45 protein-coding genes and 1 tRNA gene (2 of these 46 cut by a window edge) are annotated in these 57,671 nt (G+C 55.7%); 29 read left to right on the top strand and 17 right to left on the bottom strand.

Features of this window, described 5'->3' with window-relative positions:
* The 4 genes in view from CIK94_RS11720 to dut are tightly spaced (at most 10 nt apart) and all read right to left on the bottom strand, a layout consistent with a single transcriptional unit that may run on beyond the window.
* Window positions 1–327: the beginning of a peptidoglycan DD-metalloendopeptidase family protein gene (locus tag CIK94_RS11720; protein ID WP_094423127.1), read on the bottom strand. The gene continues 1,287 nt to the left of window position 1, outside the view; the window shows 327 of its 1,614 coding nt (coding positions 1–327); it begins with the start codon at window positions 325–327; its stop codon lies beyond the left edge, outside the window.
* Window positions 324–1,220 carry a DUF4292 domain-containing protein gene (locus CIK94_RS11715; protein WP_094423126.1) on the bottom strand — a complete coding sequence of 299 codons (897 nt, stop codon included), beginning with the start codon at window positions 1,218–1,220 and terminating at the stop codon, window positions 324–326. The genes CIK94_RS11720 and CIK94_RS11715 overlap by 4 nt, the downstream gene beginning before the upstream one ends.
* Window positions 1,195–3,063 carry a tetratricopeptide repeat protein gene (locus tag CIK94_RS11710; RefSeq protein WP_094423125.1) on the bottom strand — a complete coding sequence of 623 codons (1,869 nt, stop codon included), beginning with the start codon at window positions 3,061–3,063 and terminating at the stop codon, window positions 1,195–1,197. The genes CIK94_RS11715 and CIK94_RS11710 overlap by 26 nt, the downstream gene beginning before the upstream one ends.
* Window positions 3,064–3,073: 10 nt before the next feature.
* Window positions 3,074–3,511 carry a dUTP diphosphatase gene (gene dut, locus CIK94_RS11705; RefSeq protein WP_094387952.1) on the bottom strand — a complete coding sequence of 146 codons (438 nt, stop codon included), beginning with the start codon at window positions 3,509–3,511 and terminating at the stop codon, window positions 3,074–3,076.
* 109 nt (window positions 3,512–3,620) lie between these two features.
* On the opposite strand from dut, the gene dgt reads away from it, so the two are divergent.
* Window positions 3,621–4,955, top strand: coding sequence for a dGTP triphosphohydrolase (dgt, locus tag CIK94_RS11700; protein ID WP_022310679.1), 1,335 nt, complete (start codon window positions 3,621–3,623; stop codon window positions 4,953–4,955).
* Window positions 4,956–5,285: 330 nt separating this feature from the next.
* On the opposite strand, the gene CIK94_RS11695 is transcribed toward dgt, so the two are convergent.
* The 4 genes from CIK94_RS11695 to CIK94_RS11680 all read right to left on the bottom strand — a co-directional run bounded on the left by CIK94_RS11695 (window position 5,286) and on the right by CIK94_RS11680 (window position 8,819).
* Window positions 5,286–6,470, bottom strand: a complete 1,185-nt coding sequence (locus CIK94_RS11695; RefSeq protein ID WP_158216575.1) for a serpin family protein — start codon at window positions 6,468–6,470, stop codon at window positions 5,286–5,288.
* Between the two features lie 175 nt (window positions 6,471–6,645).
* Entirely contained in the window at window positions 6,646–6,912 is a 267-nt protein-coding gene (locus CIK94_RS11690; protein ID WP_144008204.1) for a hypothetical protein, read from the bottom strand.
* Window positions 6,913–6,990: 78 nt separating this feature from the next.
* Window positions 6,991–7,986 (bottom strand): GNAT family N-acetyltransferase, encoded by a 996-nt coding sequence (locus CIK94_RS11685; RefSeq protein WP_094387272.1) that lies wholly within the window; start codon window positions 7,984–7,986, stop codon window positions 6,991–6,993.
* A 14-nt stretch (window positions 7,987–8,000) separates the two neighbouring features.
* Window positions 8,001–8,819 carry a glycerol acyltransferase gene (locus tag CIK94_RS11680; RefSeq protein WP_094387273.1) on the bottom strand — a complete coding sequence of 273 codons (819 nt, stop codon included), beginning with the start codon at window positions 8,817–8,819 and terminating at the stop codon, window positions 8,001–8,003.
* Between the two features lie 319 nt (window positions 8,820–9,138).
* Between CIK94_RS11680 and mraZ the strand changes: the two genes are divergently transcribed.
* From mraZ to CIK94_RS11610, 14 genes are all read left to right on the top strand, one after another.
* Window positions 9,139–9,606 carry a division/cell wall cluster transcriptional repressor MraZ gene (mraZ, locus tag CIK94_RS11675; RefSeq protein WP_094387274.1) on the top strand — a complete coding sequence of 156 codons (468 nt, stop codon included), beginning with the start codon at window positions 9,139–9,141 and terminating at the stop codon, window positions 9,604–9,606.
* Between the two features lie 12 nt (window positions 9,607–9,618).
* Entirely contained in the window at window positions 9,619–10,530 is a 912-nt protein-coding gene (gene rsmH / locus CIK94_RS11670; protein WP_094423122.1) for a 16S rRNA (cytosine(1402)-N(4))-methyltransferase RsmH, read from the top strand.
* Entirely contained in the window at window positions 10,527–10,985 is a 459-nt protein-coding gene (locus tag CIK94_RS11665) for an FtsL-like putative cell division protein (RefSeq protein WP_022310672.1), read from the top strand. Before rsmH ends, CIK94_RS11665 begins: the two co-directional genes overlap by 4 nt.
* On the top strand, window positions 10,982–13,135 hold the full coding sequence (locus tag CIK94_RS11660) for a penicillin-binding protein (protein ID WP_094423121.1): 2,154 nt from the start codon (window positions 10,982–10,984) through the stop codon (window positions 13,133–13,135). Before CIK94_RS11665 ends, CIK94_RS11660 begins: the two co-directional genes overlap by 4 nt.
* Window positions 13,136–13,157: 22 nt before the next feature.
* On the top strand, window positions 13,158–14,612 hold the full coding sequence (locus CIK94_RS11655; protein WP_094423120.1) for a UDP-N-acetylmuramoyl-L-alanyl-D-glutamate--2,6-diaminopimelate ligase: 1,455 nt from the start codon (window positions 13,158–13,160) through the stop codon (window positions 14,610–14,612).
* A gap of 13 nt (window positions 14,613–14,625) precedes the next feature.
* Entirely contained in the window at window positions 14,626–15,894 is a 1,269-nt protein-coding gene (mraY, locus tag CIK94_RS11650; RefSeq protein ID WP_094387277.1) for a phospho-N-acetylmuramoyl-pentapeptide-transferase, read from the top strand.
* A 10-nt stretch (window positions 15,895–15,904) separates the two neighbouring features.
* On the top strand, window positions 15,905–17,236 hold the full coding sequence (murD, locus tag CIK94_RS11645) for a UDP-N-acetylmuramoyl-L-alanine--D-glutamate ligase (RefSeq protein WP_094423119.1): 1,332 nt from the start codon (window positions 15,905–15,907) through the stop codon (window positions 17,234–17,236).
* 11 nt (window positions 17,237–17,247) lie between these two features.
* The gene (locus tag CIK94_RS11640) at window positions 17,248–18,516 is read left to right on the top strand and encodes an FtsW/RodA/SpoVE family cell cycle protein (protein WP_094423118.1); all 1,269 of its coding nucleotides are present in this window, start codon (window positions 17,248–17,250) and stop codon (window positions 18,514–18,516) included.
* A 152-nt stretch (window positions 18,517–18,668) separates the two neighbouring features.
* Window positions 18,669–19,781 carry an undecaprenyldiphospho-muramoylpentapeptide beta-N-acetylglucosaminyltransferase gene (gene murG, locus CIK94_RS11635; protein ID WP_094387280.1) on the top strand — a complete coding sequence of 371 codons (1,113 nt, stop codon included), beginning with the start codon at window positions 18,669–18,671 and terminating at the stop codon, window positions 19,779–19,781.
* Between the two features lie 2 nt (window positions 19,782–19,783).
* A complete protein-coding gene (murC, locus tag CIK94_RS11630) occupies window positions 19,784–21,157 on the top strand; it encodes a UDP-N-acetylmuramate--L-alanine ligase (protein WP_094423117.1) in 1,374 nt (457 codons plus the stop codon).
* Between the two features lie 3 nt (window positions 21,158–21,160).
* Window positions 21,161–21,964, top strand: coding sequence for a cell division protein FtsQ (locus CIK94_RS11625; RefSeq protein ID WP_371591747.1), 804 nt, complete (start codon window positions 21,161–21,163; stop codon window positions 21,962–21,964).
* Between the two features lie 13 nt (window positions 21,965–21,977).
* Window positions 21,978–23,399, top strand: a complete 1,422-nt coding sequence (ftsA, locus tag CIK94_RS11620) for a cell division protein FtsA (RefSeq protein ID WP_094387914.1) — start codon at window positions 21,978–21,980, stop codon at window positions 23,397–23,399.
* Between the two features lie 37 nt (window positions 23,400–23,436).
* Window positions 23,437–24,780, top strand: coding sequence for a cell division protein FtsZ (gene ftsZ, locus CIK94_RS11615; RefSeq protein WP_254046213.1), 1,344 nt, complete (start codon window positions 23,437–23,439; stop codon window positions 24,778–24,780).
* An 18-nt stretch (window positions 24,781–24,798) separates the two neighbouring features.
* A complete protein-coding gene (locus tag CIK94_RS11610; RefSeq protein WP_094387916.1) occupies window positions 24,799–25,248 on the top strand; it encodes a GatB/YqeY domain-containing protein in 450 nt (149 codons plus the stop codon).
* A 76-nt stretch (window positions 25,249–25,324) separates the two neighbouring features.
* Here the strand turns inward: CIK94_RS11610 and CIK94_RS11605 are convergent, their stop codons facing one another.
* On the bottom strand, window positions 25,325–26,047 hold the full coding sequence (locus CIK94_RS11605) for a DNA repair protein RecO (RefSeq protein WP_094387285.1): 723 nt from the start codon (window positions 26,045–26,047) through the stop codon (window positions 25,325–25,327).
* 104 nt (window positions 26,048–26,151) lie between these two features.
* Here CIK94_RS11605 and CIK94_RS14480 point away from each other — a divergent pair.
* From CIK94_RS14480 to CIK94_RS11580, 6 genes are all read left to right on the top strand, one after another.
* A tRNA-Glu gene (locus CIK94_RS14480) sits at window positions 26,152–26,223 on the top strand.
* 28 nt (window positions 26,224–26,251) lie between these two features.
* The gene (rpsT, locus tag CIK94_RS11600; protein ID WP_022310659.1) at window positions 26,252–26,506 is read left to right on the top strand and encodes a 30S ribosomal protein S20; all 255 of its coding nucleotides are present in this window, start codon (window positions 26,252–26,254) and stop codon (window positions 26,504–26,506) included.
* Between the two features lie 212 nt (window positions 26,507–26,718).
* Entirely contained in the window at window positions 26,719–27,168 is a 450-nt protein-coding gene (locus tag CIK94_RS11595; protein ID WP_094423114.1) for a hypothetical protein, read from the top strand.
* 39 nt (window positions 27,169–27,207) lie between these two features.
* Window positions 27,208–29,178: a DNA topoisomerase (ATP-hydrolyzing) subunit B gene (gene gyrB, locus CIK94_RS11590; RefSeq protein WP_094387287.1), complete on the top strand. Its 1,971-nt coding sequence runs from the start codon at window positions 27,208–27,210 to the stop codon at window positions 29,176–29,178.
* A gap of 166 nt (window positions 29,179–29,344) precedes the next feature.
* Window positions 29,345–30,448 (top strand): hypothetical protein, encoded by a 1,104-nt coding sequence (locus CIK94_RS11585; protein WP_144008387.1) that lies wholly within the window; start codon window positions 29,345–29,347, stop codon window positions 30,446–30,448.
* A 4-nt stretch (window positions 30,449–30,452) separates the two neighbouring features.
* Entirely contained in the window at window positions 30,453–31,340 is an 888-nt protein-coding gene (locus CIK94_RS11580; protein ID WP_022310655.1) for a helix-turn-helix domain-containing protein, read from the top strand.
* A gap of 84 nt (window positions 31,341–31,424) precedes the next feature.
* On the opposite strand, the gene CIK94_RS11575 is transcribed toward CIK94_RS11580, so the two are convergent.
* Together CIK94_RS11575 and ung are read right to left on the bottom strand one after the other, a co-directional pair.
* Window positions 31,425–32,021, bottom strand: coding sequence for a DUF3109 family protein (locus tag CIK94_RS11575; RefSeq protein WP_094423112.1), 597 nt, complete (start codon window positions 32,019–32,021; stop codon window positions 31,425–31,427).
* Window positions 32,022–32,025: 4 nt separating this feature from the next.
* Window positions 32,026–32,691 (bottom strand): uracil-DNA glycosylase, encoded by a 666-nt coding sequence (ung, locus tag CIK94_RS11570; RefSeq protein WP_094423111.1) that lies wholly within the window; start codon window positions 32,689–32,691, stop codon window positions 32,026–32,028.
* A 24-nt stretch (window positions 32,692–32,715) separates the two neighbouring features.
* Between ung and CIK94_RS14130 the strand changes: the two genes are divergently transcribed.
* The 8 genes from CIK94_RS14130 to gpmI all read left to right on the top strand — a co-directional run bounded on the left by CIK94_RS14130 (window position 32,716) and on the right by gpmI (window position 45,818).
* Complete coding sequence (locus tag CIK94_RS14130) at window positions 32,716–32,961, top strand: hypothetical protein (RefSeq protein WP_144008386.1); 246 nt, start codon at window positions 32,716–32,718, stop codon at window positions 32,959–32,961.
* A 22-nt stretch (window positions 32,962–32,983) separates the two neighbouring features.
* Window positions 32,984–34,330, top strand: a complete 1,347-nt coding sequence (locus CIK94_RS11560) for an SH3 domain-containing protein (RefSeq protein WP_094387291.1) — start codon at window positions 32,984–32,986, stop codon at window positions 34,328–34,330.
* A gap of 91 nt (window positions 34,331–34,421) precedes the next feature.
* Complete coding sequence (gene ndk / locus CIK94_RS11555) at window positions 34,422–34,889, top strand: nucleoside-diphosphate kinase (protein WP_022310651.1); 468 nt, start codon at window positions 34,422–34,424, stop codon at window positions 34,887–34,889.
* A 298-nt stretch (window positions 34,890–35,187) separates the two neighbouring features.
* On the top strand, window positions 35,188–37,737 hold the full coding sequence (locus tag CIK94_RS11545) for a zinc-dependent metalloprotease (RefSeq protein ID WP_254046212.1): 2,550 nt from the start codon (window positions 35,188–35,190) through the stop codon (window positions 37,735–37,737).
* A 10-nt stretch (window positions 37,738–37,747) separates the two neighbouring features.
* A complete protein-coding gene (locus CIK94_RS11540) occupies window positions 37,748–38,977 on the top strand; it encodes a nucleoside recognition domain-containing protein (protein ID WP_094423108.1) in 1,230 nt (409 codons plus the stop codon).
* A 12-nt stretch (window positions 38,978–38,989) separates the two neighbouring features.
* Window positions 38,990–40,483: a lipopolysaccharide biosynthesis protein gene (locus tag CIK94_RS11535; RefSeq protein ID WP_094423107.1), complete on the top strand. Its 1,494-nt coding sequence runs from the start codon at window positions 38,990–38,992 to the stop codon at window positions 40,481–40,483.
* Window position 40,484: 1 nt separating this feature from the next.
* Window positions 40,485–42,602, top strand: coding sequence for a S46 family peptidase (locus tag CIK94_RS11530; RefSeq protein ID WP_094423106.1), 2,118 nt, complete (start codon window positions 40,485–40,487; stop codon window positions 42,600–42,602).
* Between the two features lie 1,692 nt (window positions 42,603–44,294).
* Window positions 44,295–45,818: a 2,3-bisphosphoglycerate-independent phosphoglycerate mutase gene (gpmI, locus tag CIK94_RS11525; RefSeq protein WP_094423105.1), complete on the top strand. Its 1,524-nt coding sequence runs from the start codon at window positions 44,295–44,297 to the stop codon at window positions 45,816–45,818.
* 258 nt (window positions 45,819–46,076) lie between these two features.
* Here the strand turns inward: gpmI and CIK94_RS14890 are convergent, their stop codons facing one another.
* The 6 genes from CIK94_RS14890 to CIK94_RS11495 form a co-directional block, all read right to left on the bottom strand.
* A complete protein-coding gene (locus CIK94_RS14890) occupies window positions 46,077–46,211 on the bottom strand; it encodes a hypothetical protein (protein ID WP_256387324.1) in 135 nt (44 codons plus the stop codon).
* Window positions 46,212–46,278: 67 nt separating this feature from the next.
* Complete coding sequence (locus CIK94_RS11520) at window positions 46,279–47,922, bottom strand: fimbrillin family protein (protein WP_144007727.1); 1,644 nt, start codon at window positions 47,920–47,922, stop codon at window positions 46,279–46,281.
* A 99-nt stretch (window positions 47,923–48,021) separates the two neighbouring features.
* Window positions 48,022–49,698 carry a RagB/SusD family nutrient uptake outer membrane protein gene (locus tag CIK94_RS11515; RefSeq protein WP_094423104.1) on the bottom strand — a complete coding sequence of 559 codons (1,677 nt, stop codon included), beginning with the start codon at window positions 49,696–49,698 and terminating at the stop codon, window positions 48,022–48,024.
* A gap of 28 nt (window positions 49,699–49,726) precedes the next feature.
* Entirely contained in the window at window positions 49,727–53,404 is a 3,678-nt protein-coding gene (locus tag CIK94_RS11510; protein ID WP_094423103.1) for a TonB-dependent receptor, read from the bottom strand.
* Window positions 53,405–54,244: 840 nt separating this feature from the next.
* The gene (locus CIK94_RS11500) at window positions 54,245–56,290 is read right to left on the bottom strand and encodes a RagB/SusD family nutrient uptake outer membrane protein (protein ID WP_094423102.1); all 2,046 of its coding nucleotides are present in this window, start codon (window positions 56,288–56,290) and stop codon (window positions 54,245–54,247) included.
* A 21-nt stretch (window positions 56,291–56,311) separates the two neighbouring features.
* Window positions 56,312–57,671: the end of a TonB-dependent receptor gene (locus CIK94_RS11495; RefSeq protein ID WP_094423159.1), read on the bottom strand. Its footprint extends 1,904 nt past the window's final position; 1,360 of the gene's 3,264 nt are visible here — the last part of the coding sequence; its start codon lies beyond the right edge, outside the window; its stop codon occupies window positions 56,312–56,314.

Genomic DNA, 57,671 nt, shown 5'->3' with positions numbered 1-57,671 from the left:
TATCTCGCTGTTGATGATCATGAGGTCCTTGAGGCGCTTGGACACGTTGGCCTTGTTGGCTCTGAGCGCCTGCTCCTGCTGCCTGATGCGGCGCTGCACGGCGGCGCGCTCATTGCGCAAGCCCTTGATGGTGGTGGGTTTGGCGTTCTTGGATGCAGAGGCTTTGGTCTTGGTCTTGCGCCTGGTCGTCGTCGCCTGGGACTTGCGCTTGGTTGTGGTCTTGGCGGTGGTGCGCTGCTTGCTCTGCCTCGTGGCCGTCGTCTTCTTCTGCGCGGTCAGAGGGAGGGTCAGCACCATTGCCATCAATACTATCAGAATACGTCTCATCGCATATTGAGTAATTTGTCAAACACATCATGGGCCTCCACCTTCTTATACTTGGCAGACGGCGTGGTGAGCGCCTGCCAGTCGGAGTCGGTGCGCACGCTGTTCATGCGCAGACTGACAGTTGCCTGCTGGGTCTTGCCGCCAGCATTGGTGGTGAAAGTAAACGACTGGGAGGCTGGGAACATCTTGGCGCCTACGGCCTTGAAGTCACCGTAGTTCCAGGCGAGGCTCGAGGTGCCGTGGGCAGAGCCGAGATAGGTCACCAGCGCCGAGAGGATATGATGGTCGGCGCGGCGGGCGTTCCACTTGAAGTTGAGCTTGCCCGACTTGAGCGTCACGGGAACCTCGTCGCCCAAGGCGTCAATCTCGGCAGTAAACTTGTCAAGGTCTCCCTCGCCAACCTTCTGCGTTCCGGGCAGCAGGAGTTCGTTCCAGAAGAGCGACTGCAGACTGTAGAAGTCGAGGCCGTTGTCCTTGAGGAAGCCCAACTGGCTGTACTCGGCCTTGATATACTCTTTGTGCAGACGGTCGATGACGAGCACGTAGTCGGGGGTAAACTCCACGCGGCCCACCTCGGTCTGGATGAGCGGTATCATCACCTGCAGACGGATTACCTCATCCTTGCGCATGCGCAACTGGCCCGGCAGCGTCTGGTTGATGCTTCCCGCCTTGATGCTGAAGCTCATGTCGCCCACAATGTTCTTCTGGTAGAGCCGCTGATCGCTCACCTGCTGCACGAAATGCAACGAGGGGCTCACGGCGTCGCTCTTCTTCATGGCAGCCTGAGTCTGCGCCGAGCCGCCGGTCATCACTGTCTTCTTGGCACCACACGATGCCAGCACGAGAGCCACGGCAAAGAGCGTGGCGTTATGGATTGTTCTTCTTGTTTCCATCTTGTTTCTTTTTGTCATTATCCTGATTCTTCCGGTCACCGTTCTGCTTCTGCTTGACGCCATCTTGCTTCTTCCGGTCACCATCTTCAATTATCTTTCTGTACTTTATCTTCTTGGGGAGCAGCTCACTGCCACCGCCAGCCTTAACCGCACGCTGCCAGTAGCCCACAGCCTCATCGGTGAGACCATTGCGGAAGTAGATATCACCAGCGTGTTCGAGCACCACACCACTCTGGACCGAGTCGCTGTCGTTGGCAAGCGCCTGGTCGATATAGATACGCGCCTCGGCATAACGGTCCTGACGGTAGAGTATCCAGGCGTAGGTATCGAGGAAAGTGGGGTTCTTGGGTTCGGCCTTGATGGTCTTCTGGCTCATCTGCGCAGCCTTGTTGAGAGCCGTGTCCTTCTCGCTGAGATAGTAGGCATAGTTGTTGAGACACTCTATGTTGTCGTCCTTCCACTTCAGACAGTTGTCGAAGGCCTCAAAGGCTTCCTGCTCCTTGTTCTGGTCGTGCAGGATATTACCCATCATCGAGTAGAAGTCACTGACGATTTCCTTGTTGCTCTTGTCGTCGGCAAGCGCCACACCCCGGCGCAGCGCGCTGAGTGCTTCGTCGTTGCGCTCATTCTGGTAACAAGAGAGGCCGAGGAAGTAGTAGAACGCGAGTTCATCGGGGTTGTACTCGGTGCCCTCTTTGCTGAGTTTTATGACCTCCTCCCAGTTCTGTTCTTTCCAATACGACTGTATGAGTTCAAACCTCACGGAGCCGTTGTCGGGCTCGAGGCTGAGCAGGCGGGTACGCGCCTTACGCACCTCGGATTCGGGAAATTTCTTGAGGTTGAGGTATGCCAGCCGGAGTTCTGCCAGGGTAGCGTCGTAGACACCCAGCTTCTCCTGCTGGTCAAAGAGAGCTATCACGCGGGTACTGTCGTCGCCACGCGCTTCATTGTCCTGGATGAAGGCTTTCATCATGGTGAGGCGGGTCTTGTCTTCGGTCTTGGGGTTGTCCAGGATGCTCTTCAGGCAGTTGTCGGCAAGGTCGTGCTGACCCACCGACTTGTAATAGTCATACATCGAGCTGAGCACATTGGCGTTGCCGGGCTCCTTGGCGAGGGCTTCGGTGAATATCTTGAGCGCCTCGCTCTCTCCGCCGTTCTGCATGAGCCAGTTGCCCATCATCACCTGATAGTTGATGTCATAGGGATGCTCAGCCACGAGCTGCTTGAGCGACGCCAGAGCTTTCTTGCGCTCGCCTTTGAGTCCGTAGATGCTCACCTTGCTCAGCGTGATGTCTTCGCCGCTGCCCTCTATCTGCTCCAGGCGGTCCAGGCAGTCTATCATGCGGTCATAGGCTTTCTGCTTGTCATAGATACCGAGCAGAATCTGCAGCAGGTCGGTGCGGCCGCGGTTCTTGCGCGCCAGACTCTCATACACCGCCGCAGCCTTGTCCAGCTCGTTGTTGCGGTAGTAACTCAGGGCGAGTGTCTCGAGATAAGTCTGGTTGTCGGGGCGCAGACTGACGGTCTTCTCGAGATAAGCCTGAACCAGCGAGTCATTGCCGTCGTCGGCATAGTATTTGGCGAGGAAGAAATAGGGCTCTGCGGCGTAGGGGTTGAGGTCACGGCACTCTTCGAGCAGACAGCGTGCGATGGAATCGTTGCCCTTGAGGCGCTCGCAGACCGACTCGAGGAAGAGGCTGTCCATGCGGCGCTGGTCCTGGGCAGAGAGGATGGGAGCAGCCGCCACGACCACCTTCTTGCGCTTGGCCTGGGAGGGCAGCGACAGCAGCGCCACCAGCAACACCGCAGCTATCAGGATATAGCGATAGTTGATTTTCATCATCGTCAGCAGGTTATTTCCCCCCCGTATGACCATAACCGCCGGCACCGCGCTCGGTATCGTCGAGCTCGTCGACGAGCTGGAACTCTATCTGCTCATGGCGCGCCACCACCATCTGGGCGATGCGCTCGCCGTCGTTGATGACAAAGTCGGTATCAGAGAAGTTGATGAGCAGCACCATCAGTTCGCCACGATAGTCGGCATCGATGGTACCGGGGGTATTGAGTACGGTGATGCCGTGCTTCAGTGCCAGTCCGCTGCGAGGGCGTATCTGGGCTTCGAAGCCTTGCGGCAGGGCTATATGGAGCCCGGTGGGAACCAGGCGGCGCTCCATGGGATGAAGTACTATCGACTCGTCGATGTTGGCGCGCAGGTCCATGCCAGCGCTCTGGCTGGTGGCATACGCGGGCAGGGGCTGGTGCCCCTTGTTGATTACTTTGACGTTAAGCATAGTCATGCTGATTTGATTTTTCATGCAAAAATAACTAATTCTGACCACATTATTCACTTTTTTATGATAAAAGAATATAATTAGGGTTTTTTCCACTACTTTTGTGGCTATGAATTGGCAACAACTTATCTCCAACAAGCGTCTCGGACAGGAGACGCGGCACGAGCGGCATGACGACCGCTCGGAGTTCAAACGCGACAGCGACCGTCTCATTTACTCGGCGCCCTTCAGGCGTCTGCAGAACAAGACGCAGGTGTTCCCCCTGCCCGGCAGCATCTTCGTCCACAACCGTCTGACCCACTCGCTCGAAGTCTCGTCGCTCGGCAAGTCGCTCGGCGACGACGTGGCACGCATCCTCACCGAGCGCCATCCCGAACTGAGGGGCACGCTCTTCGAGGAGATTGGCACCATCGTCCAGACTGCCGGACTGGCGCACGACCTGGGCAACCCGCCCTTCGGCCACAGTGGCGAGAAAGCCATACAAGCCTTCTTCACCGAGGGCGAAGGCCAGGAGCTGCGCACCCGGGTGAGCGACCGCTTCTGGGACGACATCACCCACTTTGAGGGCAACGCCAATGCCTTCCGCATCCTTACCCACCGCTTCCACGGCAGGCGCGAGGGCGGGTTTGTCATGACCTACTCCACCCTGGCGAGCATCGTCAAATATCCCTTTGCCTCGTCTGAAGCCGGAGGGCATGGCAAGTTCGGTTTTTTCGCCCCCGAGGAAGACTCCTACCGCAAGATTGCCGACGAGCTGGGTATCGCGCGCCTCTCTGCCGACGGCGAGCCGCTGCGCTATGCCCGCCACCCGCTGGTTTACCTCATGGAGGCTGCCGACGACATCTGCTATGAGATTATGGACATCGAAGACGCCCACAAGCTCAAGCTGCTCACCTATCAGGAGACCGAAGACCTGCTCTTGGGCTTCTTCGACAGCGACACCCGCGCCAGCATCCTGCAGCGGGTGGAGGAAGACGGGGTGACCGATGTCAACGAGAAGGTGGTGTATATGAGGGCGTGTGTCGTGGGACTGCTCGAAAACGAGTGCGTGCATGCCTTTGTAGACCACGAGAGCCAGATACTGGCTGGCACATTTGAGGGCAGCCTCATCAAAGCCATCTCCGAGCGGCCCCGCAACGCCTACAAGCGATGCACGCAGGTATCTAAAGAGAGAATATATCAAAGCAAGATAGTGCTCGACGTGGAGTTGTCGGGTTACAAGATTATGGAGACGCTGATGCGCGACCTCGTGAGCGCTGCCGTGAGCCCCGAGAAGTTTCATTCCAAGCAACTTATCAAGCGCTTCAGCAGCCAGTACGACATACAGAGCGATGACCTGGAGACACGGCTCATGGCTGTCATCGACTATATCAGCGGCATGACCGACATCTATGCCTTGGACATCTACCAGAAGATTAACGGCATCTCGCTGCCCATCATCTGACGCGCCACACAGCACAGCAAGGGGGAACCGGCAATGACCGGTTCCCCCTTGCTGTTTATCTATAGCGGCGCCGCGACCATCGACAGCACCGCCGCAGCCCCCTTGGCGAGTCTGGAGCATATCCTGGCGGGTTCGTAACTTATGATACGTGGGCTCGTGCCTTCCGTCACGCGGCCACGTACCATAAGGCACGAACCCTCGTATCAATAGGCACGAGCCGCCAATCATGGTCAGCAAGCGAGTGAAGACACTGGCTGTCAGCCCAATCATCATCGCTGCAGCAGCCGCGACAGCGACATCCGTACGAGATGCGGCTGCGCCCGCGATGTCTTACAGCTGCCCCACCTTGCCGATAAAGAGGATGGTTCCCGTGGTATTCTCACGGATGGCATAGACAAAGGGGTGGTCGAACTTGATGGGCTCGGTGGGCTTATCCGACGTGTACAAACCTTCAGCGTAGCTTACTGCCGCAGCCTTGGTACCGTTTTCATCGACATCTATCATCGCGCTCTGCCCCATGTTGACATAGCACACTCCATTGCTTTGCACATCAAACAGCTTGTTGATGCCCAGTTGTTGGCAGACCTTCACGATATCCTGGAACTCATTCTGCACCTTGAACTTGGGCAGATGTATGCCTATCGTGGCGCTTACCAACTTGTTGTGCAAGCCCCACCAGTCGGTCTTGTCGGTTATCTGCTGTCCAATGTCCTTGGGCATCACTATCATCATGCTGTAATAGCCGCGGCCATAGGTGAGCTCAGCCACCGAGACCTCGTCGTCTACATATACCTTGGCATCTACCGACGCCTGCATCATATCCACCTTTGATGTGGTGCCGTTCTCGTTGTGGAAGACGCCCTGATAAGTGTTTCTGCCATTAAAAGGCTGCGACCATTTGCCATTGAAATAGGTGGCATTGGCCAGGACAATGGCTGTCGATGAGCTTGGCTTCAAGCTGAGGCTATTGATTAGGCCGTGGGTCTTCTCGCTTGCCCACCTGTCGATAAGCCGCTTGGCCTCGTCGGCCTTGTTGCCAAAGTCGTGGACTACGAAATCTGCATTGTAGTTGTCCTCGATGTTTGCCACGACTTCGGGCAAGATGTCCAGGCCATCGTCGGCCCATATACTGTTGGCGAGCGCCAACTTGACATACTTGTCGTCCTGCTGCAGGCGCGTCAGCAGTTCCTTGCTGTGCTGGTTGGTCTCAGCCAGGGTGTAGTCGTCGAGTCCGAGGGCGTCGAACACCTCTGCCTGGACCTCGACGCTTGCCGTGTTGGCCATCATGCTCAGCAGATACTGCATGCTGATGGGCGACACCACCACGTTGCCTTTGGCTGCAGACGGTTGGGCGGCAAGCACAGCCAGCAAGTCGTTGGCAAACCCATTGCTGCACGCCGCGAAATCGGTCTGCGTCACCTGATTAAGTTCTACTCGGATAGGCTCTATTTCGCCTCTCTCTTCATCATCACTACAAGCCACAAACGTGGATGTTGCCTCTCCTACGAGCAACATAAGCGCTAATCTTGTCGGTTTTATAATGGTCATGATTAAAGTTATCTGTATTATTACGGTGATGTATCAGTCGGTCGTCTGCTGTCGTGCCATCTGCGGGCCGCTTGTGGCGGGGCGGGCGCAAGCCGTAGCCAACAGCCTATGGCACACTGCGTCTGGCAGGCAGACCCACACGCTATTTTTGGCAAAGATAAGGACTATTGCAGAATGGGTCACAATTATTTTGGTTAAAAATGTTTAGCCACGTAATAATTATGATTTTCAAGGGATTGGCGGTGAATATGAGGATGAAGTCGGCAACCTTTGGCTGCGCAGCGGTGGACAGTGTCGAGGAGAGTCTGGCGGCGGGCAGGAAGATGGTGGCGGGAGGCGGCGTAGCCATCCCCATACGCACCAAAACGACAATTGCCGTAATGGGCTTAGCGTCCATTACGGCAATCATTATGGGGTTGCTCTCTGCCTCGCCCACTGGTAGCAGCATCGGCATGGCGGCGGGTGGCGGCAGGATGCGGGGCGGCACCTACTTGCAGCCGTCCTTGTATATCACCTTGTTGGCTCCGCTGGTGAGCTGCAGCGCCTCGGGGTGCTCGGCGATAAAACTGTCGATGTGGCGTATGCGCTTCTCCTCGAGTATCTCGTCGATGGCAATCAGGATGCCCGTCTCCTCGACATCGCCGAAGCCATAGTTGATGGCGGTTCCGAAGAGTTTCATCGTGGGACTGAGGTTCATATAGGCATTGACGAGCGGCGGGATGTTGTACCCCAGGTTGCGTATCTCACGGTTGAGTACGCGGTAGTCTTCCTTGAAGTCGTCATGGCAGAATATCTTGGCCAGTTCGTCATCGGGAGTCTCAATAACCAGCGGTTTCATCGGTACAATGAGGTGCTCCTTGTCATCAAAATGCTTGCGCAAGAAGTAGAGAATCATATCTCTGCCGCGACGGATATAGCTGGGATACATCGTAACCTTACCGAAGAAATACTTGAGGTTGGGATAGAGCACGGTGAGGGCGCCAAGGCCGTCCCAGAGGTTGTCGAGGGCGAAGATGCTCTTGGTGTTTTTGCGCACATTCTGGTAGCCGAGCGACACAAACGAACGCCCCAGCTCTACGGTGTAGGGTGCGTACTGGGTCATAAACTTCTCGGAGAAGTGGAACATGTGACTCGTGGCAAGCACAGGCTGTCCCTTGTCGTCTATCTTCCAATCGGTACCTATCAGATAGCGATAGCCACCGATGATTTCTTCCTCTTCAGGATTCCATACTATCAACTGCCTGCAGCCATTCTCCATGGTATCAAACTCGTCGATATCTGCCGACTTGCCCGTACCCCCTCCGGCAGTTCGGAAAGCCTCTTCGCGCAGACGCCCTATCTCGAGCATCACGTTGGGCGCTTCCTGTGCCGTAACGACATAAATCTCGTTATGGCTCTTGTTGGTCATACGCATACGGCGTTCGGGCGTAAGCTCTCTCTTGAGCAGTTCCCTACTGACGGGTTGGATAATTTCCTGTTCCATAATTACTTCTTTATCTATAGCTCGTAAACCTTTTCTTCTACAAAATTCGCCCATTCCATCGGAGTTTTGCTCTTGTCGAACGTCTGCCATGGTATGGGTTTGCCGATGACCACCCTGAACTTCTTACCCACGTTGCGATACATCTCGTCGACGAGGAAAAGCATGGCAAGATTGAAGGGCAGATACTTGTCGCTGAACTTGGCGATGCGGTAGAACCGCTCGGAATTGCGGCCGCCGAAGAAGATGGGCACCACATCGCGGTGGCACTCCACGCTCTTGGTGATAAATGTCTTCTTCCACGGCAAATCGTGGATGGAGCCATCGGCGCGCTTGCGGCTGTTGAGTCCGGCGGGGAACATGAGCATGTGCTTGTCGCTCTTGAAGCCTGCCTCGACCATAGCGGGAAAGTTACGGCTCTGTCGGCCGGTCTTGTTGATACCTATACACAGTGGCTTGAGTCCTGGCAGATTGAGCAAGAGGTCGTTGACGAGATAGCGGAAGTTGCCATCGTAGTGACGACCGATGATGGCGCCCAACGCCACGCCGTCCTGACCACCGAGGGGATGGTTGGACACAAAGGTGTAGAGCCGGCCGTCGTTCTTGTCGGGCAGGTTCTCCATTCCCTCTATCTCAAGGGTCATATCGAGGTACTTGACACAAGCCTCGAGCCACTCCACTCCCTCGAGATGACTGTGGTCATCAAGGAACTGGTTGACCTGGTCTTCGTGTACCAGCCGCTTGAGCCATGCCACGAGAAAGCGGGGCACCAGACGGGCTCTCTTTCCCATCTTGCCTGCCAGAATCTTGTCTATATCTATGGTCTTTGCCACCATGAGGTTTTATTTCATAACTTCTAAGGTAGTGCAAAAATAATACTTCTTTTCCAATTACGCTAAAAAAAGACATAAAATGTGTGATAAATCTAAAAATGATTGACAAATAGTCGCAAAAGGGCAGGAAAATACGGACAAAGTGGCCCAAAAACCGGCGCCCGACAACCCCGCCCACGCCATCGGTAAGGACGGCGCCTGCAAACCGCCATGTCAAGTTTTTGAAGAAAAATGAAAAAAAAGTGGAGAAAAGTGGTGCAGTGTGGGGAAATAGTTGTATCTTTGACCACGTAATTCGAATTTATATATAAAAGAGGTACGCATGCGATTTGTAGGAAACATAGAAGCCAAGACCGACGCCAAGGGACGCGTGTTCCTGCCCTCGGCTTTCAGGAAGCTGCTGCAGACAGCAGCCGAAGAGGGTCTGGTGCTGCGCAAAGACATCTTCCAGCCTTGTCTGGTGCTCTATCCCCAGTCGGTCTGGGACGAGCAGCTCAACCTGCTGCGCTCGCGCCTCAACCGATGGAACGCCCAACACCAGCAGCTCTTCCGCCAGTTTGTCTCTGATGTAGAGCAGCTCACGCTCGACGGCAACGGCCGCTTCCTGATACCACGCCGGTATATGAAGATGGCCAATATAGAGAGCGCAGTGAGGTTTATAGGCATGGACGACACCATCGAGATATGGAACGCCGACACTGCCAACGGCGCCTTCATGGACGCCGACGCCTTTGCGCAACAGTTGGAGGACCTCATGACCACTCCCGGCGATACCGACACTAACGGCTAACACCCAGCGACAATGACAACAATCGACACATACCACGTACCCGTATTGCTCGACGAAAGCATAAACGGTCTCAACCTGCACCCCGACGGCGTGTACATCGACGTGACCTTCGGCGGTGGCGGCCATTCGCGCGAGATACTGCGCCGGCTCCCCCAGGGCTCGCGCCTCTTCAGCTTCGACCAGGACGCCGATGCCGAACGCAACATCGTAGACGACGACCGCTTCACCTTCGTACGCAGCAACTTCAGATACCTGAAGAACTGGATGCGCTACTACGAGATAGACCACATCGACGGTCTGCTGGCCGACCTCGGCGTGTCGTCGCACCACTTCGACGACGAGAGCCGCGGCTTCTCCTTCCGCTTCGACGCCCCCTTGGACATGCGCATGAACAAGCGCGCCGACAAGACCGCCGCCGACATCGTGGCAGAGTATGACGAAGAGGCGCTGGCTGACATCTTCTACCTCTACGGCGAACTCAAGAACTCGCGCCGCATTGCCTCGGCGCTGGTCAAGGCACGCCAGCAGCACGCCATAGCCACCACGCAGGACTTCCTGCATGTGGTGGAGCCTTTCTTCAAACGCGAGCGCGAGAAGAAGGACATGGCGCGACTCTTCCAGGCTCTGCGCATCGAGGTGAACCATGAGATGGAAGCCCTCAAGGAAATGCTCGCCGCTGCCACCCAACTGCTGGCTCCCGGCGGCAGACTCTCGGTCATCACCTACCACTCGCTGGAAGACCGCATCGTAAAGAACGTGATGAAGACGGGCAATGCCGAGGGCAAGATGATACAGGACTTCTACGGACGCATCGAGACACCCTACAGACTGGTAAACAACAAGGTCGTCGTGCCCACCGACGAAGAACAGCAACGCAACCCACGCAGCCGAAGCGCCAAACTAAGAATAGCAGAAAAGAAATGACAGACGAAGACAAAGACATAAATCAGCCCACGGCAGACAAGCCCGCCAGCACAGAGGAACTGGCCGAGCGCCAGCCTACGCTGACCGAAGCCATCAAGAAACAGGTGGCCGACGAAGACACCCCGCTATCGGGTGCACTCACCTTCAGCAAGATTGTGGGTGGCGACATCCTCAACACCTCGACCATACGCCGCCAGATATGGCTGCTGCTGCTCATCGTGCTGTTTATCGTCATCTATATCTCCAACAGATACAGCTGTCAGCGCAATCTGATAGAAATCGACAAGTTGCAGACCGAACTGAAGGATGCCCGCTACAAGGCGCAGACTACCAACAACAGATTTATCGAGATGAGCCGCGAAAGCCGCGTGCTCGAACAGCTCAAGGCATGTAAAGACAGCACGCTGCACATGTCCAACCAGCCACCCTACTTAATCAATGTTCCAGAGAAATGAGCAAGTTTGACAACAAAAAGGTAATGCCGAGATACTACTTCCTGGCCACCATGATGACCCTGCTGGCGGTGATTGTCGTCGCCAAGGCCGGCTACATCATGAGCGCCAAGCGCGCATACTGGATGGAAGTGGCAAGCCGCGTGAAGAAAGACAGCGTGGCGGTAAAGGCCATCCGCGGCAACATACTGAGCTGCAATGGCGAGATTATGGCAAGTTCGCTGCCCGAATACCGACTGTTCATCGACTTCAAGGCCATCCACGAAGCCGGCAACGACTCGCTCTGGGATACTAAGGTCGACTCCATCAGCGAGGGGCTGAGCCGTATGTTCCCCAACCGCAGCAAAGCCGAATACCGCCGCTATCTGCAGAAGGGCAAGGAAAAGCAGAGTCGCCGCTGGTCTATCTATGACGGGCGCGTGGACTACAATACCTACTGCGAGGCCAAGCAGCTGCCTATGTTCCGCCTGCGCGGCTACACCGGCGGTTTCTACTGCGAGAATTTTGACTCGCGCCAGCACCCCTACGGGTCGCTCGCCGAGCGCACCCTGGGCACCCTCTACGCCGGCAAGGACGAAGCCAAGAACGGACTGGAACAGTTCTACGACAGTCTGCTGCGTGGCAAGAACGGCATCATACACCGCCGCAAGGTGCTCAACAAGTATCTGGACATCACCGACACGCCGCCCACCGATGGTGCCGACATCGTGACCACCATCGATGTGAACATGCAGGACCTGGCTGAGCGTGCCGTCATAGGGCAGCTCAACGACAAGGATGTAAACGGACTGGTGGGTGTGGCTATCGTCATGGAAGTCAAGACGGGCGACATCAAAGCCATCGTCAACATGGAGCGCGGTGCCGATGGCAAGCTCTACGAGATGAAGAACCACGCCATCAGCGACCTTATGGAGCCGGGCTCGGTGTTCAAGACCGTGTCGCTGATGACCGTACTCGAGGACGGCATGTGCGACACCAGCCGCATAGTGGAGACCGGCAACGGTATCTACGACATGCACGGACGACCCATGCGCGACCACAACTGGCGCCACAACGGATATGGCACCATCACCATGGCACGCTCGCTGGAGGTGAGCTCGAATATCGGCGTCAGCCGTATCGTGGAAGACTACTACGGCAAAAACCCTGAGAAGTTTGTCGAAGGCGTCTACCGCACAGGTATCACCACCGACTTCAAACTGCCCCTCAACGGTTACGCTCCTGCCCGAGTACGCATGCCAAAGAAGAACGCGCGCGGCCAGTGGCTCAATTGGAGCAAGACATCGCTGGCGTGGATGAGCATAGGATATGAGACCCAGATACCGCCGATATCCACCCTGGCGTTCTACAACGCCATAGCCAACGGCGGCCGCATGATGTATCCGCGCTTTGTCACCGGCATCAGCAAGAACGGCGAGATGCTCATGACATTCCCTGCAATGGCGGTGCCCGGCCATGAGAAGATATGCAGCCAGCGCACCTTGGGCAAGGTGCAGGCCATGCTGGAACACGTGGTGTCAAAAGGTACGGCAAAGAAAGCAGGCTCCAAAGCCTTCAAGATAGCCGGAAAGACCGGTACGGCACAGGTGGCACAGGGCGGAAGCTACCGCAACGGCACGATGAAATACCTGCTGAGTTTTGTGGGATACTTCCCCGCCGACGCGCCACGGTACAGTTGTATCGTATGTATACAGAAAAAGGGTCTGCCGGCATCCAGCGGTTTCAGCGCAATAGCATTCCGCGAGATTGCGGAAGGCATTATGGCGCAGAACCTGAAGATGGATGTGCGCGACGCCAAAGACGAGCACAGCATCATGGTGCCCGACGTGAAGGCTGGCAACATCAACTCGGCGGGCAACGTGCTGCACTCGTTGGGAGTGAGGACTCAAGGCCAGCCGTGGAATGACAGCCAGAAGCCCGTGGGGGGCACGGGCCCGCGCAACCGCCACTCGGTGACGCTGAACCGCATGGCGATGACTCCCGCCAACAAGGTGCCCGATGTCAAGGGCATGGGCGCCCGCGACGCCGTCTATCTCATGGAGAGCCGAGGCATCAAGGTGACCCTCAAAGGCCGCGGCAAGGTGTGCAGACAGAGTCTGCAGCCAGGGCAGAGAGCCGTGAAGGGACAGCGATGTCATCTGATATTGGAATAAACGTAATACACATATATATATTATGAAGCTACACGAACTTCTCAAGAACATCAAGCCTCTGCAAGTCGCAGGCGACAGCGAGGTTGAGATTACCGGAGTGAACATCGACTCACGCCGCATAGCCAAAGGCCACCTCTTTGTGGCCATGCGTGGCACTCAGGTAGACGGCCACAAGTTTATCGGCAAAGCCATAGACCAAGGCGCCGTGGCCGTACTCTGCGAAGAAATGCCAGACCAACTCTGCGAGGGTGTGACCTATATACAGGTAGACTCGACCGAAGACGCCGTGGGGCGCGTGGCCACCGTCTTCTACGGAGAGCCGTCCAAGAAACTCAAACTGGTGGGCGTGACCGGCACCAATGGCAAAACGACCATCGCCACCTTATTATATAATATGTTCCGTAAGATGGGGCACCGCTGCGGTCTGCTCTCTACAGTCTGCAACTATATCGAGGACGAGGCAATAGCCGCCGACCACACCACACCCGACCCCATAGAGCTCAACGCACTGCTGGCGCGCATGGTAGAGGCTGGCTGCGAATATGCGTTCATGGAATGCTCGTCGCACGCCATCGCCCAGAAGCGCATTGGCGGACTCAAGTTTGCCGGAGGCATATTCACCAACCTCACCCGCGACCATCTGGACTACCACAAGACCTTTGAAAACTACCGCGACGCCAAGAAGGCCTTCTTTGATGGCCTGCCCAAGTCGGCATTTGCCATCACCAACGCCGACGACAAGAACGGCATGGTAATGGTGCAGAACTGCAAGGCCCAGGTGAAGACCTACTCGATACGACAGATGGCAGACTTCAGAGCCCGCATACTGGAGTGCCACTTCGAGGGCATGTATCTGGAGATAGACGGACAGGAAGTGGGCGTGCAGTTTATCGGCAAGTTCAACGTGAGCAACCTGCTCGCCGTCTATGGCGCCGCCCGCATGCTGGGCAAGGACGCCAAAGACATACTGGTGACGATGAGCACGCTGCACAGCGTGAGCGGTCGTCTGGACCCGGTGCGCTCGCCCGAGGGATATACCGCCATCGTGGACTATGCCCACACCCCCGACGCCCTCGCCAATGTGCTCAACGCCATCCACGAAGTACTCAACAAGAAGGGCCACGTCATCACCGTATGTGGTGCCGGCGGCAACCGCGACAAGGGCAAGCGCCCGCTCATGGCACAGGAAGCCGTGCGCCAGAGCGACAAGGTCATCATCACGAGCGACAACCCCAGATTTGAAGACCCACAGGACATCATCAACGACATGCTGGCGGGCCTCAACGCACAGCAGCGCAAGAACGTGCTGGCCATCACCGACCGCAAGGAAGCCATACGCACCGCCTGCATGATGGCCGAGAAGGGCGACGTGATACTCGTTGCCGGCAAGGGTCATGAGAACTATCAGGAAATCAAGGGCGTAAAGCACCACTTCGATGACAAGGAGGTGCTGCGCGACATCTTCAACAACCAATAAAAGGAGAATAGCCATGTTGTACTATTTATTCAGATTCTTGGAACAGTTTGGCATCAGCGGGTCGCACATATGGGGCTACATCTCATTCAGGTCGCTGCTGGCGCTCATCCTGTCGCTGGTAATCTCGGCCTGGTTTGGCGAGAAGTTCATCAAATATCTCAAGAGCAAGCAGATAACCGAGACACAGCGCGACGCCTCGATAGACCCGTTTGGCGTAAAGAAGATAGGCGTGCCCTCGATGGGCGGCATCATCATCATCGTCTCTATCCTCATACCGGTATTGCTGCTGGGGCGTCTGCGCAACATCTACCTCATCCTGATGATTATCACAACCGTATGGCTGGGTTTCCTGGGAGGTATGGACGACTTTATCAAGATATTCCACCACAACAAGGAGGGCCTCAAGGGCAAATACAAGATAGTGGGCCAGATAGGCATAGGCCTCATTGTGGGTCTGGTGCTATGGTCTTCGCCCGACGTGAAGATGTATGAGAATCTCTCGATACAGCGCCAGGGTCAGGAGATGGTGGTGAAACACCGCACCGAAGCCAAGAAGTCGCTCAAGACGACCATCCCGTTTGTCAAGGGCCACAACCTGGACTACTCGTACCTCATGTCGTTCTGCGGCAAGTACAAGACGGCGGCAGGATGGATACTCTTTGTCATCATGACCATCCTCGTGGTGACGGCAGTGAGCAACGGTGCCAACCTCAACGACGGCATGGACGGCATGTGTGCCGGCAACTCGGCCATCATTGGCGTGGCGTTGGGCATACTCGCCTATGTGAGTTCACATATAGAGTTTGCCTCTTACCTGAACATCATGTATATTCCCGACTCGCAGGAACTGGTGGTGTTCATGTGCGCCTTTGTGGGAGCCCTCATCGGTTTCCTCTGGTACAACGCCTATCCCGCCCAGGTCTTCATGGGTGATACCGGCTCGCTCACCATCGGCGGCATCATCGCCGTGTGTGCCATCATCATCCACAAGGAACTGCTGCTGCCCATCCTTTGCGGCATCTTCTTTGTGGAAAGTCTCAGCGTCATCCTGCAGGTGTGGTACTACAAGATGGGCAAACGCCGTGGCGTGAAGCAGCGCATCTTCCGCCGCACACCTATCCACGACAACTTCCGCACACAGGACAGCCAGCTCGACGCCGACTGCCGCTATGTCATCAAGGGCCCGCACACCGTGGTGCATGAATCCAAGATTACCCTGCGCTTCTGGATTGTCACCATCATACTGGCCGCGCTTACCATTATCACATTAAAAATAAGATAGGAACAAGAGAATGAAAAGAATTGTTGTCTTAGGCGCCGCCGAGAGTGGTGTGGGCGCCGCTATCCTGGCTCAGAAAGAGGGCTTCGATGTCTTTGTGTCTGACATGTCGGCCATCAAGGACCACTACAAGGCCATGCTCGACAGCCACGGGATAGAATGGGAAGAAGGACACCATAGCGAAGACAAGATACTCAATGCCGACGAGGTGATAAAGAGCCCCGGCATACCCAAGGAAGCACCGATGATACAGAAGGTGATGGCTCGCAACATTCCCGTGATAAGCGAGATAGAGTTTGCAGGCAGGTATACCGACGCCCGCATGATCTGCATCACCGGAAGCAACGGCAAGACCACCACCACATCGCTCATCTACCACATCATGGAAAAGGCGGGCTACGACGTGGGGCTGGCTGGCAACATAGGCCACTCCCTGGCTCTGCAGGTGGCAGAGACTCCGCACGCCTGGTACGTGATAGAACTGAGCAGCTTCCAACTCGACAACATGTATGACTTCCACGCCGACATCGCCGTACTGCTCAACATCACCCCCGACCATCTGGACCGCTACGAGTTCAAGTTTGAGAACTACGCCGACGCCAAGATGCGCATCACGCAGAACCAGGTCAAGGCCGACGCCTTCATCTACTGGAACGACGACCCCGTAATCCAGCACGAACTGACCAAGACTGCCGTGGGAGCCACGCTCTACCCCTTTGGACTGGAAAAGAGCGACGCCCTCAAGGGCTATATCGCCGACGGCGAGTATGTGCTCACGGCGCCAACACGGCTGGAGATGAAGCAGGAGGAGCTGAGTCTGACTGGCAAACACAATATGTACAACTCTCTGGCAGCCGGACTTGCCACCCATCTGGCTGGCGTCGCTCCCGAGGTGATACGCCAGGGCCTCAGCGACTTCCCCGGCGTGGAGCATCGTCTGGAGAAAGTCTGCCGTCTGCATGGCGTGCAGTATATCAACGACTCCAAGGCCACCAACGTCGATGCCTGCTGGTATGCGCTGGAAAGCATGACCACCCCCACCATACTCATCGTGGGCGGAAAGGACAAGGGCAACGACTACTCTACCCTCACCGACCTGGTGAAGGAGAAGTGTAAGGCTCTGGTCTATCTCGGCGCCGACAACACCAAGCTGCACCAGGCGTTCGACTCACTGGGGCTGCCCGTACGCGACACCCACAGCATGAAAGACTGTGTGGCTGCCTGCAACGAGCTTGCCGCCGAGGGGGACACCGTATTGCTGAGTCCCTGCTGCGCCAGTTTCGACCTGTTCAAGAACATGGAAGACCGCGGCGAGCAGTTCAAGCAGTTAGTAAGACAGTCATAACAACAAGATAGATGATAAACAACACCTTAAGCAAACTGTTCAAAGGCGACAAGGTGATATGGATGGTGTTCTTCTTCCTCTGTATCATCAGTATCGTCGAGGTATTTTCTGCCTCGTCGCAGTTGGCGTACAAGGGCGGCAGCTATCTGAGCCCTATGTTCAAGCACATATTCCTGCTGATACTGGGCATATTCTGCATGATTATCACCCTCAACATCCAGTGCCGCTATTTCAAGGTGGCGTTGCCGTTTCTGCTCATAGTGTCGATTATCACGCTCGGCGCCGTGCTGGCTGCTGGTCAGAACATCAATGGCGGCAGCCGCTGGCTCAATATCTTCGGACTGAGTTTCCAGCCATCTGAGATTGCCAAGGGCACCATGGTGCTTGCCACGGCACAGATATACAGTGTATTGCAGACCGACAACGGCGCTGACAAGAACGCCTTCAAGTGGGTGATGGGCCTCTCGATAGCAATATTGGCCCTCATCTGTGGCGAGAACCTCTCGACGGCAGCACTGCTGTTCCTGGTCATCGTCATGATGATGTTCATAGGCCGCACGCCCTACTCCCAGCTGGGCAAGCTGCTGGGCGTGGTCACCCTGCTGGGCGTGGCGGTCATATTCTTCATCATGGCGTTCGGCAAGGACGTCAATGAGGAGAAGAAGCTGCTGGCGGCACACAACGTGACGGTGGTGAGCGACGACAAGGACGGCCTGTTTGAGAAGCGCCCGTGGTTCCTGAAGCGCGCCGACACCTGGAAGACGCGTATAGACAAGTTTATGAACTCCAAGGATATCCCCCCAGACTCGGTAGACCTGGACAAGGACGCGCAGGTGTCGTATGCCAACATCGCCATAGCCTCGTCGAACGTGATAGGCAAAGGTCCGGGCAACTCCGAGCAGCGCGACTTCCTGTCGCAGGCGTTCTCTGACTTCATCTACGCCATCATCATCGAGGAGATGGGCATCATAGGAGCCGGAGGTGTGGCATTCCTCTACATCATCCTGCTCTTCAGAACCGCCAAGATAGCCAACCAGTGCGAGAACAACTTCCCCGCATTCCTCGCGATGGGCCTGGCGCTGATGCTGGTGACCCAGGCACTGTTCAACATGTGTGTGGCTGTGGGTCTGGCGCCCGTCACGGGTCAGCCGCTACCCCTCATCAGCAAGGGCGGAACCTCGACGGTCATCAACTGCGTCTACATCGGAGTGATACTGAGCATCAGCCGTTCGGCGAAGAAGCGCACGCCGGCTGCCAACGCCCAGCCTGCCGCCGTCTGAGCCCCACGCTACCCCCGAGATGACCGCCCTCACACTGGGAGTCATCACGGGAGACAAAGAAATCATGGATGAAACCAAAAATATTTGGATAAATCACACATAAATCAAAATATTTTAGCTATTTTTGCCTGAATAAAGTAACGGAAACGAAAATGGAAGACGAACTGAGAATCATCATCAGTGGAGGAGGTACCGGCGGACACATATTTCCCGCCATCTCAATAGCCAACAGCATCAAGGCCAAGCGCCCCGATGCCAAGATACTCTTTGTGGGTGCACTGGGACGCATGGAGATGCAGCGCGTGCCTGCCGCAGGCTATAAGATAAAGGGTCTGCCTATCTGCGGATTCGACCGCAAGCACCCTCTGCGCAACATTGCCGTACTCTTCAAGATATGGAAGAGCCAGCGCATGGCAAAGAAGATTATCCGCGATTTCCGCCCCATGGCAGCCGTGGGCGTAGGAGGTTATGCCAGCGGTCCCACGCTCAACATGTGTGCCGCCAAGCATATACCCTGCCTCATCCAGGAGCAGAACTCGTATGCCGGAGTGACCAACCGTCTGCTGGCCAAGAAGGCCGAGAAGATATGTGTGGCCTATGAACACATGGACCGCTTCTTCCCCGCCGACAAAATCATACTCACGGGCAACCCCGTGCGCCAGAACCTCATCGAGACCACGCTCAGCCGCGAAGAGGCTATCGAGCGTTTCGGCCTCGACCCCGCCAAGAAGACCATACTGCTCGTGGGCGGCAGCCTCGGTGCCCGCACCATCAACGAGAGCGTGCTCCAGCATCTGGACATGGTCAGAGAGTCGGGCGTGCAGTTCATCTGGCAGACCGGAAAGTACTACAGCGACGCCATCGCCCAGCGCCTGAAAGGTGAAGAGCCGATGCCGATGCTCCACGTGACCGACTTCATCAGCGACATGGGTGCCGCCTACAAGGCAGCCGACCTCGTGATAAGCCGAGCCGGCGCCAGCTCCATCAGCGAGTTCTGCCTGATTGGCAAGCCTGTCATCCTGGTGCCCAGCCCCAACGTGGCCGAAGACCACCAGACCCACAACGCCATGGCGCTGGTAAACCACAACGCCGCCATATTCGTCAAGGACGCCGAGGCTCCCGAGATACTGCTCCAGCGGGCCATAGAGACCGTCAAGGACCAGGACAAGCTCACCTCGCTCCACGACAACATCCTCACATTGGGCGTAGAAAACTCTGCCGACACCATTGCCGACGAGGTAATCAAATTAGCAACAAGACAATAACTATGGAACTGAAAGATATCAAGTCTGTATATTTCGTAGGAGCCGGCGGCATAGGCATGAGTGCCATCGCCCGCTACTTCCTGCACAAGGGCGTGACCGTTGCAGGTTACGACCGCACCCCCTCAGAGTTGACCCGTCAGCTGGAACGTGAAGGTATGGACATCCACTATGAAGAGAACGTGGACCTAATACCCCAACCCTGTCGCGACAAAGCCACCTGTCTGGTCATCTATACTCCCGCCATCCCTGCCGAGCACAAGGAGATGGTATTTTTCCGTGAGGGCGGCTTCACAATCGAGAAGCGCGCCCAGGTGCTCGGTACCCTCACCCGCACCCACAAGGGCCTGTGCTTTGCCGGAACCCACGGCAAGACCACCACATCCACCATGTGTGCCCACATCATGCACGAGAGCCACGTAGACTGCAACGCCTTCCTCGGAGGAATCTCCAAGAACTATGGCACCAACTACATCCTCAGCGAGAGCGACTACATCGTGATTGAGGCTGACGAGTTTGACCGCAGTTTCCACTGGCTGCGGCCCTGGATGAGCGTCATCACAGCCACCGACCCCGACCATCTGGACATCTACGGCACCAAGGAAGCCTATCTCGAGAGCTTCCGCCACTACACCACGCTCATCCAGCCCGGAGGAGCGCTCGTCATCCACACCGGTCTGGAGATGAAGGCCGACGTGCAGGAGGGCGTGAAGGTCTATACCTACAGCCTCAACGAAGGCGACTTCCATGCCGAGAACATCAAGATAGACAATGGCGAAATCAGCTTCGACTTCGTTTCGCCCATAGAGCGCGTCGACGGCATCGTGCTGGGCCAACCCATCCCCATCAATATCGAGAACGGCGTGGCTGCCATGGCTATGGCCCAGCTCAACGGATGTACCCCCGATGAACTGCGTCACGGCATGGCTACCTACGGAGGTGTGGACCGCCGCTTTGACTTCAGGCTGAAGAACAGCCGCCACGTGGTGCTCTCCGACTATGCCCACCACCCCAAAGAGATATTCCAGAGCGCCAAGAGTATGCGCGAGCTGTACAAAGACCGCAAGATTACGGCCATCTTCCAGCCCCATCTCTATACCCGAACCCGCGACTTCTACCGCGACTTCGCCGACGCGCTGAGCCAGCTCGACGAGGTGATACTCACCGAGATTTACCCCGCCCGCGAGCAGCCCATCCCCGGCGTCACCAGCCAGCTCATCTACGACAACCTCAAGCCTGGCGTGGAGAAGGCCATCATCCGCAAGGACGACGTGATAGACTATGTCAAGAGCCGCGACTTCGACGTGCTCATCATCCTGGGCGCCGGCGACCTGGACAACTATACCGACGAGATAGCTCACATCATAGACAACAAGTAAAGAGTGGCAAGACTACGATTCAACTGGAAGAGAGGACTCCTCATCATGGTAGATATCGCCTTGGGCGTGTATCTGTGCATGGCCTTCACCGCGTTCAACAAGTTTGACGACAAGGGACGCAGGTGTACCAAGGTCAACATACAGATTACCGACTCCAAGACCGACGGCTTCATAGGCAGCGACGAAATCAAGGCCCGACTGAAGAAGCAGGGCCTATTTCCGCTGGGAAAGCCCATCGCCCAGATTAGGACACGACAGATAGAGGAAAGCCTCATGGCGAGCCCGTTTGTCAAGACCGCCGAGTGCTACATCACTCAGGACGGACAGGTCAACATAGCCTACAGCCAGTTGATGCCTATCGTGAGAGTCAAGGCCAACAACGGCACCGACTACTACATCGACGACAAGTGCAGCATCATGCCCAACTCCCACTACACCAGCGACCTCATCATCGCCACGGGCAACATCAACCAGTGGTATGCCCGAAACTACATCGCCTATCTTGTCCAGACGCTCATGGCGAGCGACTTCTGGAAGAACCAGATAGTACAAATCAACGTCCTCAGCGACCTCGGCATCGAGCTCGTGCCCAGAGTGGGCAACCATATTATATATATAGGTCAGCTGCCCGAGGCCAAGACACCACGAGAACGACAGAAGCAGATAGCTGACTTCACCCGTCACAAGATGGACCGTCTCAAGAAATTCTACCAGTACGGACTCTCCCAGGCAGGATGGAACCGCTACTCGTACATCAATCTCGAATTTGACAACCAGATTATCTGCAAGAAAAGTAAACAAGAATAAAACAATATAACGTATGGCAAAGGAATTTATAATCGCTATCGAACTGGGCTCGTCCAAGATTACAGGCGTGGCCGGAAAGAAGAACCTTGATGGCAGCATCAGCATCCTCGCCGTAGCGCAAGAAGACTCTTCGGCATGCATCCGCAAGGGAGTAGTCTATAACCACGACCGCACGGTACAGTGTCTGACCAACATCGTCAACAAACTTGAACACTCGCTCAAGTCCAAGATAGCAGGCGTGTATGTATGCGGAGGAGGACAGTCGATACGCAGCGTAAAGAATGTGATTGTCAAAGACCTGGAAGAGGGAGCCATCGTGCGCCAGGACATGATAGACGAACTCATGGACGCCAACCGCAGCATGGATTATCCCGAACAGGAGATTATCGATGCCATCACTCAGGAATACAAGGTTGACAACCAGCTCCAGCTTGACCCCGCAGGCATACAGTGCAAGCATCTGGAAGGCAATTTCCTTAACATATTGTGGCGCAAGAAGTTCTACTACGCCTGCAACGAGTGCTTCAAGAGCGCCGGCATTAACATCGTCGAGATGTATCTCGCACCGCTGGTGCTCGCCGACAGCGTGCTCACCGAGTCGGAGAAGCGCAGCGGATGTATGCTCGTAGACCTGGGCGCCGAGACCACCACCGTGTCGGTATACTACAAGAACATCCTGCGCCATATCGCCGTCATACCACTGGGCAGCAACAATATCACCAAGGACATCGCCTCGCTCCAGATAGACGAGGAAAGGGCTGAAGAGATGAAGCTCGAGTATGGTTGCGCATATACCAACAACGCTGACATCGACAACACGCTCGAACTCGCCGTGGGCGACGGACGCAAGATCGAGAGCCGCCGCTTCATAGAGATTGTAGAGTCGCGCATGGAGGAAATCATCCGCAACGTGTGGTACCAGATGCCCAACGAGTTTTCCGACAAGATGCTGGGCGGCATCATCCTCACCGGCGGCGGTTCCAACATGCGCAACATCGTCGAGGCTTTCCATACCTTCACCCCCATCGAGAAAATTAGAGTTGCCAAGTTTGTCAACGGTGTCATCAATGCCAACCAGCCCGAAATCACCGCTCACGACGGCCGCATGAACACTGTACTGGGACTGCTCGAGCGCGGCAACGAAAACTGCGCCGGCAAAGACTTCAATGACTCGCTCTTCGCCCCTGAAGACGAGGGTTACACCACTACAGAGAAGCCCAAGGAACCCCACCAGCCAGGCAAGGGCATCATACAGACGCCCGAAGAGAAGGCCGCTGCCGAAGAGGCTAAGCGCAAGAAGGAAGAGGAGGAAGAACTGAAGCGGCAGAGAGAGGCTGAAGAGGAACGCAAGAAGGAGCGCGAGAACAGTTTCTGGCACCGCAACAAGACCAAGCTCAAGAACTTCTTCTCACAGATTATCACAGAGGAAGAATAAGCAATCGTAATTCACACCACAATCAAGCATGACTATCATGGATAAAGACAACAATACAACCAACGGCACCCTGCCTATCTTTGAAGTTCCCGAGAAGGTCAACATCATCAAGGTCATCGGCGTGGGCGGTGGTGGCGGCAATGCCGTAAACCACATGTACAGAGAGGGCATACACGACGTGAGCTTCGTGCTGTGCAACACCGACGCACAGGCGCTCAACGCTTCGCCCGTACCCGTACACATCCAGCTGGGCAAGGAAGGACTCGGCGCGGGCAACGTGCCCGAGAAGGCGCGTGAAGCCGCAGAAGAAACCCTGGACGACATCAAGGCCATGCTCGACGACGGCACCAAGATGACATTCATCACCGCCGGAATGGGCGGAGGTACCGGCACCGGAGCAGCGCCCGTCATAGCAAAGGCGAGCAAGGACATGGGCATCCTCACCGTGGGCATCGTCACCATACCCTTTTTATGGGAAGGCGAAAAGAAAATCAACAAAGCCCTCGACGGTGTAGAGGAACTGGCAAAGAACGTAGACGCACTGCTGGTCATCAACAATGAGCGTCTGCGCGAGGTATATGCAGACCTATCGGTGCTCAACGCCTTCGGAAAGGCCGACGACACGCTGAGCGTGGCAGCCAAGAGCATCGCCGAAATCATTACCAGCCGAGGCATCGTCAACCTCGACTTCAACGACGTGCGCACCGTGCTCGAAGACGGCGGCGTGGCCATCATGAGTACCGGTTACGGTGAGGGCGAGGGCCGACTGCGCAAAGCCATCGAGAGCGCGCTTCACTCGCCGCTGCTCAACAACAACGACATCTACAATTCCAAGAAGATTCTGCTCAGTATCACCTTCGCCGCAGACAAGTCCAATAACGAGGGACTGCGTATGGAGGAGATGAACGAGGTCAATGAGTTCATGTCGCACTTCAACTGTGACTATCAGTCCAAGTGGGGCATATTCCTCGACCCCAATCTGGGTGAGAAGGTCAAGGTTACCATCCTCGCCACCGGTTTCGGCATCAAGAATATCGACGGCATGCAGGAACACCAGACCAAGAAATACACCCAGGAAGAGGCAGACAATATGGCCAAGAAAGCCGAAGCCGACGCCCAGAAGAAGGCACGCATGGGCGTGTACTACGGCAGCGGCGAGAAGACCATGGAGTACAAGCGCCGTCCACACATCTTCCTCTTTTCGCCCGAATACCTTGACAACGAGGACGTGATACTCGCCATCGAGAACACGCCCACCTACAAGCGCTCCAAGAACATGATAGACGAGATAACCCGTCAGGCATCGGGACACACCGAGAGCAAGCCTGCCGATGACAGCGGCAACGACGGCACTGCCAACTCCATCATTTCATTTGTATAACCATTGAAACTAAACATTATGGATTTGTTTGAACAAGTAAGCAACGATATCAAGGAAGCCATGAAGGCCCGCGACAAGGTGCGCCTCATGACCCTCCGCAACATCAAGAAAGTATTTCTCGAGGCCAAGACCGCCCCGGGAGCCAACGACACGCTCGACGATGCCGCCGCGCTCAAGATACTGCAGAAGCTGGCCAAGCAGGGCCGCGAGACAGCAGCCACCTACACAGCCAACGGTCGCGCCGACCTGGCTGAAGAAGAGTTGGCCCAGGCCGCCGTCATCGAGAGCTATCTGCCCAAGCAGCTCAGCGCCACAGAGATAGAAGAGATCGTCAAGGGCATCATAGCCGAGACCGGAGCCTCATCGATGAAGGATATGGGGCGCGTCATGGGCATCGCCACCAAGCAGTTGGCAGGCAAGGCCGACGGCGGAGCAGTCTCGCAGATTGTAAAGCGACTGCTGGCATAGGCAGCCGTTACACCTTATTATATATATAGCATCCCGACACGTTATGGACAACTGGCCATAGCGTGTCGGGATGTTTCTATTGGAACAGTTGGCGCAGAATGGCCACCGACTTGAGCTCGGGAAAAGAGGGCAGATGCAGACGGTAATAGTCCATCAGAGCGTCGAGACAGCAGTTGCGCTCGTCGCGGTTCATCGGCATCGCAACACCTTCAAAACCACCGCGAAGGAAGAGAGCTATACGCCGCGCCACCTCGGGCTGAGCCACATCCTGATGGGCAGGGCGAAGCAGAGTGAAGCATCCCTCGCGCAGGTCGAGCCAGCTGCCGGCGGCATAGGTTTCCTCGTCGGGCGCAATGCCCACCAGGCGCGTGAGCATGGTCATAAACACGAGGTGGAAGTTGGCAGTATGCTCGCCATCGAGCTCCAACACATCTATCGAAGCGTCAACAAACTCAAAGAGTTGCCGGTTTTCGTGCTCGTGGCGGGCTACGGTGGTGAGCAGTTCGACCACAAACAGCGCCACGGGCAGCTTGACCGCATCTTCGTACATGTAGGTGGCCATCGTGCTGAACCTTACATCCGTCAGGAGTTGCAACCGGCGGTTGGGTCGCATGTCATAGGCTATCTCCAACCTCGAAAGCGGGATAAAATACTGCCGCTTCAACTTGCCGCGCTTGGTCGCCGGAACCGTCACCGCAAACGACTGGTAGCCGTAGTCTGCCGTGAACATCTCCACCACCATCTTGCGGTCAGCATAGGGATTGGTTTTGAGTACTATTGCGTTTGTTTTGACCATCATAGACTACAAAAGTAATAAAAAACAGCCTTTTATAGAAAATTCTTTGAAGAAAATTTGCACATTTCGTTAAAAGTATCTACCTTTGCATCCGCTAATAGACAGATGGTCCCTTCGTCTATCGGTTAGGACGAGAGATTTTCATTCTCTAAAGAGGAGTTCGACTCTCCTAGGGACTACAAATAATAAAAAAGAAAGTATAATAAGATGGCAAATCACAAATCATCACTGAAGAGAATTCGTCAGACAAAGACAAAGACTTTGCACAACAAATATTATGCAAAGACTATGCGCAACGCCGTACGTAAGTTGCGCGCAATGACAGACAAGGAAGAGGCTGTTAAGCTGTACCCCGTAGTACAGGCCATGTTGGACAAGCTCACAAAGACCAACATCATCCACAAGAACAAGGCTGCGAACCTGAAGTCAAGCCTCGCTCTCCACATCAGCAAGTTGGGATAATTCACAAAACAATATATCCTACCCCAAAGAGACCACTACCACAAGTAGTGGTCTCTTTGGTTATATGCCTCGAGGACAAAGAGCGGCACGCTGTCGTCGGCGACAGAGCGAAACCAGATCGCCTACAACGCACTGATTTGCAATCGCGCAGACCGTCATCATCAGTTCTGGACACAGATAGTAAACCAGCAGTCGCATCCCCCACAGCGGCAATGATGACGGAGCAGACCAATAAGTTGAGAGCAAAGCCGGAAATGACTATTGCAAAGTTGGAAATACTCACGGCAAACCCTGAAATAACCGATGCAAACCTTGAGAAGAACTTTACCGCCACAGAGATGACTATGACGGCAAGGGTGATGGTTTCGGTCATACGCACAATGGTTTCGGTCATACGCACAATGGCCGGGACGGAGCACGGGGGCGTCGCCACGCTGGCGCACCACACCAGCACTGTTACAGCCGGCGGACGCGAGCCTATGCGACTGCCCCTCAACAAGGCGAAAGTGGGTGCCACAAAGCCCCACACACCGCATACGACAGCCTCTGCGGAGGCAGACTGGGCGCGCAAACAGTTAAACTTTTATAACGCCGGGCCAAAGGGAGTTTCTGATGGAAACAGAGGTCAAAATAACGGGACAAATGTTTCGCTATGTCAATGAATTTTACTATCTTTGCAATCAAACTTGTACCATACTGAAATGGAAGATAATCATAACATAGAAAGCAACTATTCGGCGAGTAACATTCAGGTACTCGAAGGCTTGGAGGCAGTGCGCAAGCGTCCTGCCATGTACATCGGCGATATTAGCGAAAAGGGTCTGCATCACCTGATTAACGAGACGGTAGACAACTCTATCGACGAGGCGATGGCAGGCTACTGCACAGATATAGAAGTGACCATCAACGAGGACAACTCGGTAACGGTGGAAGACAACGGCCGCGGTATCCCCGTGGATATGCATGAGAAACTGCACAAATCGGCTCTGGAGGTGGTTATGACCGTGCTCCACGCCGGTGGTAAGTTTGACAAGGGTTCGTATAAGGTCAGCGGTGGTCTCCACGGTGTGGGCGTAAGCTGTGTCAACGCCCTGTCAAGCCACATGATGTCGCAGGTGTTCCGCAACGGCAAAATCTACCAGCAGGAATATGAGAAGGGCAAGCCTCTCTACCCCGTCAAGGTAGTGGGCGAGACCGACAAGCGCGGTACACGCCAGCAGTTCTGGCCCGATGGCAGCATCTTCACCACCACCACATTCCAGTGGGACATCGTGGCTCGTCGTATGCGCGAGCTGGCATTCCTCAACGCCGGCATCCGCATCACCCTCACCGATGCGCGCCCCGACGCCGAGGGCAAGACCCGTCAGGAGGTCTTCCATGCCAAGGACGGTCTGAAGGAGTTTGTGCGCTACGTAGACCGTCACCGCGCCCACCTCTTCGACGATGTTATCTATCTCAAGACCGAGAAGCAGGGCATCCCTATCGAGGTGGCTATCATGTACAACACCGACTATTCGGAGAACATCCACTCTTACGTCAACAATATCAACACCATAGAGGGCGGTACCCACCTCACCGGTTTCCGTACGGCTCTCACCCGTGTGCTCAAGGCTTATGCCGACAACGAGCCCACCATCTCCAAGCAGATTGAAAAGGCCAAGATAGAGATTGCCGGCGAAGACTTCCGCGAGGGACTTACCGCCGTGATTTCCATCAAGGTAGCCGAGCCACAGTTTGAGGGTCAGACCAAGACCAAGCTGGGCAACTCTGAGGTGGCTGGTGCCGTGCAGCAGGCTGTGGGAGAAGCGCTCAACGACTATCTCGAAGAGCATCCCGTCGAGGCCAAGCGCATCTGCGAGAAGGTGGTACTGGCTGCCACCGCACGTATCGCCGCCCGCAAGGCCCGCGAAAGCGTGCAGCGCAAGAACGTGATGAGCGGCGGCGGTCTGCCCGGCAAGTTGGCCGACTGCTCCAATAAGGACCCCAAGGAGTGTGAGATATTCCTCGTCGAGGGTGACTCCGCCGGTGGTTCTGCCAAGCAGGGCCGCGACCGTTTCCGCCAGGCCATCCTGCCGCTGAGAGGTAAAATCCTCAACGTAGAGAAAGTGCAGTGGCACCGTGTCTTTGAGGCCGAGTCGGTAATGAACATCATCCAGAGTATCGGCGTGCGTTTCGGCGTCGAAGGCGAGGATGACCGCGAGGCCAACATCGACAAGCTGCGCTACGACAAGATTATCATCATGACCGATGCCGATGTCGATGGTTCTCACATCGACACCCTCATCATGACGCTCTTCTACCGCTTCATGCCCAAGGTCATCGAAGACGGCCACCTGTATATCGCCACGCCTCCCCTGTACCGTTGCTCGTACAAGGACAAGAGCGAATACTGTTATACCGAACAACAACGCCTACAGTTTATCGAGAAATATGCTGGCGGAAACGATTCCGACAAAGCCCTTCACACCCAGCGTTACAAGGGTCTTGGTGAGATGAACCCCGAGCAGCTGTGGGAAACCACTATGAATCCTGAAAGTCGATTGCTCAAACAAGTGACTATAGAGAATGCCGCCGACGCCGACGAAATCTTCTCTATGCTTATGGGCGATGACGTAGAACCACGCCGTATCTTCATCGAAGAGAACGCTACCTACGCCAATATCGACGCTTAAACAAAATGTCAATTACCTAAAAAAGGCACGCCTCTTATGACAAGAGGTGTGCCTTCTTTTTTGCTGGTCACGACGATGGCTATATCCGCCACGAAGATAGTGGTATCGTTGATTTTTCCTCATTTTCACTTGGTAACGCCAATAAAAAGTACTAATTTTGCAACTGATGGCCAAAACTGCAATACAAGAGATGATTATGGTGCTGATGGGCTTGCTCGTCATCGGCATGACGACCGCCAGCGCCCAGACCGCCAGCCTTGGCCCTGGAGAGATAAGCTGCACCACAGCCGACTCGCTCTCCGACATCTGGTTCCGCCACACCTATATCACGCAGCGCCGCCCCATCAGCGCCACGCTCAGCGTCACCGCCCGTGGCAGATACAGATTGTATGTCAATGAGTCTAATGTCACCCCGCCCCTCCCGACCGACAACTGTCATCACCCCGTCACCATCGATATCGACGTCAGCGGCTACCTGCGTTCCGACTCCAACACGGTGGCCATCCTCTATCACCCGGTTGATCCCCACGACCACCAGATAGCCGTCTGTTATTATGGAGTGGGGCGCGACGGTCGCCCCTTTGGTCACAACGCCGACGGAGGATGGCTCTGCCGGCCTGTAGATGAAGGTTCGGGCGACGGAATTGACCGCGGCTACACGCAGACGGTATCTACAGCATGCTGGACACCAGTCTCGGCGCCAGGAAGGTTAGAGATAGAAGGAACGAAGGCTGCTTCGGAACCACGGAGGTTAGAGATGGAAGGAACGAAGGCTGCTTCGGAACTGCGGAGGGTAGAGATAGAAGGACGGACGGCTGCTTCGGAACCACGGAGGTTAGAGATAGACGGAACGAAAGCTGCTTCAGAACTGCGGACGGCTGACTCGGCACTTCGGAGGGTATCGACGGAGATGGGGATGTGGCCCTTGGCTACGCTGCTGCCTGTCCAGGTAAATCGCGTGACGAGAGTCACTGCGCCGCGATATTCGGAGCGGACGCCGGAGGGCATCGCCTACGAGTTTGTCACAGGCTTCTACGGCTTTGTGAGGCTCACGCTGCGCGGGGCGAAGAAGGGTGAGACCATTACCATCGGCGGGCGCAAGTATACCTGCAACGGCGAGACCGACGAGCAGATTACCACAGCCTTCGAGCCTACCTACCACCGACGGGTGATTGTCAGCGGAGACAGTGCGTTTGACGCCAGCCAAGTGCAGCGCGTCGACGGCGTAAGCCTCATGACGACAACAAGTTACAATGCATATCCATACTAAAGCAATGATAAAATACAAGAACAAGGAAATCTACGAGGTAACCATAGCCTCAACGCTTAGCCAATATAAAGGAAGCCACATAGACAACGACATCGTCTTGTTTGACGATCTGGCCAAAATCCCCTTCCCCGACCGCACGCGCCGCATGCAATGCATGATGGCTGCGCTCTGTCTGAACGGCAGAGCCACCTACCGGCTTGACACCATAGAACACACCGTGGAGCGCAACGACGTCATCATCATCACCAACGGCATGGTGGTCGACAACTGTTCGTTCAGCGAAGATTTCAGCGGCATAGGATTTATCATCTCGCCCAATTTCTTCAGCGACATCGCCAAAGATGTACACGAGATATCATCGCTCTTCCTCTTTGCGCGCAGCAACCCGGTCTCGACGCTGAGCATGAAGGAGGCCGACACTTTCTGCGATTACTACAAGATGCTCAAGAGCAAGATAGACTGCGTGGGGCATCATTTCCGCCGCGACGTGGCCCGCATGACCATCGCCACGATGATATATGACCTGGGCAATACCATCTACCAGATCATGAACAGGGACAACAGGAAAAAGAACCGTGCAGAGACGATTTTTACCGATTTCATCGCACTTATCGAGAAGAATTTCCGCACCGAACGCCGTGTGAGTTGGTACGGCCGACAGCTGTGTATCACCCCAAAATATCTGTCGGAGTGCATCAAGCAGGTAAGCCAGCGCACCCCCAACGAGTGGATAGACAACTATGTGGTTATGGAGCTGCGCGTGCAAATCAAGAACTCGCGCAAGAGCATCAAGCAGATAGCGATGGACATGAACTTCCCCAGCCAGAGCTTTATGGGGAAATACTTCAAGGAGCACGTGGGCATGTCGCCGACCGAATACAGAAGGTCGTAGTCTGTCGGCAGCAAGCCCCGAGGCGACGGGACGACTATCGCCTGCAGAGCCGTCACGCCCTCGTTTCCTACCATTGCCGAGGCATCAAATCATGCCTAAAGCCCGAAGCTCGTCGGCCACCTGGCACAGCTCCTGATACCACTCCTTGCCGAAGCGGCGCACAAGCGGACCCTCGAGAAAGCGGTAGAGAGGCAAGTCGAGTTCGCGGCCTTTCTCTACTGCACACTGGCAGATGCGCCAACGATGATAGTTGAGCCCCACCGAACCATCGGGAAATGTCTTTTCGCGAATGGGATAGAGCGCACAGGAGATGGGCTTGACAAAGGGGCAGCGGCCCTGACGATGCGCGCGCTCAAGGGCACAGAGACAGGTGTCGCCCTCATAGCATGTAAACACACAGTCCTTACCTCCGACAATGCTTGTGACCAGGTCGCCGTCGCGGTCGGCATAAGCCACACCCTGGCGGTCCAAGACAGCCTGCGCCGAAGCCGAGAGGTCATTCCATACTACATCGAGCGAAGTCTCCAAATCGCCGATTTCATCGAGGGTTACCGGTGCGCCGGCGTCGCCTTCGATGCAGCATGCGCCCTTGCACACGTCAAGATCGCAGCAGAACTTTACCGTGAAAATATCGGGCGAAACAAATACGTTTCCTATCTGTAAAATATGCAGTTCATTCATGTTCTTACCAGTTGATGGGGCCCATGCCGTACCCGGCGAGATATTCATTGCAGCGCGAGAAGTGATGGTTGCCAAACCATCCACCCCGGTTGGCGGAGAGGGGTGAGGGATGCACCGACTCGAGCACCAGATGACGGCGGCGGTCGATGAGCGACGCCTTGGAGCGCGCATAGCCTCCCCAGAGGATGAAGACCAGATGGTCGCGACCCTCGCTGAGCCTGCTGATGGCAGCGTCGGTAAACCTCTCCCACCCATGGCGCTGGTGGCTGCCAGCCTGGTGGGCCCTCACGGTGAGCGTGGCGTTGAGCAGCAGCACTCCCTGCTCAGCCCAACGCGTCAGGTTACCGCTCTGGGGCACTCCGATGCCGAGGTCGCCCTGTATCTCCTTGAAGATGTTCTGCAGCGACGGCGGCATGGCCACTCCGTCGGGCACCGAGAAGCTGAGCCCCATAGCCTGACCCGCCTCGTGATAGGGGTCCTGCCCGATGATGACCACCTTGACGCTGTCGAAAGGACAGAGATTGAAGGCGTTGAAGATAAGTCTGCCGGGAGGATAGCAGGTCGTGGTGGCATACTCGTGCCTTACGAAGTCGGTGAGCTGGGAGAAATAAGGCTGGGCAAACTCATTGCCGAGCCGCTCAGCCCAACTGTCGTTGATTTTTACGTTCATGGAAGCGCGCTATATTATATAATAATGTGCAAAATTACTGCAAAAGGATGTAACTATAGCCATTTGCTCCCACTTTTTTTCACTATTTTCCACCCTTCCCGCCACCATCTCCCCGATGGCGGCAATGACGGGGATGGCGCTTTCTATCGTCTTTGTTATCCCAAAAGTCAGAAAAAGCCGCTGCGCGATGCAAAAAAACGCGGTTATGCACAAGGCGTTTGGCAAAATAATCGTATTTTTGCATGTCTATACTTACTTGACAAGAGATAATCACCTAATAGCTACATCGTTTATGATGCACAAGAAGACGTTATGGCTCACCCTCTGCCTGCTATGGCTCTCCGCCCTGGCGGCGATGGGCTCTCCGCGCGCAATCTATGTCACCACCAGCGACCTGAACATGCGTATGCAGCCATCACCCAACGCCTACAAGCGCGGGGTGGCACCGCGTGGCACCGAGCTGCTCGTGGTCGAATGGGGAGACGACTGGTCCAAGGTCATCTTCGAGGGCGACACCGCCTATGCCGCCAGCCGCTATCTGTCGTATGTCAAAGACGAGCCCGTGGCTACCTCCAAGCCCAAGAAGCGGCGCAGCTCGTTCTCGCTGTTCACCCTGATAGGATGGGCCTTCAAGTTGGCGCTCATCCTCATCGTCCTCTACATCATATCCAAGGTCCTCTTCTACGGGTTTGCCTTCTACTACTTCATCATGCAGTGGATATACCGCATTACGAGCATCCCCTTCCTCATCACCAACTGGCTCCAGCGCTGGCTCTCCAAGCCCTGGCGCGCGCTCTATAAGGAGAACTCGGGCAACGACCGTCGCAACGATGAGTTGGAAGGCTATCTGTTGCTGGCCAAGATACCGCTGTACATACTGCTCACGCCGATAAGACTGGTCAACGCCATCTACTTCAACCTCTTCGCCCACTGCACCTTCGAGATGTTCAACTATGTGCTCGAGGTCTTTGTGCCGAGCAGCGACAAGGAGGGCACCGACGATGCTATAGACTGGGCGCTGTGGCTGCCGTGGCGCATCATCAAGTACCCGATATGGCACATGTCGCTCACCGTCATCGAGAGTCTGTTCTGGACCGTCTTCGATACCTTCGTCCCCGCGCTTACCCTCTACCACGGCACCGACGAGACCGCCGCGCTCAACATTGTGATGGCGCCCGGCCGCTGCTGGCACGGCAACCGCATGTCGGGCATCTGGAACGTGGGCGCCGGCAACTTTGCCGGCAACGGCATCTACTTCGCCCCCGTGCGCAGCACCGCCACCCACTATTCGGGCGGCTGCATCATCATGTGCCGCGTGAGCCTGGGCAGCGTGCTCGACCTGGGCCTCGCCCCCTATCGCATATACCGCCAGTGTGGCTATGCCAATGCTTTCGACGTGACCCGCTACGGACTGAAGAACGACTACACCACGGGCGAATGGTGGCGCGGCGACCGCGAATGGTGGGAATACTGCATGTACGACTGGCAGAACCGCTACAACGAGAGCTGGCGCATACGCCCTCTCTATGTGCTCGACCTGGCCGACAACACCATCATGCGCATCCCCGGCGGCATGAGCCATTGGCTCTTCCGCAAGATGGTCATCAAGGATTTGTATACGTGGGCATCCAATTTGTAGCCACATCCTTGGGATATCTCAGAAATTATTCCTAAATTTGCAGACAATCAGAACAAAACATATATTACTAACCCTACAACCATTAACGATTATGGCAATAGAAAAGACATTGGTCCTGCTCAAGCCCTGCACCATGCAGCGCGGTCTGGCAGGCGAGATTATCAGTATTTTTGAGAAGAAAGGCCTGCAGATATGCGGCATGAAGATGATGATGCTCACCGACGAGCTGCTCTCCGAGCACTACAGCCATCTCAGCGAGAAGCCCTTCTTCCAGCGCGTCAAGGACGCCATGATGACAGCCCCCGTGGTGGCCATGTGCCTCAAGGGTGTCGACGCCATCGCCGCCGTGCGCGCACTGGCAGGCCCCACCAACGGCCGCAACGCCGCCCCCGGCACCATCCGCGGTTCCTACTGCATGAGTTTCCAGGAGAATATCGTCCACGCATCCGACTCTGCCGAGACCGCAGCCATCGAGCTCAAGCGTTTCTTCCGCGACGAGGAAATCATAGAGTGGGAGCAGTGCTACCACCCCTTCCTCTACGCCAACGACGAGTTCTAACACCCGCCAACTCATCATCCCCACCACGGGAGCAACCATAGCCCCGAAGGTGGCATCAGGATATAGCCCCACGGCCATGCCCGCTGCTATACCTGAAGCCGTCTTCGGGGCTTTTGCGTGTCTGCGCAGTCGGCCCGAGGGCCGCATCGCCGCTCCAATGACGGCTGAACTACGGGCGGAAACAGCGATTTTGACTTTTTTCTTCATGATTGTCATGCTTTTTTCGGTCTGCCCAAGCCGGGTATGGATTATTATTACTAAATTTGCAGTGACAACGAACCAATAAATAAGTATCTATATGGGTAACAAGCTGTTTATCTGCGCTATCGTGATGATGATAGCCGGCGGCATCTATGCCTCGCGCATCACGGGGCTCAACGCTGCGAAGTACCAACAAGTATCTGCCGTGGACGACGACACCCTCAAGGGCAAACCCGTAATCAAGGCCGACACCACCAAGCATGACAACGACACCGTAGCCAAAAAGAAGAAGGACGAGTATGCCGACATCATCAAGAAGGGTGGCACCGTGAAGGAAGGTCTATTCACCGTGCGCCATATCCAGGACAAGTGGTACTTCGAGATACCCGACACGCTCCTGGGCCGCTACTTCATGTGCGTGACGCGCTATACGGCTGTGCCCCAGAACTTCGGCAAGTATGCCGGCGAAGAGGTCAACGAGGCCACCGTCTATTTTGAGAAGCACGACTACAAGACGATGTACATGCGTGCCTACGTGCTCACCCAGCTGGCCGACTCGACCGACCGTATATCCAAGACTCTCCAGGCATCGACCATCGACCCCATCGTGGCGTCGTTCAAGATAATCGGCAAGAGCCCCAAGGGCCGAAGCATGATAGAGATTACCAATTTCTTCAAGAACGACAACAAGCTCACCACCAGCGTAAGATCATCGCTGGGCATGGTCAAGCTCGGCGGAATGATAAGCAGCCGCTCGTATATCGACACCATGAAGGTGTTTCCCATCAACATCGAGGTGGCCACCGTGCGCACCTATGGCGCCACAGCCAACCGCAATGCGCCAGCCAGTCTGACGGGCTCGGTGACTCTGGGCATGAACACGTCGATGGTACTACTGCCCAGCCAGCCTATGCGCAAGCGTCTCTGGGACAAGCGCGTGGGGTACTTTGTCAACAATTTCACCCGTTTCTCTGACACCCAGCACAAGACCCAGCGTGAGTCGTTCATCGCCCGTTACCGTCTGGTGCCGCGCGATGTAAAAGCCTATCGTCAGGGACGGCTGGTAGAACCCGTGAAGCCCATCATATACTACATAGACCCGGCTACGCCCAAGAAGTGGGTGCCCTATCTCATCAAGGGAGTTGAAGACTGGAACGTGGCGTTCGAAGCCGCCGGTTTCAAGAACGCCATCCAGGCCAAGCCGTGGCCCAACGACTCCAACATGAGCGTCGACGACGCCCGCTACTGCGTGATACGCTATCTCCCGGCTGAGATAGAAAATGCCTACGGCCCCCACGTGAGCGACCCGCGCAGCGGAGAAATCATCGAGAGCCACATCTGCTGGTATCACAACGTGATGAGCCTGCTCACCAAGTGGTATATGGTGCAGTGCGGACCGCTCGACAAGCGCGCACAGACCATGACCTTCGACGACAAGCTCATGGGCGAGCTCATACGCTTCGTCTCCTCCCACGAGGTGGGCCACACCCTGGGTCTGCGCCACAACATGGGCGCCAGCCACGCCACTCCCGTAGAGAAACTGCGCGACAAGGCGTGGGTAGAGGCCCACGGCCACACCGCATCCATCATGGACTATGCCCGCTTCAACTACGTGGCTCAGCCCGAAGACAAGATTGGACCCAAGGGACTCTTCCCCCGCATCAACGACTATGACAAGTGGGCCATCAAGTGGGGCTACTCCTACCGCCCTGAGTTCAAGGACGAATATGAAGAGAAAGAGGCGATGATGACCGAGACCTCGCGCTTCCTGGCTGGTCATCCCCGCTGCTGGTTCTCGGGTGAGGGCCGCGACGAAGACCCCCGCTCGCAGACCGAAGACTTGGGCGACGACAACATGAAGGCCAACGAGTATGGCGTGAAGAACCTGAAGCGCGTCATCGCGGGTCTGCCCCAGTGGACTCATCAGGACAACGACCAGTATAGTGACCTGACAGAGGTCTACAAGAGCGTGCGCGACCAGCTGCGCCGATACACAGGCCACGTCATCAAGCACCTGGGCGGCCGCTACCTCAACAATATGCCCGGCACCAAGCCCGTAGAGATGGCTCCGGCAGCCATGCCGCTCGAGGCGATAGACTGGGTGGGCCGCAACATCTTCGAGGCTCCGCTGTGGCTGTACCCCGCCACCCTCACCGAGAAGACTGGCATCGACCCGTCGGCCGACATCGCCAACCAGCAGAACATCGTGCTCTCGCGCGCTCTCTCTGCCGACATCATCGTCAAGATATACAACGACTCTTACCTCTCGCCATCGGCACTGAAGCTCGACGCCTACCTCTCGGCGCTGAAGGGCGCGGTGTGGAAGCCTCTGGCTGGCGACAACGGCATGAGCGACAAAATCAGACGCAGTCTGGAGCGCAGCTACCTGAACCGCGTCAACTCGCTGCTCAACCCCAAGGACGACAAGCCTGCACAGTCGTCGCTGATGCAGCTGCTCTTTGCCTCGCGCAGTGGCGCCAGCAACAAGGACTCTGATGCGGTGCTCTACCTCGTCCAGCACCTCGACGACATCGCCCAGTTTGTAGACAGCCAGGAGGCTGGCGCCAAGGGCATCGACAAACTCCACTATCAGGACCTGCAACGTCAGATCAAGCTCATCCGCGAGCGCCGCACCACTGTCAAATAACGCAAGCGCAATGGTACTCAACTATATCTGGATAGGCTTCATCATCATCGCCTTTGTCATCGCCCTGGTCAAGCTCATCTTCCTGGGCGATGTCACGGTATTTCCGGCGCTCATAGACTCAACCTTCGCCTCGTCCAAGACCGCCTTTGAAATCTCACTGGGCCTCACGGGCGTGCTCTCGCTCTGGTTGGGCATCATGAAGATAGGCGAGCGCGGCGGGGTGGTCAACGTGCTGGCCAGGGCATTGTCCCCGGTGTTCACCCGGCTTTTCCCCGACATCCCCAAGGGTCACCCTGTGACCGGCGCGATATTCATGAACATCGCCGCCAATATGTTGGGACTCGACAATGCCGCCACGCCGCTCGGGCTGAAGGCGATGGAACAGCTGCAGACGCTCAACCCGAACAAGGAGACTGCCACCAACCCAATGATTATGTTCTTGGTGCTCAACACGTCTGGCCTCACGCTCATCCCCATATCCATCATGGTGTATAGGGCACAGTTGGGCGCCGCCCAGCCCACAGATGTGTTTATCCCCATACTGCTTGCCACCTTCTTCTCGACTGTGGCGGGCATCATCATTACCTCGATATACCAGCGCATCAACCTGCTCAACCGCACCATGCTCCTCACCCTGGGCGGCATGGCTCTGGTGGTGGGCGCCATCATCTGGGCCTTCGGCCAGCTGGACAAGGACCAGATGAACATTGTGAGCACATCGGTGGCGAATATCCTGCTGATGACTATCATTGTGGCATTTGTGCTGGCAGGCATGAAGCATCGCATCAATGTCTATGATGCGTTTGTCGAGGGTGCCAAGGAAGGTTTTACCACCGCCGTGCGCATCATACCCTATCTCGTGGCGATACTCGTGGCCATCGGCCTGTTTCGCGCGTCGGGCGCCATGGACATGCTCATCAACGGCGTGGCAACTCTGGTAAAGGCCCTGGGCGGCAACAGCGACTTTGTGGGCGCGCTGCCTACTGCGCTGATGAAGCCGCTTTCCGGCTCGGGAGCCCGAGGTATGATGGTCGACGCCATGACCACCTACGGCGCCGACTCGTTTGTGGGCAGACTGAGCTGCATCTTCCAGGGCTCGACCGACACCACCTTCTACATCCTCGCCGTCTACTTCGGCAGCGTGGGCATCCGCAATATGCGTCATGCAGTGCCATGCGGACTGCTGGCCGACCTCGCCGGAGTCATCGCCGCCATCGGCATCGCTTATTTATTCTTCTAAAACTCTACAGAAATGGCTAATTTAAAGAGTCTGGTCAAAGATACTGCCATCTATGGCATCAGCAGCATCGCCGGACGTTTCATCAATTATCTCCTGGTACCCATCCAGACGGCAGCCTTTGTCGCGGGCGGTGGCGAGTATGGCGTGGTAACCAACATCTATGCCTACACGGCGCTGCTGATGGTGATACTCACCTACGGCATGGAGACCACCTTCTTCCGGTTTATCAACAAGACCGAGGACGACCCCATGCGGGTCTATTCCACCGTGCTGGTATCGGTGGGAGTATCGTCGCTGCTGTTTGTCATCGCTGTCTTTGCGCTGCTGCCCCAGATAGCGGGATTCATGAAATACCCAGACCACCCCGACTGGGTGGCGGTGATGTTTGTGTGTGTCGCCATCGACGCCTTCAAGTGCATCCCATTCGCCTACCTGCGCTACCAGAAGCGCGCCATCAAGTTTGCCAGCCTGCAGCTGGTCAACATCATCCTCAACATTATCCTCAACCTCACCTACCTCATCGTGCTGCCAGCTCTGAGGCTCAACCCCTTCGGGCTGTACGACGACAAGTTCACGCTCAATGTGGGCATGGTCTTCTACATCAACCTGGTGTGCACCGCCGTGGTAGTGGTGTGCTTCTGGCATGAGCTTACGGGCTTCCGCTACCGCTTTGACCGCGCACTTTGGGGCAAGATGATGCGCTACGCATGGCCGCTGCTCATCCTGGGCATCGCCGGAATACTCAACCAGACGCTCGACAAGATTATTTTCCCCTACCTCTATACCGGCACCGACGAGAAGGCGCAGCTGGGCATCTATGGTGCAGCCACCAAGATAGCCATGATTATGGCCATGATTACCCAGGCGTTCCGCTATGCCTACGAGCCGTTTGTTTTCGGCAAAGCCAAAGATCGCGACAGCCGCGACACCTACGCCAAAGCCATGAAGTACTTCGTCATCTTCACCCTGTTGGCGTTTTTGGCTGTGATTGGATATATGGACATTCTGCGTTACGTCATCCGCGACCGCAGTTACTGGCCGGGGCTGCGCGTTGTACCTATCGTGATGGCTGCCGAGATAATGATGGGCATCTACTTCAACCTCTCTTTCTGGTACAAGCTCATCGACAAGACCATCTATGGCGCCTGGTTCTCGGGCGCGGGCTGTCTGGTACTGGTCGTGGTAAACGTGGTCTTCGTGCCGCGCTACAGCTACATGGCGTGTGCGTGGGGTGGAGTGGCAGGCTACGGCACGGCGATGCTCCTGTCCTACTTTGTGGGTCAGAAGAAATATCCCATCGACTATCCCGTCAAGGAGATGATGGTCTATGTGGCTCTTACCGCCGTGCTCACCGCCGGAATGACTGCTGCCAACAGGCTGCTGCCTATGGGTGCGTCGCTGGCTGTCAACACCCTGCTCATCCTGGTCTTTGTGGCCTATCTCGTGAAGAGAGACTTCCCGCTCAGCGGGCTCCCCGTAATCGGTAAATACTTTAACAAACGATAATATGAGAAAGTTATTTGTCATCTTAGCCGCCTTTGCGGCTACCATCGCGGCCAAGGCCGACGAGGGAATGTGGACGCTCTACAACCTGCCCAACGCGGTGTACGAGCAGATGAAGGGCTACGGATTTGCTCTGCCCTACAGCAGCCTGTATCAGAGCGACGACGCCATCAAGAACTCAGTGGTAAACTTCTCGGGCTACTGCTCGGGAGTAGTGGTTTCGCCCGACGGACTGGTGTTCACCAACCACCACTGTGGATTTGAGGCCATACGCAGCCACTCTACCGTGGAGCACGACTACATGCTCAACGGATTTTTCGCCAAGACCTATGCCGACGAGCTGCCCAACAAGGGCATGTTTGTGCGCTTCATGGTCGACCAGCGCGACATCACCCCGCTGCTCGAGAAGCGGGGCATACGCACCATGACCGCCAAGGAGCAGGCCAAGTTGCTCGACGAGGTCGAGAACGAGATGCTCAAGGAGGTACACGCCAAGGATGCCAACCTGGAGCTTGAGATCAAGCCTTTCTATGAGGGCAACAAGTATTATGCCACTACCTACCAGGAGTTCAGAGACCTGCGTCTCGTCTTTACTATCCCCAAATCGATGGGTAAATTTGGCGGTGAGACCGACAACTGGATGTGGCCACGACAGACGTGCGACTTTTCAGTGTTCCGAATCTATGCCGACCCGAAGACCAACGGTCCTGCTGACTACTCCAAGGACAACGTGCCATACCGTCCCAAGCACTGGGCACCCGTCTCGCTCGACGGCTACAAGGAGGGAGACTTCGCCATGACCGTGGGATACCCCGGCTCTACCGAGCGCTACCTCTCCTCATACGGTATACGTGAGATGCGCGACGCCGACAATGCTCCCCGCGCACAGATACGTGGTGTGAAGCAGGAGGTGATGATTCGCCACATGCGCGCCGACGAAGCCGTGCGCATCAAGTATGACTCCAAGTACGCGCAGAGCTCCAACTACTGGAAGAACTCTCTCGGCATGAACAAGTGCATCGACTCTGTGGGCATTATCCGCCAGAAAGCCGACTTTGAAGACCGCATTGTCGACTACCAGAAGTGGACGGGATACCTCAAAGGCAAGCTCGACATGGACAAGCTCGCCAAGTTCTACGCCCAGCGTTTCGACGCTGCACGCATGCTCACCGTCTGGGGCGAGACCTTCCGCCGCACCACCGAGCTCAACAGCCGCGCCATGCGCATAGCCAGCAACCCCACCGCCGTCAACCCCACCGCTGCCAAGAAGAAGCAGTACTATGTATTCAAGGACAACAGCGCCGAGTGGGATGAAGCGCTCGACCGCGACGTGATGGCTACGCTGATAGACAACTACCGCAAGTATGTGGCTGCCGACAAGCTGCCCGCCTTCTACCAGACTATCGCCGACCGCTTCGGAGGCGACACGCGCAAGTATGTGGACTGGCTGTGGGACAATACCATCCTCATGAAGAGCGGCAAGAAGATTATGCTCAACAGCAAGCAGCTCCTCAAAGACCCCGGATACCAGTATGGCAAGCAGCTCATGGACATCCGCACCGAGATATTGAAGTCGTACCTCCAGAATGCCGACTCCATCGACCTGCAGGAGCAGTATCTCTGCGACGCCAAGGTGCGCATGGAACAGGAACTGCCCCACTACTCCGACGCCAACTTCACCATGCGTCTCAGCTATGGCCAGGTGGGTGGTTACATGCTCGGCGGCAAGCCCTCGGGCTACTACACCGAGGCAGAGAGCATCGTCAAGAAGATGGAGGCTGGCGACCGCGGCACCATCGATTACCAGGTAGAGCCTGTGATGAAGCAACTGCTCGGCGCCAAAGACTTTGGCAGCTATACCGACAAGACCACGGGCAAGATGCAGCTGTGCTTCCTCACCAACAACGACATTACTGGCGGCAACTCGGGCTCTCCCATGTTTGATGGTAAGGGCCGCCTCATCGGTCTTGCCTTCGACGGCAACTGGGACTCGCTCTCCAGCGACATCTGGTTCGACAAGCGCCTCGCTCGTTGCATCGGCGTCGACATCCGCTTCGTCCTCTACATGATGGATCGTTGGGGCCACGCCGACCGCCTGCTCAAGGAGATGGGAGTGAAGTGATAAGGGGATAGGGATAAAACCGAGCCCCTCCCCGGCCCTCCAAAAGCCCCTCCCCAACCCTCCCCAGGGGGCGGGAGCTCATTCTTGCTGTTTCTTAGATAGTTAGAATGGTGGCCGCGATTGGGCTTTGGGGTTTTTCCGACCTATATTAGCAACGCTGTAGGTGTTGTGATTAGCTTTAGCGTCAAAGATAGTTGATCTGTTGTGACCTGCATCTGCGAGTAACGCTTGGCTAAACGCAAGACTTACAGCGTTGCTTCTTTCTATGCCCGTTCCCCCAGGGTTGGGAGTTCGCCATAGGGCGCTATCATCCACCTTTCGATTATCTGATTTGCGCATCGGGATACCAACTACTACCATGGCGCCAATCGAGAGAAGACACGAGCCGCCAACAACGAGCATCCCATCGTCTGGACAACCATGTTCGTCACACCTTATTATATATATAATGGCGGAACATACACCCCTGAGCATGGTATGAGTACGTGGGAGATACACTCGTATCAGCAGCGGCAACTCTGAACCGAAGGTCACCGGCGCGGCGCAGTGCGGCGCGGAAAGGTAATAGAGTTGCGATTACACAGCCCAGGGTTGCGGGCGAAGCACGCTACACTGGGTAGTTGTACTACTAATATTGCTACTCTGTAAGAGTTGCGATTAGCCGTAGGCGTTACCCGCCGCAGGTCGGGACGCCACCTACCCCACTCCCGCAATTACGCATGGTAGTGGCGCACCCGGCAAGGTGGTTTTACTGCATCCTCCTAAAGGCGGAACGTACACCCCTGAGCATGGTATGAGTATGCGGGAGATACACTCGTATCAGCAGCGGCAACTCTGACAGAGTTGCGTTTTCCCAGCCCAGGGTTGCGGGCTAAGCACGCTACCCTGGGTAGTTGTACTACTAATATTGCTACTCTGTAAGAGTTGCGATTAGCCGTAGGCGTTACCCGCCGCGAGTCTGGACGCCACCTACCCCACTCCCGCAATTACGCATGGTGGTGGCGCACCCGACAAGTTGGTTTTACCGCATCCTCCTAATGGCGGAACGTACACCCCTGAGCGTGGTATGAGTATGTGGGAGATACACTCGTATCAGCAGCGGCAACTCTGGAGGAGTTGCGATTACACAGCCCAGGGTTGCGGGCGAAGCACGCTACCCTGGGTAGCTGTACAACTAATATTGCTACTCTGTAAGAGTTGCGATTAGCCGTAGGCGTTACCCGCCGCGAGTCTGGACGCCACTTACCCCACTCCCGCAATACCACATGGTGGTGGCGCACCCGAAAAGGTTGTTTTACTGCATCCTCCTAATGGCGGAACGTACACCCCTGAGCATGGTATGAGTACGTGGGAGATACACTCGTATCAGCAGCGGCAACTCTGACAGAGTTGCGTTTTCCCAGCCCAGGGTTGCGGGCGAAGCACGCTACCCTGGGTAGCTGTACTACTAATATTGCTACTCTGTAAGAGTTGCGATTAGCCGTAGGCGTTACCCGCCTCGGGTCTGGACGCCACCTACCCCACTCCCGCAATACCACATGGTGGTGCCGCAGCCAGCGAGGTGGTTTCCGCCCCATCCTCCACCGCGCTGCGGGGCAAAGATAAAAAACTGAGAGATTTTCTTTGCGTTGTCTGCGATTTGCAGTAACTTTGCACTCAGAAACTAAAGAATATCAAAATATTAAGACAATTATGGCAAAGAAAGCTTTATTGATGATTCTCGATGGATGGGGAATCGGACAGCATGGTAAGGGAGACGTTATCTTCAACACCCCGACACCTTATTTGGATTATCTCACCGCTATTTCCGCCCACTCTGAGCTCGCAGCTTCGGGCGAGGATGTGGGTCTGCCCGACGGACAGATGGGCAACTCAGAGGTGGGTCACCTCAATATCGGCGCCGGCCGCGTGGTCTATCAGGACCTGGTCAAGATTAACCGCGCCTGCAAGGACGGCTCTATCCTGAAGAACCCCGGCATCGTGGCAGCCTACAGCTATGCCAAGGAGAACGGCAAGAAGCTCCACCTGATGGGTCTGACCTCAACTGGCGGCGTACACTCTTCGCTCGACCACCTCTTCAAGCTGATTGAAATCTCCAAGGAGTATGGCCTGGACAAGACCTTCGTACACTGCTTCATGGACGGTCGCGACACCGACCCCAAGAGCGGAGCCGGATTTATCCAGCAGATAGCTGACACCTGCGCAGCCAACGGCGCCCACATCGCCAGCATCATCGGCCGCTTCTACGCCATGGACCGCGACAAGCGATGGAACCGCGTGAAAGAGGCTTACGACCTGCTCGTCGAGGGCAAGGGCAAGGAAGCCACCGACATGGTTAAGGCCATGGAGGAGAGCTACGCCGACGGCGTGACCGACGAGTTTGTAAAGCCTATCGTCAACTCGACCGTAAACGGTACCATCGAGGAGGGCGATGTGGTAATCTTCATCAACTTCCGCAACGACCGCGCCAAGGAGCTCACCCAGGTGCTCACCCAGCAGGATATGCCCGAAGAGGGTATGCACACCATCAAGGGTCTACAGTATTACTGCATGACTCCCTATGATGCCAAATTCAAGGGCGTGAACATACTCTTCCCCAAGGAGAACGTGGAAGACACTCTCGGCGAGTATCTCAGCAAGCACGGCAAGCGCCAGCTGCACACCGCAGAGACAGAGAAGTATGCCCACGTGACATTCTTCTTCAACGGTGGTCGCGAGGCTCCATACGAGGGCGAAGACCGCATACTGGTACCCTCTCCCAAGGTGGCCACCTATGACCTCAAGCCCGAGATGAGCGCCTACGAGGTGAAGGACAAGCTGGTGGGTGCCATCAACACCCAGGAGTATGACTTCATCGTGGTCAACTTCGCCAACGGCGACATGGTGGGCCACACCGGTGTCTACAACGCCATAGCCAAGGCTGTGCATGCCGTAGACTGCTGCGTGCGCGACGTCATCGAGGCTGCCAAGGCCAACGACTACGAGGCCATCATCATAGCCGACCACGGCAACGCCGACAACGCCATCAACCCTGATGGTACGCCCAACACCGCACACTCGCTCAACCACGTGCCCTTCATCTACGTCACCGACAACAACAGCGCCACCGTCAAGAACGGACGCCTGGCAGACGTGGCTCCCTCTATCCTCCACATCATGGGACTGGAGCAGCCTGCCGACATGACCGGTGAGAACCTGATAGAAGACAACAAGTAATCACATACAGCGAAAGCTACAATAACCCTGAGAGCCGCGACTGACAACAGCCGCGGCTCTCTTGTTGTACTGCCCGCAGCGGGGCTTGCCACCGACGCGCAGCACCAACCCAGCGACGGCAAGGCCATCAGCCCTGGCGCAGAGCGGGCTGCAGCCACCGTGCCGACCACCATCGCCGGCTCGTAACGGAAGTCACGAGCCCACGTAACATAAGATACGTAAGCTCGTGCCTTACGATACGAGCCCACGTATCATAAGTCACGAGCCAGCCAAGAGCCCCACAGCAGCAGCCCAAACAGCCTCTGCGACGGTCGGAGCAGCCTCTATGCTGCCGAGAATGACCGAGCAACCCACCGACCACACCTCTACTGCGCCGGCTGCCCATACCCCCATAACACAAATACACCGCTCCATCCCTCGGGACGAAGCGGTGTATTGCTATAGGGTTGTCGGCAGAGCCTTAGTTCTTGAGGAAGTACATACCCTCGTCGTTGCTGGTGTTGTAGTTGGCCTGGTAGATGTTGTCGTAAGAGGCGGTAAACGAGCTGGCAGCAGCCTGAGAGCTGGCCACGATAGAGATACCGCAAACATAATAGTTACCCATCTTCTGGCCAGCCTTGAAGTACTTGTACTTGAGCGACTTGTTGTCAGAGCCGAGAGTGAGCCACAGCCAGTCGTACTTGGTGGTCGAGAAGTCCTTGGGCTGGAAGTTGTAGTTACCCCATCCGTTGTTTGCCGAACCTTCGGGCAGATACATGCAGTACTTGTACTTGTCGTTGCCGGTGGGCTGACCCTCGCGGCAGTCAAACATGATACCTACCTTCACGGTCTTCTTCTCGTAGTCGATGGCGATGGTGCCGTCGAGCACTGAGTCGAAGTAGAGGCCCTTGATACCGAAGTTGTTGGTATAGGTATTGCCGTCGGGACCAGTGAGGGTCTCGCCCTTGCGAGGCTTGCCGAAGGTACAGGGCATCTTGCTGGTACTGGTGGAGCCACCCCATGACTTGGAGGCGTTGAACTGCTTGGAGTAGAGCGTCCACTGACCGCTGAAGTCGTTGACGCCAATCTGGGTGACGATATACTTGCGACCGTTGTCGAGCACCATGGTACCCTTACGGATAGAACCGGTGGTGTTGGCCTCGATGGTGATGACACCACCGCTGAGGGTCATCCACTTGGGAGCCGTTACCACGTTGCCGGTAACATCCTCGATGGTGGCGGCGGCATCGTCGTACCAGAGGTCGTACTCGCGTGAGTTGAAGTCTACCTTAGAGACCACAGTGTTGTCCTCGCCGGGCTTCACCGCACCGAGACGGAAGACACCAGAGAAGTTGGCATTGTCGATGGTAGCAGCGAGAGTCACACCGTCGTAGCTGGCCTGGGGCCAAACCACTGCATAGGCGGTCACCTTGCGGGCGGCAGCGTCAATCACGGCGGGAGCCACTACCACATCGCCAGTGGTGCTTGTCACGCCTTCACCGGCGGTGAGGGCCTTGCCATTGTCCATGACGAGTTTGTTGATAAGACCAGAGAGGGTGAGGCGGGTGTTGGCAACAGTGGGCTCATCGGCGTCGGTAGGGAACTGCACATCAATCTTGACCACTGCGGTCTGGTAAGCCAAGGTCACATTGGCGCTCTCGCCCACGGCGGTGGTGGCGCTGATGACCGAGTGCTGGCGCACCCACTCCTCGGTACCTGCCTGGGTACCAAACTCCTCGACCACTACGGGCTTGCCGTCCCAATTGATTTTGCAGGCGGGGTTGTCCCAGGTGAGCAGCATGTTGGCGGCGTCGTTGGGCACAGCCACGCGCTGGGCGCTGAAGGTGGCGGTAGAGCCTGTCGACTCGGCGCAGCGCAGGGTCTGCGTGCGGCCGGTCTGGGTGCCGTCAGACTTCTGGAAGGTGACGTGGAGCACGTCGCTCAGGCTGAACGCCTTGAGCGCGCCGTAGGTATTGGCACCAGGCACTTGGGCAGTGACACTGATGTTCTTCATCGACACGTTGGCCTCTGAAGATTCGCTTACGTCCTCGGCATTGTCGCTACAGGCCACGAGACCCAGCAGCGCTACCAGCATGGAGGCGTATGTCAATATTCTTTTTTTCATGATTTGTTCGTTGTTTTGAGTTATCATTAGGTTTATCATCCGCAGAGGAGACGGGGGCCGGAGCCCTGCGCTCCTCTGCGGCGATTACGTAAGGGATGATTAGTCGAGTGACTTCCAGTAAGGATTGCCGATGCGCTCCTTCTGAGGAATCTCCCATGTGAAGTGACTGATCTGAGTTTTGCTCCAGTGGTTGGCTCCACGCATGTGCTGGGTGCCCCAACGCTTCTGGTTGTAGAAGGCCCAGTCGCCCTCGCCCCACATCTCGATGCGCCACTGCAGCTTGACCATATCCATGGTACTCATGCCAGCCATAGTGTTGTCGCAGGTCATCGTGGGACGGCCCTCGATGGTGCGAGCCTCAAGCAGCTTGTTGAGGGTCTGCTTGGCCATGGCGTCCTGGCCGCTCTGGGCATAAGCCTCGGCGAGCATGAGCCATACGGCAGAGGTGCGCAGATAGATATTGTCTGACACGGTGTACTTGTTGTCATGCATCTCACCGTTGTGACCGATGGACGACGAAGCCGCCCACTTCAGACTGGTGTACTTGGGCATGGTATAGCTGTACCAGGTAGAGTCGTTGTTCTCAAAAGAGTAGATGGGATAGTTCTCAAAGTCATCGGCGAGGATACAAGCCTTGCGGCAGTCATTGTCTGACAGGGCATTGTAGATATCGGCGTCGACCTGATAGTAACCCGAAGGACCGCGCTTGAGGGCGTTGAAGCCGCCGTTGGTCCAGAACATGTTGCTCGAACCGCGGGCACTACCAAAGATACCCTCGGGGTTCTTCTCCCAGTTGTAGAAGGCGTTTTCCTCGGCGTTATACTCCTTGCCACACCATCCGTTGTCGTTGCGGGCAGCTACAGAGGCGAGCTTAGACTGGTCCATACCATAGTCACTGGCCTTGATAAAGTTGGGATAGTAAGAGAGCAGCTCTGTGGCGCCATCGATGACGGTAGCCCAGTCCTTGCGGTCCATGGCGGCGCGGCAACGGTAGTACTGAGCCACAGCGCAGTTGATGCTGTAGACCACATCGGAAGTGTGACCGCTCAGATAGCCCTTGGTACCGATGGAGGACTCATGGAAAGACTTGACAGCCTTGTCGAAATACTCCTTGATGGTAGCCCAGGTCTCAGCCACCGACTTGGGCTCGGTGGCGGGGTTGTAGGCGTAGTCGTTGTAGATGGGCCAACCCTGCTTGGTCTCGGAGGTGACGTCCTGGAGGTCGGTGTAGCGCTCCATGAGCATGGTGTAGCCGATGGCCTTCATGGTGAGGGCCTGGGCCTGGTAGCCCTTCATCTTCTTGTCTTCCTTGACGTTGTCGTCGCTGAGATACTGCATGGCCTTGATGGCATTGGTAATCTTGTAGACGGGGCCGAGGTAGTAGCCATAGTTCTGTATATCATCGTTAGTCTGCCAGTAGGTCACGCTGGGGCTGTTCTGGTACCACTGGTTGTAGGTACCCTTGTTGGCAGATGAGCCTTCGACCACATCGCCCGACTGCATGAATCGGCGCAACTCGAAGTTGGACTCGTAGGCATAGCCGTTGGAGTAGCCGCCGTTGAGCGCGGCATTGTAGATATTGATGTAGCCGGGAAGAACCGATACGAGTCCTGCCACCACCTTGTCCTTCTTCTCTTCGTCATCACCCTGGAGGATGTTGTCGATGTCGTCCTTGGTGAAGTAGTTGGGGTTATTGACATCCAGGCGGCTGCTACATGCCGAGACTCCCGCTACGAGCAGGGCTGCGGCAACTATATTCTTATATATTCGTTTCATATCTTCTGTATATATAATGGTCAGTGATTTAGAATTCGAGGTTAAGACCCAGAGTTATGGTCTGCATCTGAGGATAGATGTATGTATCGACCTCCTTGCCACCGATAGCCGACATAGAGGGGTCTACACCCTTCTGGGCAGAGAAGATGAGCAGGTTGTCGGCAGATACAAAGGCGCGCAGCTTGCTGATACCTATCTTGCGAAGCAGATTCTTGGGTACGGTGTAGCCCAGAGTGATGTTCTTCAGACGGAAGTAAGAGGCGCTGAAGAGTGCCATATCGGTGTACTTGTGGCTGCCGGGGAGGAGGACACCATCGAGATAGTAGTCGCCGCCAGAGCTGTTGAACCACTGCATAGGATACTTGGCACCGGTGTTGTCGGGAGTCCAGGTAGCGCCTACGACATCCTTGGAAACAGGGATATTGGAGCCACCGAGGGTAGAACCGCGGAAGAGGTGCTGGGCATACTCCATAGAGAAGAACTTGCCACCGAGCTGGTAAGCAGCTACGATACCGAGGTCGAAGTCTTTCCAGCGCAGATTAGTGGTGATACCGCCCATGACATCGGGGATGGCGCTGCCGCACTCGTACTCTGAAGCGTCGGCTGCCACGGTAGTCTTCACGTTATCGCCCTGCTTGTACTCGGCATAGCGGCCACCGTTGGCATAAGCGCCGTTGGCATCGGGATGGGTGTCAGCATAGGTCACGCGGTGCCAGTACATAGGCAGACCCGAAGCCTGGTCTACGCCGGCATACTTGTACATATAGAGATTGAAGAGGTCCTTGCCCTCGCCACGGAGGTAGAAGTCGCCACGTCCGGCATGGCTGGCTGTTCCGGCCTGAGCCATATCCTCGGTCTGTACGACCCATGTGCCCTTGGGCACGTCCATGGTGTTGTCCCAGTTGGGTATCTGGTCGGCAGGCACCTTGACGAGCTTGGTGGTATAGTGGGTGGCGTTGACGCCTACGCTCCAGGTCCAGTCCTTGGTACGGATGATGTCGGCGTCGAGCTCGATTTCAATACCGGTGTTGCGTATCTTGGCGGCATTCTTCTGCAGCGTGGTCGAGCCCATATTGGCGAGCGGCGAAACCATCTGGTTGTAGAGCGCATTGGAGGTGAGGTTGTTGTAGTAGTCGATGGCACCGGTGAGGCGGCTTCCCAGTACAGAGAAGTCGAGACCGAGGTCGAACTGGTGGATAACCTCCCAGGTGAGGTCGGTACGTACGAGGTTACCGCCGGTGATGGTGGTCACCTTGGGCACGCCGGTACCTGTGGCACCCTCCTGCCAGGCCGATACGCCGTAGCCGTAGGTCTGGTTGAGGTAGTAGCTGGTGAGTCCGTTGGAGTTACCGGTGACACCATAGCTCAGACGCAGCTTGGCATTGTCGAGCCAGGACTTGGCGCTCTTCAAGAAGGGCTCCTCGGAGAAGCGCCAGCCGGCGCCCAGAGACCAGAAGGTACCCCAGCGGTTGTCCTTGGTAAACTTGGAAGAGGCATCGCGACGCAGAGAGGCTGATGCATAGTAGCGCTCGGCGTAGTTGTAGTTGGCGCGACCCAGGTAAGACTCGGTGCGGTAGGTATTGAGACCCCAGCTCGGAGTAGCGGTGTTCTCACCACCGTAGTTGGTGTAGTGGCCTACGAAGTTGCCAGGGATGATATAACCGGGCAGAAGCTCGTAGGAAGTACCGAAGTTGACATCCTTGCGGTCGAGGTCTTCATACTCGTGACCTACCAGAGCGTCAACATGGTGCTTGCCGAAGTCCTGGTCGTAAGAGAGCAGCTGCTGGGTGTTGATGATGCGGCGGGTATAGGTCTTGAGACCGAAGCTGCCCTGACCGCTGGCACGTCCGGCGATACTGTTCATATAGGAAGTACGACGCCAGTGCTGCTCGTCCATGTTGAAGTTGATTGTGAAGTTGAAGTGGTCGAGGAAGTCAATCTGGGCAAAGAAGCGGCTGGTCCAGTTGATGATATCCTGACGCTCCATGTTGGTGCGGGTGATATACATATAGTCGCTGCCGAAGTTGCGGTCGGCTACATGGTTCTCACCGAGAGGAGACCAAGACTTGTTGTAGACATTGAGGATGTTGCCCTTGTCGTCGGTAGCCACAGTGCCGTCTTCGTTCATCTGATAGACGGGGTAGATGGGCGACCAACCCTTGACATGGAGCATGGCGTTACCGGAGGCACCACCAATCTGGCGAGAGCCCCACTTACCTGCCTGTGCGCGGGTCTTGGTGTTGGAGTAACCGATGTTGGCGCCTACTTTCAACCACTTCAGCACCTGGGCATCCATATTGGCACGGCCGCTGTAACGACGGAACTCACTGCTGAGCAGGAATGAGGGGTCGTCCTGATAGCCGAGAGAGAAGTAGTAGTGGGCCTTGTCGCTACCACCGCTGGCAGAGAGGTTGTACTCCTGGCGGAAAGCGTTGCTGAAGAGCAGGTCAGAGGCGTCGCCGCTGTAGAGCTGGCGGGCCAGGGGGTTCAGACGGCCGGTCTCGGGGTCGATAAGGTAGGCTCCGGTCATGGTAGAGCTGGAGTTGCTGCCTGAGCCGGTGTTGGTATAGATGGCACCGGGCACGTTGTAAGCCATGTTGTTCTTGAGCAGGTTCTTCTGGAAAGCGGTCTCGCTGTTGTTGTAGTCGAAGAGGTGCTGGCTGGCGAAGAGGCGGGCCTCGGCGTCAGAGTGGTTGGGGTTGCCCACGTTGGTGTAGTATCGGCCGCTGGCATCTACGCCGGGAAGACCGGTGCCATTGACTCCGTAGCGGTAGGAGTTGTAGATACTCTTCCATACGTACTCATAGTACTGGGCGGCGTTGTCTATAGAGTTGACATTGTAGTCTCCGATAGAGTTCCAGCCCCAACGGCTCTCAAAGGAGATTTTGGCCTTGCCGCTCTGTCCCTTCTTGGTGGTGATGAGCACCACGCCGTTGGCACCACGCGAACCGTAGAGGGCGGTAGAGGCGGCGTCCTTGAGGATAGAGACAGAGGCGATATCGTTGGGGTCAAGCTGAGAGAGGGGGTTCTCATAGGTAGAGTTGGTCTGCTGGGCCACACCGTCGATGACGATAAGGGCGGCGGCAGAGGCGCCGTTGGTGGAGCTTACACCACGGATGCGCACAGCCATATCATAACCTGGCTGTCCGTCGACCGAAGACACGCGGATACCAGGGGCGGCACCCTCGAGCGCACGGCTCACGGTGGTGGTGTTCTGCACGGCGATGTTCTCGGCCTTGACGGCGGTCATCGAACCGGTAAGGTCTTTCTTCTTCTGGGTACCGTATGCCACAACGACAACTTCGTCGAGGATGGCCTGGTCTTCTTCCAGAGTGACGTTGACTACATTGCCTTTGGCAGCGAGAGTCTGCTGCTGATAGCCGATGGAGCTTACGCTGATGCGCGAACCAAGCTTGATCTGGAGGCGGTAGTTACCGTTGGCGTCGGTGATGGTGGCATTGGTGGCATTGCCAACTTCAGCCACAGTGGCGCCGATGACGGGCTCGCCGTGGGCATCCTTCACCAGACCGGTAACGGTTTTCTTGGCCTGTTGTACGGCCTGCACTGTGTTTTCGTTCTCACTGCCGGAAGCTGTAGCCGATGCCGAGATGGGCACAAGCGTAAGCATGGAAGCAGCGAGCAGGTAGGTCCATTGCTTTGAGGTCTTCAAAGCAGCGAACACGCTCTTTTTCTGTTTCTCATCCATAAGGAATTAAATTAGGTGATTAGAATTGTTTTTTATGTTTTCGATTTGGGTTATGCCGACTGTTGCTGTAACAGCCGAAAGATTGGGGGGCATCGTTGTCTTAGTTCAGTTCATGGGCACTTTCATTAGGTGGTCAGTTAGCACGATGAGGTTAAGCATCGCACTCATATCGGCACCAAAATTAACAATAATATTTAACAACGCAAGCGTTTTTTTATTTTTTTTTATGACAATTACGCGTCTTTACCATGTCAGGATGACAACCGCGATGGTCAGAACGAGAACAAAAGTGGTAGAAACCACTGGTTCACAGGTCGTTATCACAGAAGCAGGCAAGGAGATGACCGTATTGACAATCATTAATAATTTGCGCAAAAATTGCGCAAGTTTATTCATCACCGACAACTTGCAAGAAAACTATGTCGCTTAGCGATAGAATGACAGAGAAAAGAGCCAGAACAACACCGATGGTTAGCAAAACCACCGAAACAACGACAGGGATGACCAAAGCAACATGTGGAGTTGCCCTTTACACCTTATTATAACTATAGGGGATACCAAGAATGAACATTGTACCGTATGCAACTGCCTACTACACCTTATTATAACTATAAGGGATGGCGGGGGAAGTATAAGACATGAATGAAAGGAGCAAAGAAAGGCTCGCCGAAACAGTGACTACCGTTGAGAGATGGCGTAGGGGCGCGCGAAGGAACGCTGAAGGAGGTTGCCAAGAGAGATAGCAGCAGCGAAGGAGCACTGAGGAATGTAGCCATAAAAAAGAGTGGCGACCCGAGGGCCGCCACTCCACTATTAAGAGTTGAGATTAATCGCGAAGGATTAATAACCGTAGTTCTGAGGATACTCAGCACCTGAGTTAGACTTGATCACGTCGTCTGGGATAGGCTGCTGGTAGTTGTAAGGCTTGATGTTCGGGATGAAGCGGATACTCTTAGCACCATCGTTCTTGGTGTAGATAACCTTCTCACGGCCGAAGTCAGCATTAACCTGGTCAGTAGCGTTGTTCCAGCTCATACCATACTTGCGTACACGCTCATACAGAGTATTGCTGGTCTTCTCGTCCTGTGTAGGATACTTAGAAGTAACGTAGCTACCGCAGTTGGGGTTAACAGACAGACGGTTCAGAGTGATGCAACGATGCTCCTCACCGAAGAGCTCACGGGTGCGCTCGTCGAGGATGTAGTCGATGTCTACCTCAGCGGCAGAGCAACGGGGAGCGTTGGCACGGTCGCGGATTACGTTGATATCGTCGGCAGCCTTCTGCTTGTCGCCCTTGGCGAGGTAAGCCTCGGCACGGAGCAGGTAGGTCTCAGCGATACGGATCAGGTAAGGCTCGTACTCGCACTCCTTAACGTCACCGTTAGGATGCTTTTCCTGAGAGAACTTCCAGAAACGTGGGAAGATATCGAGGGTATCGCTGGCGTTCAAAACATAAGCTGAGTTGCCGGGATGAGCCCTCTCGCGATCCTTAGCATACTTCCACTGTACGCTCCACTTGGTACCACCGGGAGTGTACCAGTCGCGCTGCATCATAGTCTCAGAGCAACGGAAGTCTGCCTTACCTGGCTGTGCAGGGTCGGTAGCCTTAGCCCAGATGTAACCAGGCTCCAGTGGGTCAAAGATGTAACGGCAAGGCCAGTTACGGTTGCTACCGTAAGCATAACCACCACCGATAGAGTCGCGAGTGTTGTTAGCCTGATAACGGCCGGCAGCAATAGCAGAGGTAGAAACACCGAGGCTGCTTGAACCGCCCTGAACACCTGCGGGATAGCACATAGCGTCGTCACCGAAGAGGTAGAACTTCACACCATTATCGGTACGGTTGGTACCGCAGTTACGAACCTTGTTGCTCATGAAGTCGCCTTCCATGGTGTTGTTGCGCATACGCCACCAAGCGTCACCGCTACCACCATTAGAGTAGTTACCTACAGAGAACTGGCTGGTCCAAAGAGCCTCCTTGTTACCAGTTACACCGTAGTCCTGGTTGGTATTGCCTGAACCGTTGCCGGGTGTAGCGAAGAGGTCCCAATAAGCACCACCCTTGTCGGCAGCGAGAGAGTGACCGTAGCGGTCGGTAGCACGGCTGGCCTCAGTACCGAAACGAGTAGTCATCAGGTGATAGTCACCGTCCTGACCGCCGATTACGCGGCTGGTAGCCTGGATAGCCTCGTCAAACTTACCGAGAGCCAAGCAGATTTCTGCGAGCATGTGGTCGGCAGCAGCACGGGTTACACATCCCTGCTTACGCTCTGTCTTAGACATATTCTCAGCAGCAAACTTGAAGTCATCGTAGCACTTCTCCCATACTTCCTGACGGGTGTTGGGCTTGTAACCCATCTCAATCTTCTTGGTAGGCTTGTCGAGGTAAGGCACATTACCAAACATACCGGCGAGCATGCGGAATGCCCAACCACGCATGAAGCGTGCCTCGCCCAGGAGCTCGTTCTTCTTCTCTGCAGTAGTATACTTGATATCCTTGGTCTCGATGGCGTAGATGGCTGTGTTGGCGTAGTTTACGAGGTAGTACAACTCATTGTACCAGTGACGGCTGTAACCGTTGGCAGAGTTGAGCTTGGTCCAGTTAGAGAAGCAGTCGTTGTTGTTGTTCTCTGTGTATGTATCCAGACCTACACCCGTAAGCATATAAGAGTGATAACCGTGGGTCTGACCGAGAACCAGGTAGTTGACCTCCTTATAGCAGGAGTTGATAGCCATAGCCACCTCGTTTTCAGTATTGAACATACCCGAGTCGTCTTGCTTGTAAGAGTGCTCCTTCAAGAAGTCAGAGTCGCTCTGGCAGGCTGTCTGGGTAAGGGCCATCGCACCAAGTGCGACGATGCCCAATATCTGTTTTGTTAATTTCATAGCTGTTGTCTTTTAGATGTGTTAGAATGTCACGTTAAGACCGAAGGTGATGGTGCGGTAAGCGCCATTGCTTGCATACTTGGTAGAAGCAGCGCCGGCAGCGATAGTACCACCAGTTTCAGGATCGAGACCAGACCAGTTGGTGATGGTGAAGAGGTCGGTACCTGATACGTATGCACGGAGACCGGTGAGGCCGAGAGGTGCAATGAGGTTGCGGTCGAAGTTGTAAGAGAACACGAGGTCCTTGAGCTTGAGGAAGCCGCGGCTGTTCCACCAGAGGTACTTAAACTCGTTGCTCCATCCATAGCGAGGATAGTCGTTGTTCTTGTTGTCGGCACGCCATGGGTTTACGCGGTCAAGCTGGTTGCCGCTGCCACCATTGGGACCCCAAGCGTATGGGTCGTAACCGAGGAAGTGGCTGTCGCTACCTGGCATCCAACGGAAGTTGAAGTACAGAGAGAAGTTCTTATAGCTGATGGTGTTGCCAAAGTTCAGAGTGAACAGAGGATCCTGGTCACCAATGCAGTGGCGGTCTTCAGCAGAAATCTTACCATCGTTGTTCCAGTCCATGAACTTCACGTCACCGGGCTTGGCATCGGGCTGAATCTTGCTAACGGCGCCAGTCTCGGGGTTCTTCCATGTATAGTTGTCAATCTCTTCCTGGCTCTGGAAGATACCGAGCTTCTTCAGGTCGTAAGCAGCGGTGATAGAGCTACCTACCATCAGAGCATAGTAAGACTGAGGACCATAGGTGTGGAAGTTGGCCACATCGTCGGCCTCTACACCCTTATAGTTCTTGCCGTAGAGCTCCATAACCTTGTTGCGGTTCAGGTCGAATACGAGGTTAGACTCCCAACGTACATTGTCCTTACCGTCGCCATTGATGTTGACAGAGTGCAGAGTTACCTCAATACCCTTGTTGCTCACCTTACCTACGTTAGCGTAAGCAGTGTTGAAACCAGAAGGATAAGGTACAGAGCGCTGCATCAGCATGTTGGTGGTGCGGCCGCTATAGATATCGATAGTACCATCGAGTCGGCTGTTGAGCACGCTGAAGTCCAAACCGAGGTTGTACTTGGTAATGGTAGCCCATGTCAGATCCTTGTTACCCAGAGTGCTGGCAAGGTAACCGAGAGTAGACTGGTTGTCAAGCCATGTCTTGGTGGTAGAGATAGTAGAGTTGGTGGCGTAAGCGCTAACCGAACGGCTACCGTTCTGACCCCAAGAGAGACGCAGCTTGGCATAGTCGAGCCAAGTGAGGTTGTCCTTGATGAAGTTTTCCTTGCTGAATACCCATGCACCAGACACACCGTAGAAGTTACCCCACTTCTTGCCTTCGGCGAAAGCAGAGAAACCGTCACGACGGTAGTTGAAGGTTACG

It is taken from the genome of Prevotella sp. P4-51 (genome assembly GCF_002251455.1).
GTDB lineage: Bacteria > Bacteroidota > Bacteroidia > Bacteroidales > Bacteroidaceae > Prevotella.
This window is presented reverse-complemented; position numbering and strand designations above follow the sequence as displayed.

Excerpts from the sequence above, each read along its gene's own strand:
- CIK94_RS11655 (WP_094423120.1), top strand. The coding sequence starts at position 13,158 with ATGAAGCTACACGAACTTCTCAAGAACATCAAGCCTCTGCAAGTCGCA.
- CIK94_RS11580 (WP_022310655.1), top strand. The coding sequence starts at position 30,453 with ATGATAAAATACAAGAACAAGGAAATCTACGAGGTAACCATAGCCTCA.
- ung (WP_094423111.1), bottom strand. The coding sequence starts at position 32,691 with ATGAACGTAAAAATCAACGACAGTTGGGCTGAGCGGCTCGGCAATGAG.
- dut (WP_094387952.1), bottom strand. The coding sequence starts at position 3,511 with ATGCTTAACGTCAAAGTAATCAACAAGGGGCACCAGCCCCTGCCCGCG.
- dgt (WP_022310679.1), top strand. The coding sequence starts at position 3,621 with ATGAATTGGCAACAACTTATCTCCAACAAGCGTCTCGGACAGGAGACG.
- CIK94_RS11715 (WP_094423126.1), bottom strand. The coding sequence starts at position 1,220 with ATGGAAACAAGAAGAACAATCCATAACGCCACGCTCTTTGCCGTGGCT.
- ftsZ (WP_254046213.1), top strand. The coding sequence starts at position 23,437 with ATGGATAAAGACAACAATACAACCAACGGCACCCTGCCTATCTTTGAA.
- CIK94_RS11540 (WP_094423108.1), top strand. The coding sequence starts at position 37,748 with ATGGTACTCAACTATATCTGGATAGGCTTCATCATCATCGCCTTTGTC.
- CIK94_RS11610 (WP_094387916.1), top strand. The coding sequence starts at position 24,799 with ATGGATTTGTTTGAACAAGTAAGCAACGATATCAAGGAAGCCATGAAG.
- CIK94_RS11690 (WP_144008204.1), bottom strand. The coding sequence starts at position 6,912 with ATGATTGCCGTAATGGACGCTAAGCCCATTACGGCAATTGTCGTTTTG.
- CIK94_RS14890 (WP_256387324.1), bottom strand. The coding sequence starts at position 46,211 with ATGGGGGTATGGGCAGCCGGCGCAGTAGAGGTGTGGTCGGTGGGTTGC.
- CIK94_RS14130 (WP_144008386.1), top strand. The coding sequence starts at position 32,716 with ATGTGCAAAATTACTGCAAAAGGATGTAACTATAGCCATTTGCTCCCA.
- CIK94_RS11545 (WP_254046212.1), top strand. The coding sequence starts at position 35,188 with ATGGGTAACAAGCTGTTTATCTGCGCTATCGTGATGATGATAGCCGGC.
- CIK94_RS11665 (WP_022310672.1), top strand. The coding sequence starts at position 10,527 with ATGACAGACGAAGACAAAGACATAAATCAGCCCACGGCAGACAAGCCC.
- CIK94_RS11535 (WP_094423107.1), top strand. The coding sequence starts at position 38,990 with ATGGCTAATTTAAAGAGTCTGGTCAAAGATACTGCCATCTATGGCATC.
- murC (WP_094423117.1), top strand. The coding sequence starts at position 19,784 with ATGGAACTGAAAGATATCAAGTCTGTATATTTCGTAGGAGCCGGCGGC.
- CIK94_RS11685 (WP_094387272.1), bottom strand. The coding sequence starts at position 7,986 with ATGGAACAGGAAATTATCCAACCCGTCAGTAGGGAACTGCTCAAGAGA.
- ndk (WP_022310651.1), top strand. The coding sequence starts at position 34,422 with ATGGCAATAGAAAAGACATTGGTCCTGCTCAAGCCCTGCACCATGCAG.
- CIK94_RS11520 (WP_144007727.1), bottom strand. The coding sequence starts at position 47,922 with ATGAAAAAAAGAATATTGACATACGCCTCCATGCTGGTAGCGCTGCTG.
- gpmI (WP_094423105.1), top strand. The coding sequence starts at position 44,295 with ATGGCAAAGAAAGCTTTATTGATGATTCTCGATGGATGGGGAATCGGA.
- mraZ (WP_094387274.1), top strand. The coding sequence starts at position 9,139 with ATGCGATTTGTAGGAAACATAGAAGCCAAGACCGACGCCAAGGGACGC.
- CIK94_RS11510 (WP_094423103.1), bottom strand. The coding sequence starts at position 53,404 with ATGGATGAGAAACAGAAAAAGAGCGTGTTCGCTGCTTTGAAGACCTCA.
- CIK94_RS11710 (WP_094423125.1), bottom strand. The coding sequence starts at position 3,063 with ATGATGAAAATCAACTATCGCTATATCCTGATAGCTGCGGTGTTGCTG.
- CIK94_RS11595 (WP_094423114.1), top strand. The coding sequence starts at position 26,719 with ATGATGACGGAGCAGACCAATAAGTTGAGAGCAAAGCCGGAAATGACT.
- CIK94_RS11515 (WP_094423104.1), bottom strand. The coding sequence starts at position 49,698 with ATGAAACGAATATATAAGAATATAGTTGCCGCAGCCCTGCTCGTAGCG.
- rpsT (WP_022310659.1), top strand. The coding sequence starts at position 26,252 with ATGGCAAATCACAAATCATCACTGAAGAGAATTCGTCAGACAAAGACA.
- CIK94_RS11560 (WP_094387291.1), top strand. The coding sequence starts at position 32,984 with ATGATGCACAAGAAGACGTTATGGCTCACCCTCTGCCTGCTATGGCTC.
- murG (WP_094387280.1), top strand. The coding sequence starts at position 18,669 with ATGGAAGACGAACTGAGAATCATCATCAGTGGAGGAGGTACCGGCGGA.
- CIK94_RS11695 (WP_158216575.1), bottom strand. The coding sequence starts at position 6,470 with ATGTTGCTCGTAGGAGAGGCAACATCCACGTTTGTGGCTTGTAGTGAT.
- ftsA (WP_094387914.1), top strand. The coding sequence starts at position 21,978 with ATGGCAAAGGAATTTATAATCGCTATCGAACTGGGCTCGTCCAAGATT.
- CIK94_RS11660 (WP_094423121.1), top strand. The coding sequence starts at position 10,982 with ATGAGCAAGTTTGACAACAAAAAGGTAATGCCGAGATACTACTTCCTG.
- CIK94_RS11530 (WP_094423106.1), top strand. The coding sequence starts at position 40,485 with ATGAGAAAGTTATTTGTCATCTTAGCCGCCTTTGCGGCTACCATCGCG.
- CIK94_RS11500 (WP_094423102.1), bottom strand. The coding sequence starts at position 56,290 with ATGAAATTAACAAAACAGATATTGGGCATCGTCGCACTTGGTGCGATG.
- rsmH (WP_094423122.1), top strand. The coding sequence starts at position 9,619 with ATGACAACAATCGACACATACCACGTACCCGTATTGCTCGACGAAAGC.
- murD (WP_094423119.1), top strand. The coding sequence starts at position 15,905 with ATGAAAAGAATTGTTGTCTTAGGCGCCGCCGAGAGTGGTGTGGGCGCC.
- CIK94_RS11680 (WP_094387273.1), bottom strand. The coding sequence starts at position 8,819 with ATGGTGGCAAAGACCATAGATATAGACAAGATTCTGGCAGGCAAGATG.
- gyrB (WP_094387287.1), top strand. The coding sequence starts at position 27,208 with ATGGAAGATAATCATAACATAGAAAGCAACTATTCGGCGAGTAACATT.
- CIK94_RS11640 (WP_094423118.1), top strand. The coding sequence starts at position 17,248 with ATGATAAACAACACCTTAAGCAAACTGTTCAAAGGCGACAAGGTGATA.
- CIK94_RS11575 (WP_094423112.1), bottom strand. The coding sequence starts at position 32,021 with ATGAATGAACTGCATATTTTACAGATAGGAAACGTATTTGTTTCGCCC.
- CIK94_RS11585 (WP_144008387.1), top strand. The coding sequence starts at position 29,345 with ATGGCCAAAACTGCAATACAAGAGATGATTATGGTGCTGATGGGCTTG.
- mraY (WP_094387277.1), top strand. The coding sequence starts at position 14,626 with ATGTTGTACTATTTATTCAGATTCTTGGAACAGTTTGGCATCAGCGGG.
- CIK94_RS11605 (WP_094387285.1), bottom strand. The coding sequence starts at position 26,047 with ATGATGGTCAAAACAAACGCAATAGTACTCAAAACCAATCCCTATGCT.